The 49717-nt window shown below is 62.0% G+C and carries 40 protein-coding genes and 1 pseudogene (1 of these 41 running past the window's edge); 17 read left to right on the forward strand and 24 right to left on the reverse strand.

The features are described 5' to 3' along the window. The 4 genes from ABX75_RS22510 to ABX75_RS22525 all read right to left on the reverse strand — a co-directional run. A protein-coding gene (locus ABX75_RS22510; protein WP_047882702.1) for a protein kinase crosses the window boundary here: on the reverse strand, positions 1-184 show its 5' portion. Its footprint begins 1124 nt before the window's first position; only the first 184 of its 1308 coding nucleotides appear in the window; the start codon lies at positions 182-184; its stop codon lies beyond the left edge, outside the window. A 39-nt stretch (positions 185-223) separates the two neighbouring features. Further along, positions 224-1318 (reverse strand): cell division protein ZapE, encoded by a 1095-nt coding sequence (gene zapE, locus ABX75_RS22515; RefSeq protein WP_047882690.1) that lies wholly within the window; start codon positions 1316-1318, stop codon positions 224-226. Positions 1319-1427: 109 nt separating this feature from the next. Then, the gene (locus tag ABX75_RS22520; RefSeq protein ID WP_034098830.1) at positions 1428-2165 is read right to left on the reverse strand and encodes an anti-sigma factor; all 738 of its coding nucleotides are present in this window, start codon (positions 2163-2165) and stop codon (positions 1428-1430) included. Further along, positions 2162-2668 (reverse strand): sigma-70 family RNA polymerase sigma factor, encoded by a 507-nt coding sequence (locus tag ABX75_RS22525; RefSeq protein ID WP_034098828.1) that lies wholly within the window; start codon positions 2666-2668, stop codon positions 2162-2164. Before ABX75_RS22525 ends, ABX75_RS22520 begins: the two co-directional genes overlap by 4 nt. A 276-nt stretch (positions 2669-2944) precedes the next feature. On the opposite strand from ABX75_RS22525, the pseudogene ABX75_RS28705 reads away from it, so the two are divergent. The 3 genes and pseudogenes from ABX75_RS28705 to ABX75_RS22535 all read left to right on the forward strand — a co-directional run. Then, positions 2945-3332: pseudogene (locus ABX75_RS28705) on the forward strand (AMP-binding protein); the annotation flags it as partial. Between the two features lie 121 nt (positions 3333-3453). Beyond that, entirely contained in the window at positions 3454-4536 is a 1083-nt protein-coding gene (locus tag ABX75_RS22530) for a catalase family peroxidase (RefSeq protein WP_047882691.1), read from the forward strand. Continuing rightward, positions 4533-5072, forward strand: a complete 540-nt coding sequence (locus ABX75_RS22535; protein WP_034098823.1) for a cytochrome b — start codon at positions 4533-4535, stop codon at positions 5070-5072. Before ABX75_RS22530 ends, ABX75_RS22535 begins: the two co-directional genes overlap by 4 nt. A gap of 18 nt (positions 5073-5090) precedes the next feature. Here ABX75_RS22535 and ABX75_RS22540 read toward each other — a convergent pair whose 3' ends face one another. Then, positions 5091-6242: a M14-type cytosolic carboxypeptidase gene (locus ABX75_RS22540; RefSeq protein ID WP_034138627.1), complete on the reverse strand. Its 1152-nt coding sequence runs from the start codon at positions 6240-6242 to the stop codon at positions 5091-5093. Positions 6243-6342: 100 nt separating this feature from the next. Here ABX75_RS22540 and ABX75_RS28710 point away from each other — a divergent pair, with 100 nt between their 5' ends. Beyond that, complete coding sequence (locus tag ABX75_RS28710) at positions 6343-6555, forward strand: hypothetical protein (RefSeq protein WP_144419320.1); 213 nt, start codon at positions 6343-6345, stop codon at positions 6553-6555. A gap of 152 nt (positions 6556-6707) precedes the next feature. Here the strand turns inward: ABX75_RS28710 and ABX75_RS22545 are convergent, their stop codons facing one another. Further along, on the reverse strand, positions 6708-7058 hold the full coding sequence (locus ABX75_RS22545) for a DUF6124 family protein (protein ID WP_034098818.1): 351 nt from the start codon (positions 7056-7058) through the stop codon (positions 6708-6710). A gap of 131 nt (positions 7059-7189) precedes the next feature. Between ABX75_RS22545 and ABX75_RS22550 the strand changes: the two genes are divergently transcribed. Further along, positions 7190-7825: a LexA family transcriptional regulator gene (locus ABX75_RS22550; protein ID WP_047882692.1), complete on the forward strand. Its 636-nt coding sequence runs from the start codon at positions 7190-7192 to the stop codon at positions 7823-7825. Here the strand turns inward: ABX75_RS22550 and ABX75_RS22555 are convergent. From ABX75_RS22555 to ABX75_RS22570, 4 genes are read right to left on the reverse strand one after another with little or no spacing between them, the layout of a single operon-like run. Continuing rightward, on the reverse strand, positions 7822-9747 hold the full coding sequence (locus ABX75_RS22555) for an acetyl/propionyl/methylcrotonyl-CoA carboxylase subunit alpha (protein ID WP_047882693.1): 1926 nt from the start codon (positions 9745-9747) through the stop codon (positions 7822-7824). The genes ABX75_RS22550 and ABX75_RS22555 overlap by 4 nt on opposite strands. Next, positions 9744-10550, reverse strand: a complete 807-nt coding sequence (locus ABX75_RS22560) for a gamma-carboxygeranoyl-CoA hydratase (RefSeq protein ID WP_034114241.1) — start codon at positions 10548-10550, stop codon at positions 9744-9746. The genes ABX75_RS22555 and ABX75_RS22560 overlap by 4 nt, the downstream gene beginning before the upstream one ends. Positions 10551-10565: 15 nt before the next feature. Further along, entirely contained in the window at positions 10566-12173 is a 1608-nt protein-coding gene (locus tag ABX75_RS22565) for a carboxyl transferase domain-containing protein (RefSeq protein WP_047882694.1), read from the reverse strand. Positions 12174-12184: 11 nt separating this feature from the next. Continuing rightward, on the reverse strand, positions 12185-13348 hold the full coding sequence (locus ABX75_RS22570; RefSeq protein WP_047882695.1) for an isovaleryl-CoA dehydrogenase: 1164 nt from the start codon (positions 13346-13348) through the stop codon (positions 12185-12187). Between the two features lie 150 nt (positions 13349-13498). Between ABX75_RS22570 and ABX75_RS22575 the strand changes: the two genes are divergently transcribed. Then, positions 13499-15133, forward strand: a complete 1635-nt coding sequence (locus tag ABX75_RS22575) for an AMP-binding protein (RefSeq protein WP_047882696.1) — start codon at positions 13499-13501, stop codon at positions 15131-15133. A gap of 81 nt (positions 15134-15214) precedes the next feature. Continuing rightward, positions 15215-20398 carry an NEL-type E3 ubiquitin ligase domain-containing protein gene (locus ABX75_RS28115; RefSeq protein WP_053060102.1) on the forward strand — a complete coding sequence of 1728 codons (5184 nt, stop codon included), beginning with the start codon at positions 15215-15217 and terminating at the stop codon, positions 20396-20398. A gap of 549 nt (positions 20399-20947) precedes the next feature. On the opposite strand, the gene ABX75_RS22585 is transcribed toward ABX75_RS28115, so the two are convergent. The 3 genes from ABX75_RS22585 to ABX75_RS22595 form a co-directional block, all read right to left on the reverse strand. Further along, positions 20948-21847, reverse strand: a complete 900-nt coding sequence (locus tag ABX75_RS22585; RefSeq protein WP_047882697.1) for a hydroxymethylglutaryl-CoA lyase — start codon at positions 21845-21847, stop codon at positions 20948-20950. Positions 21848-21863: 16 nt separating this feature from the next. Next, positions 21864-22256 (reverse strand): MerR family DNA-binding transcriptional regulator, encoded by a 393-nt coding sequence (locus tag ABX75_RS22590; RefSeq protein WP_034098804.1) that lies wholly within the window; start codon positions 22254-22256, stop codon positions 21864-21866. A 135-nt stretch (positions 22257-22391) separates the two neighbouring features. Further along, on the reverse strand, positions 22392-23327 hold the full coding sequence (locus tag ABX75_RS22595; protein WP_034098802.1) for a LysR family transcriptional regulator: 936 nt from the start codon (positions 23325-23327) through the stop codon (positions 22392-22394). Between the two features lie 151 nt (positions 23328-23478). Between ABX75_RS22595 and ABX75_RS22600 the strand changes: the two genes are divergently transcribed. Next, complete coding sequence (locus ABX75_RS22600; protein WP_034114234.1) at positions 23479-24708, forward strand: acyl-CoA dehydrogenase; 1230 nt, start codon at positions 23479-23481, stop codon at positions 24706-24708. Positions 24709-24826: 118 nt separating this feature from the next. On the opposite strand, the gene ABX75_RS22605 is transcribed toward ABX75_RS22600, so the two are convergent. Then, on the reverse strand, positions 24827-26161 hold the full coding sequence (locus tag ABX75_RS22605) for a substrate-binding domain-containing protein (protein WP_047882698.1): 1335 nt from the start codon (positions 26159-26161) through the stop codon (positions 24827-24829). Between the two features lie 109 nt (positions 26162-26270). Further along, positions 26271-27083, reverse strand: coding sequence for an exodeoxyribonuclease III (gene xthA / locus ABX75_RS22610; RefSeq protein ID WP_034098797.1), 813 nt, complete (start codon positions 27081-27083; stop codon positions 26271-26273). Positions 27084-27253: 170 nt separating this feature from the next. On the opposite strand from xthA, the gene ABX75_RS22615 reads away from it, so the two are divergent. The 7 genes from ABX75_RS22615 to ABX75_RS22645 all read left to right on the forward strand — a co-directional run bounded on the left by ABX75_RS22615 (position 27254) and on the right by ABX75_RS22645 (position 38405). Then, complete coding sequence (locus ABX75_RS22615) at positions 27254-27904, forward strand: N-acetyltransferase (RefSeq protein WP_034098795.1); 651 nt, start codon at positions 27254-27256, stop codon at positions 27902-27904. Positions 27905-27968: 64 nt separating this feature from the next. Continuing rightward, positions 27969-29696: an autotransporter assembly complex family protein gene (locus ABX75_RS22620; protein ID WP_034098793.1), complete on the forward strand. Its 1728-nt coding sequence runs from the start codon at positions 27969-27971 to the stop codon at positions 29694-29696. Next, positions 29696-33367 (forward strand): translocation/assembly module TamB domain-containing protein, encoded by a 3672-nt coding sequence (locus ABX75_RS22625; RefSeq protein WP_047882699.1) that lies wholly within the window; start codon positions 29696-29698, stop codon positions 33365-33367. The genes ABX75_RS22620 and ABX75_RS22625 overlap by 1 nt, the downstream gene beginning before the upstream one ends. Before the next feature lie 369 nt (positions 33368-33736). After that, a complete protein-coding gene (locus ABX75_RS22630) occupies positions 33737-34210 on the forward strand; it encodes a MarR family winged helix-turn-helix transcriptional regulator (RefSeq protein WP_034098790.1) in 474 nt (157 codons plus the stop codon). Further along, complete coding sequence (locus ABX75_RS22635; RefSeq protein ID WP_034098788.1) at positions 34207-35658, forward strand: efflux transporter outer membrane subunit; 1452 nt, start codon at positions 34207-34209, stop codon at positions 35656-35658. The genes ABX75_RS22630 and ABX75_RS22635 overlap by 4 nt, the downstream gene beginning before the upstream one ends. A 15-nt stretch (positions 35659-35673) precedes the next feature. Then, positions 35674-36876: an efflux RND transporter periplasmic adaptor subunit gene (locus ABX75_RS22640; RefSeq protein ID WP_034098786.1), complete on the forward strand. Its 1203-nt coding sequence runs from the start codon at positions 35674-35676 to the stop codon at positions 36874-36876. Beyond that, a complete protein-coding gene (locus ABX75_RS22645) occupies positions 36876-38405 on the forward strand; it encodes a DHA2 family efflux MFS transporter permease subunit (RefSeq protein WP_034098778.1) in 1530 nt (509 codons plus the stop codon). The genes ABX75_RS22640 and ABX75_RS22645 overlap by 1 nt, the downstream gene beginning before the upstream one ends. Before the next feature lie 83 nt (positions 38406-38488). On the opposite strand, the gene lpxH is transcribed toward ABX75_RS22645, so the two are convergent. Together lpxH and ABX75_RS22655 are read right to left on the reverse strand one after the other, a co-directional pair. Next, positions 38489-39238 (reverse strand): UDP-2,3-diacylglucosamine diphosphatase, encoded by a 750-nt coding sequence (gene lpxH / locus ABX75_RS22650; RefSeq protein ID WP_047882700.1) that lies wholly within the window; start codon positions 39236-39238, stop codon positions 38489-38491. Then, the gene (locus ABX75_RS22655; RefSeq protein ID WP_034098775.1) at positions 39235-39738 is read right to left on the reverse strand and encodes a peptidylprolyl isomerase; all 504 of its coding nucleotides are present in this window, start codon (positions 39736-39738) and stop codon (positions 39235-39237) included. The genes lpxH and ABX75_RS22655 overlap by 4 nt, the downstream gene beginning before the upstream one ends. 249 nt (positions 39739-39987) lie before the next feature. On the opposite strand from ABX75_RS22655, the gene ABX75_RS22660 reads away from it, so the two are divergent. Continuing rightward, the gene (locus tag ABX75_RS22660) at positions 39988-41688 is read left to right on the forward strand and encodes a glutamine--tRNA ligase/YqeY domain fusion protein (RefSeq protein WP_034098773.1); all 1701 of its coding nucleotides are present in this window, start codon (positions 39988-39990) and stop codon (positions 41686-41688) included. Positions 41689-41706: 18 nt separating this feature from the next. Then, entirely contained in the window at positions 41707-43095 is a 1389-nt protein-coding gene (gene cysS / locus ABX75_RS22665) for a cysteine--tRNA ligase (RefSeq protein WP_047882701.1), read from the forward strand. A 1134-nt stretch (positions 43096-44229) separates the two neighbouring features. Here cysS and ABX75_RS22675 read toward each other — a convergent pair. The 7 genes from ABX75_RS22675 to mbhE all read right to left on the reverse strand — a co-directional run. Next, positions 44230-44928, reverse strand: a complete 699-nt coding sequence (locus ABX75_RS22675; protein WP_034098767.1) for a peptidase E — start codon at positions 44926-44928, stop codon at positions 44230-44232. 294 nt (positions 44929-45222) lie between these two features. Next, the gene (locus tag ABX75_RS22680) at positions 45223-45561 is read right to left on the reverse strand and encodes a Na+/H+ antiporter subunit G (protein WP_034098765.1); all 339 of its coding nucleotides are present in this window, start codon (positions 45559-45561) and stop codon (positions 45223-45225) included. After that, on the reverse strand, positions 45558-45836 hold the full coding sequence (locus ABX75_RS22685) for a K+/H+ antiporter subunit F (protein WP_034098763.1): 279 nt from the start codon (positions 45834-45836) through the stop codon (positions 45558-45560). Before ABX75_RS22685 ends, ABX75_RS22680 begins: the two co-directional genes overlap by 4 nt. Then, positions 45833-46321: a Na+/H+ antiporter subunit E gene (locus tag ABX75_RS22690; protein ID WP_034098762.1), complete on the reverse strand. Its 489-nt coding sequence runs from the start codon at positions 46319-46321 to the stop codon at positions 45833-45835. Before ABX75_RS22690 ends, ABX75_RS22685 begins: the two co-directional genes overlap by 4 nt. Then, positions 46318-48000: a monovalent cation/H+ antiporter subunit D gene (locus ABX75_RS22695; RefSeq protein ID WP_034098760.1), complete on the reverse strand. Its 1683-nt coding sequence runs from the start codon at positions 47998-48000 to the stop codon at positions 46318-46320. The genes ABX75_RS22690 and ABX75_RS22695 overlap by 4 nt, the downstream gene beginning before the upstream one ends. Next, positions 47997-48341: a Na+/H+ antiporter subunit C gene (locus ABX75_RS22700; protein ID WP_007986256.1), complete on the reverse strand. Its 345-nt coding sequence runs from the start codon at positions 48339-48341 to the stop codon at positions 47997-47999. Before ABX75_RS22700 ends, ABX75_RS22695 begins: the two co-directional genes overlap by 4 nt. Further along, positions 48341-49717: hydrogen gas-evolving membrane-bound hydrogenase subunit E (mbhE, locus tag ABX75_RS22705; protein WP_047882705.1), on the reverse strand; the 1377-nt coding region annotated here is incomplete at its 5' end. The genes ABX75_RS22700 and mbhE, both read right to left, overlap by 1 nt.

Genomic DNA, 49717 nt, shown 5'->3' on the forward strand with positions numbered 1-49717 from the left:
GCAGGTGCGGCAGGCGATGCAGGTCGTCCGGCAAGCGGCTCAGGGCGTTACCGCTGAGGTTGAGGATTTCCAGGGTGTCGGCCAGTTCGAAGATTTCCCGAGGAAACTCGGTGAGCCCGCAGGAAAGATCCAGGCGCGTGATACCGGCCAATTGGCCGGCCTTGAGTTGGGCGAGGGTAGTCATGAACGGCGCGGTCACTCGGCAAGGGGGCGTAAAGGGCGCTCATGATACCGGGTCGGGCACGAGTTGCGGGTCGACCTGTTGCAATTGGCTCAGGCGGCTGGCGGTGCGGGCCAGGTCGATGGCCTCGCCCGCCAGGCAGTCGGCCAGAGGCTCGGTGCCGATCAGGGTCAGGCGTTTGTCGCGGTCGTAGAGCACGTCCACCAGATTGATGAAGCGTTGTTGTACGGCAATCGGGCACTGCGCCAGGTGGGGCAGGCCGTCGATGATCCAGTGATCGAACGTCTCGCATAGCAAGAGGTAGTCCATCACCGCCGTCAGTTGCTCGCAAAGATCGGCGAAGGTGAAGACGATGGTGCGCGCTTGGTGGTGGCGACACACCAGTTGCCGATTGCCCACCTGCAACTGCTGCGCTGGGCCTTGGGGCGCCGGCAGGCCGAGGGCCGCACGCTGCGCGGCCGTGCCTGGCCACAGGTAGACGCCGGCGGTAAAGCGCTGCGTGGCATGGGCCTGGGGCAGGCTGCGAAAGTCCTGTGGCGAGCTGACTTCCAGCACGTCCATGCGCGCGGCGATCAGATCGATCACCGGCTTGAAGCGCTCGTGGTACAGCGGGTTGGGCAGCAGTCCTTCGGGCGCGTAGTTTGAGGTGACCAGCACCAGCATGCCGCGCTGGAACAGCGCTTTGAACAATCGGCTGATAAGCATGGCATCGCCGATATCGTGGACGTGGAACTCGTCGAAGCACAGCACCCGGCAATCTGCCAACAGCTCATCGAGGGTCACGCCCAGCGCGTCATCCTGTTCACGGTGCTGGAACATGCCCCGGTGCAGGCGCGCGAAGAAATCGTGGAAATGCACCCGCTGTTTCTCGGCCAGCGGCAGCGCCTGGAAAAAGCCGTCCAACAGCCAGCTCTTACCGCGCCCCACCGGCCCGTGCAGGTACAGGCCACGGGTGGCTTGGCCGTCGAGCAGGTGGCCGGTCTCGCGGGCCATGGCGGCAATCGCTCGGGTCTGCCCGGCGCTGAGGGTGTAGCCCTGTTGTTGGGCTTTGTGCGCAAAAAACTCGGGGATGGAGGCGTCGCTGCGTGGCGCGCGTTGTTTACCAAGCAGGCGACGGATCAAAGTCGGCACGGCCACTGTGGATCACTCTGTGGGTCAAAGGTCGCTCACTTTAGGATGCTCTTCACGTTTTGACCAATCGCGAAGGCGCGCATCGGCCATCTCGAAAACGCATGACCCCCCACGACTAGAAGGTCTGCAGCGGCGCCACCGGGTGATCCACCGGGCTGACCACCGCGTAGTTATAGCCGCCACCGGACCAGTACTGCGCTTGTAGCCCATCGGCGGTGCGGCTGCCACGGGGCAGGAAGCCGTTGTCCGGGCCCGGCGGGCGGATGTAGAAACTGATACGCCGCCCCTGCGCGTCCTGGTACAGCACCATGGCAGCGGCGCCTTGATCGGTGGTGAGCAGACGCCCGCTGACCGGCGTGAAGCCCGACTGGCTCAAGTCCGGCAAGCGCTGGGCCTGTTGGAAGTAGCGGTCGAGCCAGGCTTGCATGGTGCCGCTGTCCTGAGCACGGTAGTCGGCGGGCAGGATGCCGTCCTGGGCGAACAGGCGGAACGCCTGCATGGCATCGGCCATGGGTTGCAGCGGCGGTTGAGTCGCCTCGCGGGCCTGCCAGCCGCCCCAGCCGCCGAGGCTCACCGCCACCAGCAACAGCGCTGCCGTGGCCAAGTGGCGACGCGTATTGTGCCGAACGCGCTGGCGGATCAGCGCGGGGTCCAACTGCGGGTTGGCGGGCTGTTGCAGGGCGCCGCCCAAGGCTGCGCGCAATGCGTGTGCATCCTGTTGCCAGGCCTGCACTTGGGCCGCCACCTCCGGGTGGGTCGCCAGCCAGGTGTCCAGGGCACGCCGGTCATTCTCGCAAAGCTGATGATCGACGTAGGCATGTAAGTCATGTTCGTTGGGAGGCAGGCTGATCATTTGAGTATCCGCAGAGAAGGGCTGGCAATTTCGCCATCGCTGAGTTGACGCAGGGCCTGGCGCGCCCGTGACAACCGCGACATCACGGTGCCGAGGGGTACGCCGAGAATCTCGGCGACTTCTTTGTAGCTCAAACCTTCCACGGACACCCACAGCAGCAGCGCGCGTTGCTCGGTGTTCAATTGATCGAAGGCTTGCAGGGTCGACTGGGCCATCACGGTGCGTTCGACCGAGGGCTGCACGTCTTCGCGTCCTGTAAAGAAGTCGAGCATGCGCGCATAACGGCGGGTACGGCGCTGGGCATCAAGAAACTGCCGGTAGAGGATCGAGAACAGCCATGCGCGCAGGTCGCCTTCCGGGCGTTTGTCGCCCCAGCGGGTGATTGCACGCTCCAAGGTGGCCTGCACCAGATCGTCGGCGCTGCTGGTGTTGCGCGTCAGGGACACGGCAAAGCGCCGCAGCCGGGGCAGGAGTTCGCGTAGCGGTTCGTCGAGTTCATGCATGGTGGGTCAGTCTAGCCAGTTGTGAGAGTAGACGTTCGCCCGCGTAGGTTATTCCATGCCTACCTGAAAGAAACCTTGCCCTTGTGGGGGCGCCCTCTCTGGATAGCCCACAGGCCTGTAATGCCCTACGCCCGCCTTAATCCAGCCTCGTGGCTACCGGTACAGGATCGTCCGCAATGAAGAGGGCGTGTTGATGAATTCACCGACAGGCAAAGCATGTTACTTCCGGCCGGAACTGACGCACTTGCTGGCGGCGTAGCAAGTGATTTTCGCACACAGGCCCTGGCCGATCAGTGGGCGGCGCACTGCACGTTCTACAACGGTTGTGGGCCCACCGAAACCACCATCGTCAATACCTTGCACCGGCATGAGCCTAGCGCCTTGCTGACCATCGGTCGGCCAACCCCGAACAACACGGTGTATGTGCTCGACGAACAAGGGGCGCGCCTGTGAGCTGGGCCAACCTGGGGAAATGTAGGCCGGAGGGGCGGGTGTCACGACCGGCTACTTGAACAACCCGGCGTTGACCCAAAAGCGATATCGCCCCGATCCGGTTCTGGGCGGCGACAACCTGATGTTCCGCACCCGCGACCTGGGACGCTGGACGGCAGATGGCCGGCTCGAACACCTGGGGCGGGTGGATGACCAGGTCAAGGTGCGTGGGCTTTCTGAATCGCGGTATGTAAGGTCGTAACGCAAAAAAAACTACAGTGAAGTGGGAATAAGCCTGCGTGGGTTTCGTCTCATAGCACTTTCCCCCTGCGGCCCTCGGCCCTGGAGTTTTTATGCTGGATCACCCATCACCGCCCCGTCCTGCCTTGAGTACCGCAAGCCTGGTGGCGCGTCTTGCTGCCATCGGTGTTGTGGTGGCCGGTTTGGCCGCGGCGTTTGCCTACGTCAATGGCACACTCGACCCACAGCGGCTGCGGCCTAAAACCTTGGTCAATGCCCTGGAAACCAACAATGGCGTGCACCCTGGCTATCGGCGCAACCACGCCAAAGGCGTGTGCGTGGCGGGTTACTTCCAAAGCTCTGCCGAGGCGCGCGCCTATTCCAGCGCCGAGGTGTTCAGCGAGACCAAAACCCCGTTGATCGGCCGCTTCGCCTTGCCCAGCGGCAACCCTTACGCGCCTGATAGCAGCGTGCCGATCCGCAGTTTTGCCGTGCAGTTCAGCCAGGCCAACGGCCAGCAATGGCGCACCGGTATGAACAGCATGCCGGTGTTCCCGGTGGGCACGCCCGAGGCGTTCTATCAGTTGCTCAAGGCGGGCGCGCCGGACCCGGCCACCGGCAAGCCGAACCCAGCGAACATGCCGGCGTTTTTTGCCGCCCATCCGGAGGCCGCACCGTTCCTGGCATGGGTCAAGACCGCCAAACCGTCGGCCAGTTACGCGACCGAAACCTATAACGGCATCAATGCGTTTTATCTGGTGAACGCCGAGGGCAAGCGTCAAGCCGTGCGCTGGGCGGTGGTGCCCCAAAGCCAAGACGCGGTGGGTGATACCGCCGTCGATGGTGCGGACTTCCTGGAGAAAGACCTGGTGCAGCGCCTGGCCGCCGGGCCGCTGCGCTGGCAGTTGAACATGACCCTGGCCAACCCCGGCGACGTGCTGGACGATGCCAGCAAACCCTGGCCCGGCCCCCATACGGTGCTGAACGCCGGGACCCTGGTGGTGCAAAGCAGCCAGCCCCAGGCCGACGGTGACTGCCGCGATATCAACTTCGATCCGCTGATTCTGCCCAGCGGTATCCAAGCCTCCAATGACCCCTTGCTGGCGGCCCGCTCGGCGGCATACGCCAGTTCTTACCTGCGCCGCGCCGGCGAGGTCAGCCCCTTGCACCATGCTCCACAGGAGTCGAAACCATGAAGGCCTCTCCACAATTCTTCGCTCCCTTGGCGCGCCTGTTGCACTGGCTGATGGCGCTGATGGTCATCGCCATGCTGTTTATCGGCGCGGGCTTGGCGGCCTCGGTCTCGGAGCGGCATGCCTGGCTGATCCAACTGCATAAACCGTTGGGTATTGCGATTCTGGCGCTGGTTATCGTCAGGCTGGTGGTGCGCTTTTCCACGCAGCAACCGCCTCTGCCCCAGGACTTGCCGCAGTGGCAAGTGCTGGCGGCAAAGGCATCGCACCTGATGTTGTATGGTCTGATGCTGGCGTTGCCGCTGCTGGGTTGGGCGATGATTTCAGCGGCGGGCGACCCGGTGATGCTCAGCAGCTCCGTACGACTGCCGGCGCTAGTGGAGGCGAACGCACCGTTGTTCGCGCTGCTGCGTAAGGCCCATGGGTACCTGGCGTACCTGCTGTTTCTCACGGTGTTGGTGCACCTGGCGGCGGCGTTGTTTCATGGGCTGATCCGACGCGATGGCGTGTTGCAGAGCATGACCGGCACCAAGGACTGATGCCGGGGTTCGTTGCTGTCAGCGCAACAGGCCGACGATATCGGCGACGCTGCTCAGCACATCCTTGCCTAGCTGTTTCGAGCGCTCGCCCGACCAGCCGGTTTTCGGGTTGGGCGCGTCGTTGTTGTCCTTGAAGGGCATTTCCAAGGTCAGCGACAGGCAATCGTACTTTTGGCCGACCGCATTGCAGGCCAACGTCATGTTGGCTTCGCCCGGCAGGTCGCGGGTGTAGCCATGGGTGGTCTGGAAGTCACGGGTCAAGCCGCTGAGGTGGCTGCGAAAGTGCTTTTCCAGGGCTTCGATGCGCGGCGTGTAGCCTGGGTTGCCTTCGCAGGCAGCGGCGAATACATAGGGGATTTCTTCGTCACCGTGGATATCCAGGAACAGGTCCACGCCGTACTGTTCCATCTGCTGTTGCACGAACAGCACTTCCGGGCTGAGGTCCTGGCTTGCGCTCTGCCACGCGCGGTTGAGGTCCTGGCCCATGGCGTTGGTACGCAGGTGCCCGTGGAAGGCGCCGTCTGGATTCATATTCGGCACCAGGTACAGGTCAGCCACCGCCAGCAGTTTTTTCAGCTCGGCATCGCCGTCCTGTTGCAAGCGTTCGATGATCCCTTCCATAAACCATTCGGCCATGTGTTCGCCCGGATGTTGCTGGGCGATGATCCATACGTTGCGTCGTCCTTCGCCGCCTTTGCCCCGGCGCAGTAACTGAATGTCGCGGCCTTCGACACTCTTGCCGGTGGCCAGCAACTGGGTGCCGGTGTGTTTGAGCGCCTGCTCGATCAAGCCGTCATGACGTTCGCGGCTGTAGGGTTCGAAGTAGGCGAACCAGGCGTGCTTCTCGCGAGTCTCCAGGCTGATGTGCAAGATTTCGCCATCGAAGCGTGTCGGCACGCGGAACCAGTTGACGTGGTCGTAGGAGGCTACGGCGTTGTAGCCGCTCCAGGCATGGGGATATGAAGAGCGCCCGGCATTGCTTAGGCGGAAGGTGTGGGTATGGCCCACATGCATACCCTCGGCCTTGAAGTGAAACCACTGGAAATGTTGGCTGCGAGTGTCGGGTTTGATCGCCAGCAGCAATTGATAGGCATCGCTGGCGTCCAGCACCTGGATATTGCCACTGTCGAAGTCGGTACTGATTCTGATGGAGGTCAAGGCCACTGTCATAGTCTGGTTGCCTGATTATGAGTATTGTGGCGGCTATATTACACAGGAGTCCGGTAGAGCCTGGATGCAAAATTGTTGCGCAGGGAAGGGGGCATCATCCTTGACGCCGCCGCAGCTTAGAATTTATGAGATTGATTCTCAAGCGCTATTTCCCAAAGATGTGAGCCAGAGCCTTTGGGTGGCTTTCATTCGGCGATGGTCTTTTGCTACCATGCGCGCCATCACGCAACACACAGTCTTCATTAGCCTGAAGCCATGCCAGGAAAACTGGCAAAAAAAAGACCCGGCCAAAGAGCCGGGTCAAAAACCGTGATTAGCCTGATGAGGAGATATTCCAAGAGTCCGACCTAAGGTCTCTTGGTCTATCGACTGATCTCGCGATCAGCTGGGTCCAATAATAATCATTATCATTTGCAAGTCAAATGTTTTTATCCGTGGGATAGAAATATTTTTCCTTTGCGCCTATCAGCTGTCCGCCTGCGCTTCGCGCACCTGCAACGACCGCTCGACCATCGCCTTCGCCATATCGATCAAATACACCACTGAAAACGCCAGGTCCCGCTGATTACCCTGGTGGTTGCTCGCGGATTCATACGCAGTGGCCGCCGCGCTGCGCAGCAGGTCCGAGGCATGTATCAAGGCTTCTTCCTGACTGATACCTGCTTTGATGGCGAACAACGCCTCGTTCGCCACCGGCGTCGACATCTCTTCTTTCAAGTAGAAATCCAGCGCACGTTGGGCGGCGCCGCTGCTGCGCAAGTCTTGCAGCTCATCGTTTTCAGCGGGTTCAGGCAGGAGGTACGGGCTCGTCGTCATAAGGGGCAGTACTCTGGGTGGGTGTTGAAAACCTTATGCCTGATAATAGTACGTATCGTATTTATGTCGTTTTATGGATTACTACAAACTGTTTATTGCCCTGAAAAATACCTGACGTATTGTCTGGCCCCATGGATAAATGGATCGCGTTGGTCAGGGCCAACATGAAAGACCGCAAGGTCACGCAAGGTGAACTGGCTGAGCGCTTGGGCATGTCCCAGGGGGGCGTCGGTCATTGGCTCAACAAGCGTCGCGTGCCGAGCCTGGAGGACATGAACCGGGTGCTGGAAGCATTGGGTCTGGGTGATCTGGAAGTGGTGCAGGAAGTGCGCGAGCGTCGCGCCGAACCGGCAGTGCCGACGCCACGGCACACGGCGTTTTTCCGCTACCCCGTCAACGAATGGAGAGGCCTGGGCGAAGCCCGCGAGGAGCGCCCGGCCTATGCTGGCGCGCGCTATGAAACCACGGATTATCACGCCAGGGGCGACGCCTTCTGGCTGCCGGTCACGGGCGATGCCATGACCGCGCCCAGTGGCTTGAGCATCGGCGCAGGCATGATGATCCTGGTAGACCCGGCCATCAGTGCCGGCCCCGGTAAACTGGTGGTCGCGCAATGGGCCGACAACCCTCACGCGACCTTCCGCCAGTTACGGGAGGAGAGCGGCCAGCTCTACCTGGTGCCGCTCAACCCCACGTACCCTAAACAGCTGTTCACCGAGGCGTGTCGCATCCTCGGTGTGGTGGTGCAGGCCATGGCGAGGTTCTAGTCCGCCGTTTCCAGCTCCACCAGCGTGCAGCCTTCGGCGACCATTTCGCCTTCCTGACAGAACAGTGCCTTGACCACCCCGGCTTCGGGAGCACGGATGCTGTGTTCCATCTTCATCGCTTCGAGCACCACCAGTTGGGTGCCGGCCTCGACCGCCTGGCCGGCTTGCACTAGCACCCGCACAATGCTGCCGTTCATGGGCGCCGTCAGGCCACCCTGATGGGATTGGTTGGCTTCCACGGCGGCAATCGGGTCGAACAGGCTGACCCCATGCATTTCACCGTCCCAGCGTACAAACACGCCGCCATCGTGCCGGACCGCCAGATAGCTGCGACGCACGCCGTCGCGCTCGATGCTCAACTGCTCGCCGTGCAACTGCGTAATGTCTGGCGCCAGGGTCACCAGTCGGTCCTGCCCGTTGCAACTCAAGTGCAACGAAACCTCAGCGGGCAACCCCGCGCGAAAGCCACGGGTGTCTGCCCACGGGCCTTCCCCGGCGGGCAGGCTGTGCATCAGCGCGGCACCTGCGGCCTGCCAGAAATCATCACTCAGCGCACCGGTCGGCGGCAGCAAGTGTTCCTGATAGCGCGGAATAAACCCGGTATCCAGTTCCGCTGCGGCGAATGCCGGGTGCCCAATAATGCGCCGCAGGAAGCCCAGGTTGGTCTTCAGTCCGCCCACGGCGAATTCGTCGAGCATGCTCAGCAAGCGCAGGCGCGCCTGTTCACGGTCCTCGCCCCAGGCAATCAACTTGCCCAACATCGGATCGTAGAAGGGCGAAACGCTGTCCCCCTCACTCACGCCACTGTCCACGCGGCGCCCAGGGCCGGGGGCGGATTCGCGGTACAGCGCCAAGTGCCCGGTGGCGGGCAGAAAATCATTGGCCGGGTCCTCGGCATACAGACGCACTTCGATGGCATGCCCGATCAAGGGCACCTGCGCCTGGGTGATCGGCAGCGCCTGGCCCTGGGCCACGTGGATCTGCCAGGCCACCAGGTCCAGACCGGTAATCGCTTCGGTGACCGGGTGTTCGACCTGCAACCGCGTATTCATCTCCATAAAGAAGAACTCGCCGCGCGCGTCGAGCAAAAACTCCACGGTGCCGGCGCCGACATAGCCGATCGCCTGGGCCGCCCGCACGGCAGCCTCGCCCATGGCACGGCGCTGTTCAGCGCTCAAACCGGGGGCCGGAGCTTCCTCCACGACCTTCTGATGACGGCGCTGAATCGAGCAATCCCGTTCATTCAGGTACAGGCAGTGCCCGTGCTGGTCGGCGAAAACCTGGATTTCCACATGACGGGGCTTGAGCAGGTATTTCTCCACCAGCATCTGGGCGTTGCCAAATGACGACAACGCCTCGCGCTGGGCTGAGGCCAGGGCGTCGGCCAATTGACTGACATCCTCGACCACTTTCATGCCTTTGCCGCCGCCGCCGGCCGTGGCCTTGAGCAGCACCGGGTAACCGATGTGGGCACAGGCGTCGCGGAAAGTCTCCAGGTCTTGGGCCTCGCCGTGGTAACCCGGTACCAGGGGCACGCCGGCGGTTTCCATCAACGCTTTGGCTGCGGATTTACTGCCCATGGCGTCGATGGCAGAGGCGGGCGGGCCGAGGAAGATCAAGCCGGCGGCTTCGATGGCGCGGGCGAACCCGGCGTTTTCCGAGAGAAACCCGTAGCCCGGATGAATCGCCTGGGCGCCGCTGGCCTGGGCGGCGGCGATCAGTTTGTCGATTTGCAGGTAACTGCCACTGGCCTTGCTGCCCCCCAGGTCGACGCAGATATCCGCTTCGCGGCAATGGCGCGCGTCGCGGTCGATGGCGCTGTGCACGGCCACGGTGGTCAGCCCCATGGCCTTGGCGGTGCGCATCACGCGACAGGCGATTTCACCCCGGTTGGCCACCAGTATGCGGGTCAAAGTACTCATGAACGCGGCTCCTGCGCTTGCCAGCTCGGTGGACGTTTTTGCAGGAAGGCGCGCAAGCCTTCCTGGCCCTCGGGGCTGACGCGGATGCGGGCGATGGCGTTTTCGCAGTAGCGGCGCAACGCCGGGGTGAGGGCGCCGTTGCCGACTTCGCGCAGCAGATCCTTGCTGGCGCGCATCGCCGCCGGGCTGTTATGCAGCAGGTTGGCTATCCAGTGTTCGACGTGAATCTCCAGCTCGTCCGCCGGATAGCTTTCCGCCAACAGGCCGATCTCGCGCGCGCGCTGGCCGCCGAAGCGCTCGGCGGTGAGGGCATAGCGCCGTGCCGCGCGTTCACCGATGGCTTGCACCACAAAAGGGCTGATCACCGCCGGCGCCAGGCCGATGCGCACTTCCGACAGGCAGAACTGCGCATCGTCGGCGCCGATGGCCATGTCGCAGCAACTGATCAAGCCCAGGGCGCCGCCGTAGGCTGCACCTTGCACCACCGCCAGGGTGGGGATTTTCAGCTTGGCCAGGTTGTACATCAGTTCCGCCAGTTCGCGGGCGTCGTCGAGATTGGTGTGGTAATCCAGCTCGGCCGATTGCTGCATCCAGGCCAGGTCGGCCCCAGCGCTGAAATGCTTACCGCGCCCGCGCAGCACCAGGAACCGCAGGGAAGCATCGCCCTGCACCTGGTCGAGGGCGATGATCAGCTCGCGGATCATCTCGGCATTGAACGCGTTGTTCTTGGCTTCACGACTGAGCCACAGCGTGGCAAAGCCACGGCGGTCGGCGATCAGTTCGAGGGTGTTGAAATCGCTCATGGGGTACTGCTCCATTTACATGCGGAACACGCCGAAGCGGCTCGGCTCGATGGGGGCGTTCAAGGCCGCGGACAGGGCCAGGGCCAGCACGTCGCGGGTCTGCAACGGATCGATCACACCGTCATCCCACAGGCGCGCGCTGGAATAGTAGGGGTGCCCCTGGGTTTCGTACTGGTCGAGGATCGGCTGCTTGATCGCCGCTTCCTCCTCGGCACTGAACCCGGCGCCCGCGCGTTCGGCCTGCTCGCGCTTGACCTGCACCAGCACGCCGGCCGCCTGTTCGGCGCCCATCACGCCGATACGCGCGTTCGGCCACATCCACAAAAAGCGCGGGTCATAGGCGCGACCGCACATGCCGTAGTTACCGGCGCCAAAGCTGCCGCCGATGATCACGGTAAATTTGGGCACCTTGGCGCAGGCCACTGCCGTCACCAGTTTGGCGCCGTGCTTGGCAATGCCGCCGGCCTCGTATTTCTGGCCGACCATAAAGCCGGTGATGTTCTGCAGGAACAGCAGGGGGATGCCGCGCTGGCAGGCCAGTTCGATAAAGTGCGCGCCTTTCTGCGCGGCTTCGGCGAACAGGATTCCGTTATTGGCCAGGATCGCAATCGGGTAGCCGTGCAGATGGGCGAAACCGCACACCAGCGTGGTGCCGAACAGCGCCTTGAACTCATCGAACACCGAACCGTCCACCAGTCGCGCGATCACTTCGCGTACGTCGAACGGCTGTTTGGGGTCGGCCGGAATCACGCCGTACAACTCTTCGCCGCTGTACAGCGGTGCCACCGGCGTACGTTGCAGCAACTGGCCCTGTTTGTGCCAATTGAGGTTGGCCACGCTGCGGCGGGCCAGGGCCAGGGCGTGTTCATCGCTGTCGGCATAGTGGTCGGCCACGCCCGAGATTTTGCAATGCACATCCGCGCCGCCAAGGTCTTCGGCGCTGACCACTTCCCCGGTGGCGGCCTTCACCAACGGCGGGCCGGCCAGAAAGATCGTGGCCTGCTGGCGCACCATGATGGCTTCGTCGGCCATGGCCGGCACATAGGCGCCGCCGGCGGTGCATGAGCCCATCACCACGGCGATCTGCGGGATGCCTTGGGCGCTCATATTGGCCTGGTTGAAAAAGATCCGCCCAAAGTGCTCGCGGTCGGGAAACACCTCGTCCTGACGCGGCAGGTTGGCGCCGCCGGAGTCCACCAGGTAGATGCACGGCAGGCGATTCTGCTCGGCGATGGTCTGGGCGCGCAGGTGTTTTTTCACGGTCAGCGGGTAGTAGGAGCCACCTTTGACCGTGGCGTCGTTAGCCACAATCATGCACTCCACGCCTTCTACGCGCCCGATTCCGGCGATGACGCCGGCCGCGGGCACGTCTTCGCCGTAGACCTGGTAGGCGGCGAGTTGGCTGAGTTCAAGAAACGGCGAGCCCGGATCGAGCAGGCGATTGATGCGTGCGCGCGGCAACAGTTTGCCCCGTGAGGTGTGCCGCTCTTGAGCCTTGGCGCCGCCGCCTTGCTGCACGTGAGCGAGCAGAGTGTGCAGGGCGTCGACCTGTTGGCGCATCGCCGCGCTGTTGGCGGCGAACTCCGCCGAGCGCGGGTTGAGCTGGGTGTGCAAGGTGGCCATGGCGCGTGCCCTCAGCGAGTTTCGTTGAACAGTTCGCGACCGATCAGCATCCGCCGGATTTCACTGGTGCCGGCGCCGATTTCGTACAGCTTGGCATCGCGCAACAGGCGCCCGGCGGGGAATTCGTTGATGTAGCCGTTGCCGCCGAGAATCTGGATCGCATCCAGGGCCATTTGCGTGGCGCGTTCGGCGCTGTAGAGGATCACCCCGGCGGCGTCCTTGCGGGTGGTCTCGCCACGTTCGCAAGCCTGGGCCACCGCATACAGGTAGGCGCGGCTGGCGTTGAGTTGGGTGTACATATCGGCGACTTTGCCCTGGATCAACTGGAACTCGCCGATGCTTTGGCCGAACTGCTTGCGGTCGTGGATGTACGGCACGATCAGGTCCATGCACGCCTGCATGATCCCGGTGGGGCCGCCGGAGAGCACCACGCGCTCATAGTCCAGGCCGCTCATCAGCACTTTCACGCCGCCATTGAGCACGCCGAGGATGTTGTCTTCGGGCACTTCGACGTCATCGAAAAACAGCTCGCAGGTGTTGGAGCCGCGCATACCCAATTTGTCGAACTTGTTGCTGCGGCTGAAGCCCTTCCAGTCGCGCTCGACAATAAACGCGGTAATGCCGTGTGGGCCTTTTTCCAGGTCGGTCTTGGCGTAGATCACATAGGTGCTGGCATCGGGACCGTTGGTGATCCAGGTCTTGCTGCCGTTGAGCACATAGTGGTCGCCGCGCTTGTCGGCGCGCAGCTTCATCGAGACCACATCGGAGCCGGCGTTCGGCTCGCTCATGGCCAAGGCGCCGACGTGTTCGCCGCTGATCAGTTTGGGCAGGTATTTGAGCTTCTGTGCGTGGTTACCGTTGCGGTTGATCTGATTCACACAGAGATTGGAGTGAGCGCCGTAGGACAACGCCACCGATGCCGAGCCACGGCTGATTTCTTCCATGGCCACCACATGCGCCAGGTAACCCAGGCCGGCGCCGCCGTACTCTTCCGGCACGGTGATGCCGAGCAGGCCCATGTCCCCGAATTTGCGCCACAGGTCGGCGGGGAACAGGTTGTCGCTGTCGATTTGCGCCGCGCGCGGTGCGACCTCTTTGGCCACGAAGGACTGCACCTGGTCGCGCAGCATGTCGATGGTTTCGCCGAGGGCGAAGTTCAGGGACGGGTAACTCATGGACAGGCACCTTAATGTGAGCTTTGTTGTTGTGTGGTCGGCGCGCCAGGGGAGGGCGCTCACCTTTACGTTAACGTAAGCTTGCGTTGTGACGCTGTCAATCGTAGTTTACGTTTACGTCAACCTACAAAAAAGATAACAGGGGTCGTTATGGATCAACCGCATCAGAGCTACAGCCGTGGCTCCCAGGACAAGACCTTACTGGCCATGACCATCGGCCAGGCCTTCGATCACACAGTGGCGCAATTCCCCGATGGCGAAGCGCTGGTGGTGCGTCATCAGTCACGACGTTATACCTGGCGGCAACTGGCCGATACCGTCGACCTGCACGCCCGCGCTTTCCTCGCCTTGGGCCTGCAGACCGGCGACCGCTTGGGCATCTGGGCGCCGAACTGCGCCGAGTGGTTGATCAGCCAGATTGCCAGCGCCAAGCTCGGCGTGATCCTGGTCAATATCAACCCGGCGTACCGCACCAGCGAGCTGGACTACGTGCTCAGACAGTCCGGTTGTCAGTGGCTGGTGTGCGCCGGGGCGTTCAAGGGTTCCGATTACCACGGAATGCTCCAGGAACTGCAACCCGACCTGCGCGGCATCATCAGCCTCGATCCCAGCCCGCCGGCAGGCTTTATGCCCTGGTCGACGCTGGCCACCCTCGGCGCCGAGGTAACGCCCGAGCAACTGCACCAGCGCCAAGCCAGCCTGCACTTCGACCAAGCCGTTAATATCCAGTACACCTCCGGCACCACCGGGTTCCCCAAGGGCGCCACGCTCAGTCATCACAATATTCTCAATAATGGCTACATGGTCGGTGAAAGCCTGGGCCTGACCGCCCAGGATCGCTTGGTGATCCCGGTGCCGCTGTATCACTGCTTTGGCATGGTGATGGGCAACCTGGGCTGTATCACCCATGGCACCGCCATGATCTACCCGAACGACGGCTTCGACCCATTGCTGACCCTCAGCGCCGTCGCCGAAGAACGCGCCACCGGCCTGTATGGCGTGCCCACCATGTTTATCGCGCTGCTTGATCACCCGCGGCGCGGTGAGTTCGAGCTGTCCAGCCTGCGCACCGGCATCATGGCCGGCGCCACGTGCCCCATCGAAGTGATGCGCCGCGTGATCAGCGAGTTGCACATGGGCGAAGTGCAGATCGCCTACGGTATGACCGAAACCAGCCCAGTGTCCTTGCAGACCGGGCCACAGGATGATCTGGAGCGCCGGGTCACCACCGTCGGCCGCACCCAACCGCAGTTGGAAACCAAGATCATCGACATCGATGGCAACACCGTCGCGCGCGGTGAAATCGGCGAGCTGTGCACCCGTGGCTACAGCGTCATGCTCGGCTACTGGAATAATCCCGAGGCAACCCGCGAGGCCATCGACGAGGCCGGCTGGATGCACACCGGCGATCTGGCAAGCATGGATGAGCACGGCTATGTGCGCATCGCTGGACGCAATAAGGACATGATCATTCGCGGCGGCGAAAACGTGTACCCGCGCGAGTTGGAGGAGTTTTTCTTCACCCACCCGGCGGTGGCCGATGTGCAGGTGATCGGCATTACGGATGCGCGCTACGGCGAAGAAATCGTCGCCTGGATCAAACTCCACCCGGGCCACGCGACCGATGAGCTGGATTTGCAGGGCTGGTGCAAGGGTCGCATTGCGCACTTCAAGACGCCTAAGCACTTCAAGTTCGTGGATGAGTTTCCGATGACCGTCACGGGCAAGATCCAGAAGTTTCGCATGCGCGAGATCAGCCTCCAGGAGTTGAGCACCGAGCGCTGAAACGGGGTGCTGGGCTACCGCGTTCGGCCTGCGCCAGCTGCCTAGAGTGGCGGATTATTCCGCTACTCGAAGGCGATGCCCATGACCGATCTGCTCACTGATCCGCTTGCCCTGCCCGATGTCGATGAGCCAAGCCCCCATGTGGGGCCCATCCAGGACAACACCCCCGCTTGGTATACCGATGCGCTGGCAGGGCGCAAGACCGAATTGGCCAACCTCAAGCTGGTTATCCCGCCCTGGTACACCAACGCCGACTCAACAGCGAAAGACCGATTGAAGGCGGTCCACGACCGCAGCCGGACTTCGTTAAACCAGCTGGATCAATGGTTCAGCCAACTCAAAAGCCCCGCCGACTATGCCGAACCCTTGCTGGTGGCGGCCATTGAAGAGAAGTTCGGCCTGCGCCTCGACGTCACGAGCGTGTTCTACGCGCGCAAGATGGAGCAGAGATCGTGCAGCACCGATTCGGAAGAACTGTCGACCACCACCGTGTCGTCAGCGTCGTCGCCGCTGTATTTCTACAAGGGCGTCAGCCTGCTTGAAGCGGCCTTGATGAATTTCACCGAGGACGACGCAAGCAAGCCGATCTGCTTGGATTGTCGTTTGATCACCCGCTATAACTTTCACCAATATTCCAGCGCAAAGAAGCATGCACCCGCGAGTGTCAAGTCGTTCAAACTGTCGATCAAAGCCCACGAGTTTGCCGCCCTGTGCCGAACGCTGGACCTGGGGCAGTCGTACTACGAACATGTACGCGGCATCATCAATGCCCCGATTCTGGCCAAGCCCCCCGGCGCCCTGACGGGCAAGCTGTACAGCACGTTGATCACCGCGCACCGCAATCAGTTGGAGTTGGCCGCCGAAATTGCCCTGATGCAGGGCCATATCCAGCCCCAGGACCATCGCTTGGTCCAGGCGATTCTGACTCAACAGACCGGGCACACATGGGCAGAGGATGACGTCAGCTTTTCGCCCTTGCAGTTGTGCACGGTCGTGATCGAGCAGGTGCTGATCATCGGGCCGGTGGTGTGGCAGCCCCATCCGCGAAATGCCACGGTCCTGCCGCGACCGTGCATGGTCTACATCCCCGGTGATCCGCTGCACCCGCTCAAGGCTTACGACAACCTCACCGCCTTCGTCGACCACCTGACCACGCGCCTGTGCCGTGCTGACTACCGTACCTTCTTCAGTCAGTTCGTCCCGCTTTCCCGGCAAGAAATGTTCTTTACCAAACTCAAGGCACTACTGGACCCCGACGAGGTTTACACCGCCACGCAGAACTTCGATCCGGCGCTCAAAGCCCGGCTTCACCGCCAGGGCACCTACGCACCGCCTTGGCGTGACGTGTGGATCGACAGCGCGCAACAGCGGGTTCGCTCGATCATGGAAAACGCTCAGGCGAGCGCCGTGTCCACGCAAGAGGCCACGGACCATGCCGAGAAAGCCTGGCTGTGGTCGTGGGGCAAAAAAATACTGGATGTGCTGAACGTGGCGGCATTCGTGGTGCCGTACCTTGGCGAAGTGATGCTGATAGTTGCGGCGGTGCAAATGGTCGACGACGTGGCAGAAGGCATACAGGCGTGGTCCGAGGGCGATGCGCGCGCGGTCTGGGCGCACTTCTCGGCGGTGGGTCTGAACTTGGCGGGGCTGGCGGTGCCCGCCGCGCTGGCAGCGTTCAAAGAGACCGCTTTTATCAAGCGTCTGGTGCATGTCGACTTCGGCGGGCGCAGCCGTTTGTTTGACTTCGATCCGACGCGGTACATCCACTCGATCAGCCTGCCCGCTGAGCTGAAGCCGAACAGCCTGGGCTTGTATGAGCATCAAGGCGCCACGTACCTGCCGTCGACCCACGGCGGTCACTACAAGGTGCAAGCCATCGCCGAGGGAGATTTCAGGCTCGTCCACCCGGATGGCGACGCCCGTTACTGGCCCAGGGTACGCCACAACGGGGCGGGTGCCTGGGTGCATGAATTCGAACAACCCCTGACGTGGGATCGCAAGACCCTGTTGCGACGTCTCGGCCCCAGCGTTGACGCTTTCAGCGACGCTCAATTGGAGCAGGTCCGAGCGCTGAGTGGGGTCACGGATGAGCAATTGCGCCGGGTTTACGTCGATCAGCAATTGCCGCCGCCGCTGTTCAGAGAAGCGCTACGGCGCTTCGAATCTGCCCGTCGCTACCAAGGCTTCATTGATCGCCTGAGCAGCACCGACCCTGCCGTCTTTGGGCGTGTCGACTGGAGCTTGCAAATGAGGTTATTGCTCGACAGCGGCAAGTGGCCTGAAGCCAGGGTGCTGGTCGCCTTGGATGCCGACGGCGATATCGTCTGGCGTTCGGCCGCAGTCGCCCAACGCAGTCAGGTGGTCAAGCTCGATCTGGCCCAAGCGGCGACCCGGGATGGCGTGATTCTGCCGTCGCTGCTGAGCCAATTGAGCGAAGAGCAGATCCGGCACCTGTTGGACGAGCCGGCCGTCGAGCGAGCGCTGCGTTATGAACTGATGCTGACCGGCAGAATTGATTCTGACTTTCTGGCGACGGCCGCCGATAAGGCGTACGCGGATCGCTTGGTTGAACGCATGATGAGCGAGCAGCGCACACCCCAGGCGAGGGCGCTGCGCTACCGCGACCGATTGCGCGAGTTGGCGCAGGACAGCAAAGCCAGGTTGTTTGGCCTTGAAATCGCGGCCGGGGACGTGTCCAGTGAGGCGGATGTGCAACTGCTCCAGCGCGACTTTCCAGGCTTGCCCAAACTGATCGCCGAAGACCTGTTGGCCCACGCCACCGACCAGGAGTTGGCGCGTATGGGCGAAACCTCCCGTGTGCCGTTGCGTTTGGCTGAAGAGGCGCGCCGCTATGGGCAGAGGGTCCGAGCCCTGCGCGCCCATACCGATCTATTGTTCGATAACGAACTCACCCCGGACAGTGTGCGTCTGGCGCTGCACAAGCTGGCGACGCTGCCGGGTCGTCTTGACGACGTGGGTCTTGAGTTACGCGCTGACACCTATGACGGTGAACTGTTGGACCGCGTCGGGCGTGCTGACGCGCCCAGGCAGTTACGCCTCGTGCGCATCAGCCTCAACGAGTGGAAGCTGTTCAGCGGTCCCGATGATCTGGAGTATTGGCGCTCGGACAAAGATGCTTTCTACACCGCGCTCTGGCGGGTGGGTTACAGCGGGCGCACGGATTGGCGGCAACTGAAAGCCTCCACCCAGGCGTTGAAGGAGCAGCTCGCACAACAGCCCTTGAGCGAAGAGGGCACGCGCCAGGCCCTTGGCTTGCAAGCCATCAAACCGGGGTTCAAGTCGCCTATGCGCCTGGCGGACGGGCGGTTTGGGTACCCGCTCAGCCCAGTTGGAGGCGCGGGGCGGCGGCCGTTTATTTGCACCATGAAAGCCATGTATCTGTACCCGTCGAAGTCACTTGAAGAAGTCGAAGCCCTGTATGGGCTTCAAGGCTTGACTGATGCCCAGGTTCTAGCCCGCCTCAGCAGCCTCGAAGAGGAATACAACCAGTTGAAGCAGACGCTGGACGCCTGGCATCAGGACGCAGAGCCGGGTCACGGCCGCATTCGTCGCAGGGTCGCGGGGACGATTATGGCCGCGTGGCAGCGCCAGTCGCCGCAAGCGTATGCGGCGGATCAAACACCGATTGGCCACATTCTGGATCTATCGGACGAACTGGTGGGTGAACTGCCGCCGATAACGGCGAATATGGATCATGTGGGCAGCCTGGATTTAGGTCGAATGGGACTGTCGGACGAGTCGCTCCCCTTTCTCAACGCATTCGGCCGCCTGCGCTGGCTGAATATGCGCGAAAACAACCTCACGCAACTGCCGGAGTTCACCCATGGCGGGGCGGGGCTGACCAAGCTCAACCTGAGTCGCAATGACCTGCAACTGACCGACGCCAGTCGTGCGCGCCTCGAAGGGATGCGAGACCTGAAAATCCTCGATCTGTCCGACAATCGCCGCTTGGGCTGGACCGCCGATCTGCGGGGCATGCGCAGCCTCAATCAACTTTATCTGGCCGACACCGGCACCACGACCTTTCCGGCGGGGGCTGAGCAATTGACGTCCTTGGCCAGGATCGACCTGCACTCGAACCGGATCACAACCTTGCCCGACTATGCGTATCAGCACTTGGACCGGATCAACGTGCATGAGAACCCGCTGTCGGCGGCCACCCGCGAACGCCTTGGCCTGGAGGCACCGGTGGACCCGGCGCAGTGGGCCGACCACGTCACGTTGGACGAGGCTCGGACCCTGTGGTTGCGAGAGGTGCCTGCCGCCGAACAGACGCACCGCGCCCGGCTGTGGGACGACGTGAAGGCTTGCCCTGATTCGGCCGCCCTGTTCACGGTCCTGGCCGACACTACCCGCAGCGCCGAATACGCCTCGCCGGTCACCCGCGCCGCATTGACCCAGCGGGTGTGGGACTTGTTGGAGGCCGCCAGTCAAAGCCAGGCCATTCGCGAGTCGCTGTTTGGCATCGCCGATGATCGTGTCACCTGCGGGGATGGCAGTACGGTGGAGTTCATGAACCTTGAGAGTGAGCTGTTGGCGTTGAAGGCGCTTGAGCAGGCGGGGGAAGCGGACAGCGAAGGCTCACTGATCAGCATCGCCCGCCAGTTGTTCCGTCTGACGCTGGTGGACGCCGTGGCTGAACAGGACGTTGCTTCTCGCGGGCCGGGTTTTACCGAGCAGGTCGAAGTGATCCTGGCCTACCGGATCGGGCTGGCGGACAGGCTGGGGCTGCCGATAAACACCCGTGAAATGCTGTTTCCCCAGCAGGCCAATGTGAGCCAGCAAGCCCTCGACAGTGCTTATCGGCAAGTGCTCAGGAACGAAAGTGTTACCGCTGACGAGAGCGCTTTTTTCGTGGGACGCGAATTCTGGGAGAAACACCTGCGCAGCCGATACCCGCAGGAGCTCCAGGCATTGATGGGCCCGGGTATTGAATTGATCGAGGAAAAAAGCTCGGCGTTATTCGAGCTTTCGGATGTGCAAGGCGAGCAAGACACGGGGGCGGACCTGGCGGCGCAAGCGGACTGGCAGAGCCGTCATGACGCGGCGGTCGACAGGCTGGCGCGCCTGTTGGGCAAAAGCAAAGACGACATTCTGGTCGATGGCGCCATGCCCAGTGCGTTCTTCGACGGGGAACTCAAGCAACTGGCGGCGGCGCGACAGCAAGAGCAAACACAGGCATTGCAGCGCCTGACTCGAAAGGTGCTGAACAATTTCATGGCCACCGAAGGCACGTCAGTGTGAGGCGCCGAACGCTCATAACACGAAGGGGACCCGAAGGTCCCCTTTAATGTGCGTTGCCTGCTCTTTTTTTATTATTGAGGGGCGGTCTATTGTTGTTTTTGGCAACCGTTACCCTTTACCGCTGTTTTTGGCGATCCCCATCCGGGATCAAGAGCAAACGTATTTTTTTGAGCGCTGATCTGCTTCTTCGCAAGCGATCCAACCAGTGGGTAGCTACCTGAAGGTAGTTTTATTTTTCTCTATCCGGTTGCGGGTCTCGGCACGCCGTACCCTGCGAAGCACATCTTCTCCAAAAAAATCTGTTAGCTGCGTCTCTGCCGTGTTGTTTTTGTTATGTCAGAGTCGTTTCGTCTTATTTTTATTAGGTTTGGCGCTTTTTATTCTTGTTATGCCATAGAGATAGCAGAAGCCGTGCCAACTTTTAAAATACCTTTAAAATCAAGGAGTTGATTTTTGTGTAGGAAATGACCGGGGGCAAATACGACAAAATATGTTCCCGTGTTACTCGATGTGTAGGGCTTGGGTAACACATTGTCACAGGCGTGCTACTCACACGGCGTTACGCGCCTTGGCCACCCGCGAACCGCTGGGGCGCCCCAGCACCTGGCTGATCTGCCGGCCTGCGAGGATCAAGGCGTCCAAGTCGACCCCGGTATGAATGCCCAGGCCATTGAGCAGGTACAGCACGTCTTCGGTCGCGACGTTACCGCTGGCGCCCTTGGCATACGGGCAGCCGCCAAGCCCGGCAATAGAGCTGTCGAACACCTGGATGCCTTCCAGCAGCCCGGCGTACACATTGGCGATGGCCTGGCCATAGGTGTCGTGGAAATGCCCGGCCAACTTATCCCGTGGCACCTGCGCGCCGACCACTTCAAACAGGCGGCGGGTGGCGCCCGCCGTGCCGGTGCCGATAGTGTCGCCCAACGACACTTCATAACAGCCCATGGCATACAACTCCCGCGCCACTACCGCTACCTGTTCGGCGGCGATCTCGCCTTCATAGGGGCAGCCCAATACACAGGACACATAGCCGCGCACACTGACTCCGTGTTGCTGGGCTGCGGCCATGATGGGCGCGAAACGTTCCAGGCTTTCGCTGATGGAACAGTTGATATTGCGCTGGGAAAACGCCTCGGACGCGGCCGCGAACACTGCCACTTCCTTGACCCCGGCGGCCAGCGCGTTTTCGAAGCCGCGCAGGTTCGGTGCCAATGCGCCATAGGTCACGCCGGGTTTGCGCTGGATCTGGGCGAACACTTCGGCGGAGCCGGCCATTTGCGGCACCCACTTGGGCGAAACAAAACTGCCGACTTCGATATAGCTCAAGCCGGCGGCGCTGAGGGCGTCGACCAATTGAACCTTGTCCGCGACGCTGATGGGGTTGGCTTCGTTCTGCAAACCGTCGCGCGGGCCGACTTCAACCAGGCGGACGTGGGAGGGGAGGGTCATGGCGGTCACCTTCTGATCAGTCGCCGGCCTGGCGCATGGTTTGGGCCAGGGCCTGGGTGCAACGCTCTTCGGCGGTGTCCAGTTCCAGCTTCATCTGTTCGATATCCAGCAGTTGCTGTTCCAACTGCTCACGGCGCTCGGCGATCTTGGCCAGCATGCTGTTGAGCTGGATGTGGTTGCCGCTGCTGGGGTCATAGAGTTCGATCAATTCGCGGCACTCGGCCAGGGAAAAGCCGATGCGCTTGCCGCGCAGGATCAGCTTGAGGCTGACCTTGTCCCGCGCGCTGTAAATGCGCTCCTGGCCACGCCGCTCAGGGGCCAGCAGGCCCTGTTCTTCATAGAAACGAATGGCGCGGGTGGTGATATCCAGCTCGCGGGCGAGGTCGGAAATACTGTAGGTAGTGCTCATGGCGGCGCTCAAGAAAGTTCTGGCGCTAAGCTAAAGGTAGGTTGACGTGAACGTCAAGGTCCGCTGCGCGGACCATCGGGGGCGAGCCCCCTCCCACAAAGGGCTCCTTGGTAGTCCATTGCACGGGAGGGGCGCTCAAGCTTGTTGTTTGTCGAGCTTCTTTTCGTGGGCGGTGACTTGTTGGCACAGCTCGATCATCTGCTCGCGCATCCAGCGGTTGGCCGGGTCTTGGTCGGTGCTTTCGTGCCAGTACAAGTGGGTTTCCACCGGCGGTACGTCGTTGACCGGCAAGTTGAACCAGTGCAGTTCATGGCGTCGGGCAAAGCGCTCGGGCACGGTCATCACCATGTCGGTCTGCTGCAGCACTTGCGAGGCCATCAGGTAATGCTGGGAGCGCAGGGCGATCTTGCGCTGGATGCCCATTTTGCCCAGCGCCAGGTCGACGTGGCCCAGACCGTTGCGACGGCTGGAGATATGGATATGGGTCAGCGACAGGTAATCGTCCAAGGTGAATTTGTCCTTGCCCGCCATCGGGTGGCCCTTGCGCATGGCGCAGACGTAGCGGTCCTCCATCAGCTTGACGTGACGTACCTGCGGGTCGGTATTGAGCGGCGCGTCCACGGCAAAGTCCAGGCGCCCGGCGGCCAGTTCCTTGGTGGTTTCGCGGCGCTTGGACAGGAAGCTCTCGATCACCACCGTGGGCGCCAGGCGGCGCAGGCGCTGGAACAGCGGCGGCAGGATTACCGCCTCGGTAAGGTCGGTCATGCTGATGCGGTAGGTTTTGGCCGCCTGTTGCGGGTTGAAGATGCGGCTTTCCTGCACCGACACCCGCAGCAGCGACAGCGCATTGCGCACCGGGCCGATGATGTTCTGCGCCATCGGCGTGGGCACCATGCCTTGGGCGGTGCGCACGAACAGCGGGTCGTTGAAGGTCTCGCGCAGGCGGGCCAGAGCGTTGGACACCGCCGGTTGGGTGATGCCGACAATCTGTCCGGCGCGGGTCAGGTTGGCTTCGGTGTAGATCGCGTCAAAGACGATGAAGAGGTTGAGGTCGACCTTGCTCAGATTCATTTCGTTGCGCTCTTATTGTTAGGTGCTCATACGCCGATCATATATCGGTGATGAATGTTAATACACGCCGAGAATAGGCTAGGTAAATTATCAACGCTGTTCTAGTATCGATTGCATGACCTAAACAACCTCTCCAAGAAGGGAGCTGCTCATGGATTTCGCCTATTCGCCCAAGGTTCAGGAACTGCGTGAACGCGTCACTGCGTTCATGGACGCATACGTTTACCCCGCCGAGCCGGTGTTTGAACGCCAGGTCAGCGAAGGCGACCGTTGGCAGCCCACTGCTATCATGGAAGAACTCAAAGCCAAGGCTAAAGCCGAGGGCCTGTGGAATTTGTTCTTGCCCGAGTCCGAACTGGGCGCTGGCCTGACCAACCTCGAATACGCGCCCTTGGCGGAAATCATGGGCCGTTCGCTGCTGGGGCCGGAGCCGTTCAACTGCTCGGCGCCGGATACTGGCAATATGGAAGTGCTGGTGCGCTATGCCAATGCCGAACAGAAACAGCGCTGGCTTGAACCACTGCTGCGCGGCGAGATCCGCTCGGCATTCGCCATGACCGAACCGGACGTGGCTTCCTCGGACGCCACCAACATGGCCGCCCGCGCCGAACGCCAGGGCGACGAGTGGGTGATCAACGGCAAGAAATGGTGGACTTCCGGCGCCTGCGATCCACGCTGCAAGATCCTGATCTTTATGGGCCTGAGCAACCCCGATGCGCCGCGTCACCAGCAGCACTCGATGATCCTGGTGCCGGTGGACACCCCCGGGGTGAAAATCCTGCGGCCGCTGCCGGTGTTCGGTTACGACGACGCGCCCCACGGCCATGCCGAAGTGCTGTTCGACAACGTGCGCGTACCTTATGAAAACGTATTGTTGGGTGAAGGGCGTGGCTTCGAGATTGCCCAGGGGCGCCTTGGCCCTGGCCGTATCCACCACTGCATGCGCTCGATCGGTATGGCCGAGCGCGCGCTGGAATTGATGTGCAAGCGCTCGGTCAGCCGTACCGCATTCGGCAAACCGTTGGCGCGGTTGGGCGGCAATATCGACAAGATCGCCGACTCACGCATGGAAATCGACATGGCGCGCCTGCTGACCCTGAAGGCGGCGTACATGATGGACACCGTGGGTAACAAAGTGGCAAAAAGCGAAATCGCCCAGATCAAAGTGGTGGCGCCGAACGTCGCCCTGAAGGTGATCGACCGCGCGATCCAGATCCACGGCGGTGCCGGGGTGTCCAACGACTTCCCCTTGGCCTACATGTACGCCATGCAGCGCACCCTGCGCCTGGCCGACGGCCCGGACGAAGTGCACCGCGCGGCGATCGGCAAGTTCGAGATCGGCAAGTACGTGCCTCGGGAGTTGATGCGCGGCGGGCAGTAACACCGCAGCGCCTGCATCGGGGGCAAGCCCCCTCCCACCTGTGATCGTGTGCTTCCAGTCAGTGTGGGAGGGGGCTTGCCCCCGATAAGGCCAGTGCCAGCAACCCAACACCCAAGCCTCAATACACCCACACCTCCACCCGCCGATTCTTGATCCGCCCCTCATCCGCCGTATTCGCCGCTACCGGCATCTGCGCCCCGAACCCACGGATATCGCGCAGCACCACGCCGCTGCGAACCAGCTCGCGCCGCACCGCCATGGCACGCAGCTTGGACAGCAATGCTGCGCGTTGCGGGTCATTCTTGGCGTCGCCAAAGCCCACCAGCGTGACCTGCTTATTGAGCTTGTCGTGACGTTTCAGGTACGCCACCACCCGTTGCAGGTCCTGGCGTGCCTTGTTGTCGAGGCTGGCGCTGCCTTCTTCGAAGCGAAAATTCACGCTCAAGCGCTGGGCGTCGCGGGCTATTGCCTGGTACTCGTCGGGCATCGTCGGGCGCGGTGTCACGGCCATGGCTTGCACCTGCTGCGCGATAAAGCCGTTGGCCGCCACGATCGCCTGGCCCTTGGGGCTCTGGGTAAAGTCCACCAGCGCATCGGCCCAGGGGTTGCGGTTCGACGGCGGCAAGTAAAAGTACAAACGGCGTGACAGCGGGTAATCCTCGGTGGCGATCAGGCTGTTCAACGGCAGCATCGGTTGCGAGTCACCGTCGACAACCGCCACCGCCTTGGCCTGGCGCACGTAGGGCAGGCCGATAAAGCCGATGCCTTGGGGATCGCCGCTGACCGCGTCGGACAACTGCTCGCTGGATTCGAAACGCTGGGCGCTCGCCACCAACGGTTTGCCGCGCAGGCGCAGTACCAGCTCTTTGAAGGTGTCGTAGGTGCCCGACTGATCATCCCGCGCATACACATGGATCGGCCCGCCGACCCCGCCCAGCGCCTCCCAGGTGCTGATCTCGCCGTTGAAGATCTGTGCCAGTTGCACGGTGTTCAACGTCGTCAGCGGGTTGCGCGGGTTAAGGATGATGGCCAGGCCATCGATGGCGATCACCTGTTCGGCGTCGGGGCTTTTCAGGTCGCCCAGGGGTTCGAGGTCCACCAGTTCGCTGTCCTTGATGGGACGGGACGAAGCTGCCAGGTCCGCGCTGGTTTTTTTAAGCGCTGCAAAACCGGTGCTGGAACCATGGGCCGCCACCTCGACGGTCACCGTCTTGCCTTGGCGCGTTTTGCCGACGATCCGCTGTTCATTGGCTCCGTCGGCCGGCTCGCTGTGTACGTCTTGCAAACCCTGCTGCGCCATCAACCCCTTGACCAGTGCCGGGCCCAATGCCGCGCCAATGGTGTTGGAACCTTGGATGCGCAAGGTTGGGCCATGATCGGGAACAGGCAGTGGAGCGGCCACGGCGGCGAGGGGCAATAGGCAACACAACAGGAACAGAACGCGCAGCGTCATGCCGGCACCTTCTCAAGCCAAAGGGAGTGCCGCGAGATTAAGTCAGTCAGGTTGCATAAATATGACTGACTGGCGGATACGCCCAGATCTGATCAAGCCCGACAACCCGTCAGCTCAATTCAAGCCAGATCGGCGCATGGTCCGAGGGTTTTTCCAAACCACGCAATTCGTAATCCACCCCCGCATCCTTGACCCGATGCAGCAAGCCCGTGGAGGCCATGATCACGTCGATGCGCAGGCCGCGCTTGGGCTCATCTTCAAAGCCGCGGCTGCGGTAGTCGAACCAGCTGAAACGGTCGCTCACGTCCGGGTTCAGGTGCCGGAAACTGTCCACCAGGCCCCAGTTTTTCAGGCGCGCCATCCACTCGCGCTCCTCGGGCAGGAAGCTGCATTTGCCGGTCTTGAGCCAACGTTTGGCGTTGTCGGCGCCGATGCCGATGTCGCAATCTTCCGGGGAAATATTCACGTCGCCCATCACCACCAGCGCCTGGTCGTTGCTGAACTGGCTTTCCAGCAATTGCTGCAGGTCTTCGTAGAAGCGCTGCTTGGCCGGAAATTTAGTGGGGTGGTCGCGGCTTTCGCCTTGGGGGAAGTAGCCATTCATGATGGTGACCGGCTGGCCGTTCTCGTCGGCAAAGGTGCCCCAGATAAAGCGGCGCTGGGCGTCTTCTTCATCGCTGGCAAAGCCTTTATGCACGCTCAACGCTGGCTGACGCGACAGCAGGGCCACGCCGTAGTGGCCTTTCTGCCCGTGGTAATACACGTGATAGCCAAGGGCTTGTACTTCAGCGAGGGGGAACTGGTCGTCGTGAACCTTGGTTTCCTGCAGGCCGATCACATCCGGTTGATGCTTTTCAATCAGCGCCGCCAACTGATGAGGGCGGGCGCGCAGCCCGTTGATATTGAAGGAGACGATTTTCATGGTCGGCAGTCCGGTCTTGGCAAAAAGGGCGATGCTAGCCGACAAGTCAGACGGGGGCCAGCGTGGCGGTAGGGCAGATGCGCTGCTAATGTCTGGGAACGACTGGTGCTGCGTAGGTTCGTACCCATAAGAACGCCATCCTTTGAGTGGCGCCCACTGAGATTGATTGTATGCCTGAGACTTCGACTGCCATCGCCGACATCCGTGTGCTCAACAGCGGCTATTCCCGCGAAGCCCGTTCCCTGTTGTACCAGGCTTACCGCCACGAACCGACATTCGCCTATATCTTTGAGGCCGAGCGTCCCGGCTATGAACAGCGGGTGCGCGCCACCGTGCGTGAGCTGGTCAAGCAGCACTTCTTCCAGAAGCTGCCGGCCATTGGCCTGTTTGTGAATGACCGTCTGATCGGCATCGCGCTGATTGCGCCGCCGCAACGGCGCCTGGGAATCACCGAGAGCTGGGCCTGGCAATTGCGCATGTGGCTGAGCACCGGGGTGCGCGGCACGCGGCGTTATCTGGATTATCACCATGCCGTGCTGGCGTGCTTGCCCAGCGAGTCGGTGCATATGCTGCCGCTGCTGGGGATTCATCCGCAGTTCCAGGGCAAGCATTACGGTGAGCAGTTGTTGCAGGCGGTGCATAACTGGTGCGCCGAAGACCCGCATTCGTCCGGCGTGGTGCTCGACACGGGCAATTCGCGTTACCTGGAGTTTTATAAACGCCAGGGTTATGAGGAAATCGGTGAAGTGGCAGTGGGGCCGGTGTTGGAACATGTTTTTTTTCACCCCAACCCCCAGGTATTGCAGGCCGCCACGGCGTGATGCAGATTTTTTCAGAACTTTCCGAGTTCTACGTTTCTCGCCCGCTCGTGTAGCATCCGCGCCTATGAAGTTTCCAGGAAGATTCACCAGCAGCTTGATTCTGCTGTTTACAAGCTGCGGCGCGCTGGCGCAAAGCGAATTGGACGTGCGCATCAAACCCGCCAACGACGCGTTGAAAGCCAATATTGAAGGCTACATCGGCGGCGTGGGCGATCGTGATGAAGAGGCCCTGCTGCGGTTCAGCCGTGGTGCCGAGGAGCAGGCGCGCAAAGCCGCTCAGGCGCTGGGCTTTTATCAACCGCGCATCGATAGCGACGTGCAGGGGGGCAAGAACCCGCGCCTGATCCTCAACGTCGACCCCGGCGAACCGGTGCACTTGCGTGATGTGACCATTCGGGTCGACGGCCCGGCGGCGAACCTCAAAGCGTTTCGCGTACCCGCCAGCGACGACCTTAAATCCGGCGCCATTCTCAACCACGGTCATTACGAAGACGCCAAGCGACTGATCCAGAACCAGGCTTCGCGCTACGGCTTTTTCAGCGGGCGCTTTACCCGGCAGACACTCGCGGTGGACCCCCAGGCCGGCGTCGCCGATATCGAACTGGTGTATGACAGCGGCCCGCGCTACACCCTCGGCAAAGTCAGTTTCGCCGGCGATACGCCGTTCGACGAAGACCTGCTGCACCGCATGGTGCCGTTCAAAAGCGGCGACCCTTACGACTCCGAACTTATTGCCGAGCTCAACCAGAACTTGCAGGCCAGCGGGTTTTTCGAAGGCGTGCGCGTAGACGCCGCGCCCGCCGCCTCCACCAATGATGTGATCCCGGTAGCCGTGCAGTTGGACACACGCAAGCCGCGCACCATGGGCCTGGGCCTGGGTTACTCCACCGACGTAGGCCCGCGCGGCAAAGCCAACTGGACGCGACATTGGGTCAACCCTCAGGGCCATAGCTATGGCTGGGAAGCCGAACTGTCGGCGCCGCGGCAGAACGTTGGCCTCTGGTATGACATTCCCCTCGACCCGCCGCTCACCGACAAACTGCGCTTTGCCGGCGGCTACCAGAACGAAGAAATCGCCAACACCGACACCCTGAGTAAATTGCTCACCCTCGGCCCGGAATGGCACAGCAAACTGCCCAGCGGCTGGACGCGGGTGATCTCGCTCAAATGGCAGCGCGAAGAGTATCGCCTGGGTGACGATTCGGGCTTGAGCAACCTGTTGATGCCGGGCGTCAGTTATTCCTACCTGCGCAGTGACAATCGCATAGACCCGCACCATGGCTATCGCTTGCAATTGGACACCAAGGTGGCCAAGGAAGGGCTGGGTTCAGACACCAATTTGCTGTACGGCACGGCGATGGTCAAAGGCCTGACGACGCTGTGGGACAACCATCGCTTCCTCGCCCGTGCCCAAGTGGGCGGCAGTGCCACCAATGGCTATAAATCAGTGCCGCCGTCGCTGCGTTTTTTTGCCGGTGGCGACCAAAGCGTGCGCGGCTACGAGTACCAGACCTTGTCCCCCGAAAACGACCGCGGCGATCGCATCGGTGGGCGCTACATGGTGGCGCTGAGTGCCGAGTATCAATATTCCATCGCCGAAAAATGGCGGATCGCGACCTTTATCGACCAGGGCAACTCCTTCAACAACCTGGAGCTGCCCAGCCTGAAGACCGGCGTCGGCGTCGGCATCCGCTGGGTCTCGCCGGTCGGGCCGATTCGTCTGGACCTGGCCCATGCCCTGGAAGATCCGGGCGGCGTTCGTTTGCACTTTTCCATGGGGCCTGAGTTGTGATGCGTGGTGTGAAAATAGCCGGGCTGGCCGTGGTGGCCGTCCTCGCCATAGGGGTGCTGACGGGTTGGGCGATACTCGGCACCCAGGCCGGTAGCCGTTGGGCGCTGGCGCGTGTGCCGGGGTTGAGCGTGGAGAATTTCCAGGGCCGTTTGGGTGGCCAATGGCGCGCCGACCATCTGCTCTGGGAGCAGGGCAGCAGCCGCGTCGAACTCCAGGCGCCGACGTTTGCCTGGTCGCCGGCTTGCTTGCTGCGCATGACCTTGTGCATCGACCGACTGGAGGTGGAACAGGTCAGCCTGCAATTTCCCCCCAGTGGCGACGAGGGCAGCGGGCCGATCCAACTGCCGGACTTGAAACTACCGATAGCCCTGCAATTGGGCGAGGTTCGCGTCGGTCGCCTGTTGTTTAACGGCAGCGAGGAACTCAAGGGCCTGCAACTGGCGGCGCACTGGACGGTGGCGGGCATGCAGATCGACGCCGTGCACCTGCAGCGCGACGATCTGGTACTGGACCTGAGCGGCTTGTTGCAGCCCAGCGGTGATTGGCCGTTGACCGCCAGCGGCAACCTGAGCCTGCCTTACGCACCCGGCGGTGCGCCTTGGACAGTGGCGCTGAAGGTCGACGGCGACCTGCTCAAAACCCTCAAACTCGACGCCGACAGCAGCGGCTACCTGCCGGCCAAACTCAGCGGCGAACTGCAACCCCTGGCGGAAAACCTGCCCGCCCAATTACACATCACCGCCGATGGCTTCAAGCCCAGCGCCGATTTGCCCGACACCCTGCAGCTCAATCAACTGGACCTTACCGCCAAGGGCGACCTGAGCCGTGGCTACCAACTGCAAGGCAAGGCTGTGTTGCCGGCGGAAAAAGGCCCGGTTGATCTGTTGCTGCAAGGCCAGGTGGATGCCAAGGGCGCACAGATCGCCGGCCTGGAGATAAACGCCGGCGATAAGCAGAACCTCAAACTCAGCGCCAACCTGGACTGGCAGCAAGGCTTCAGCGCCGATGCCAAAATCGCCTGGCTGGATTTCCCGTGGCATCGCCTGTACCCGCTGATCGACGAGCCCCAGGTGACGTTGCGTACCTTCAATGGCGAGGTTGCTTATAAAGATGGTAATTACCTCGGCAACCTCACGGCCGACCTCGATGGCCCGGCCGGCCCATTTTCGGTGGTCACGCCGTTCAGCGGCGACCTTACGCAGGTGTTCCTGCCGGAGCTGAAACTGAGCGCCGGCCAGGGCAAGGCCGAAGGTCACTTGAACCTGCAATTCGCCGATGGCATCGCCTGGGACACCGCACTGGACCTGTCGGCGCTGAACCCGGCGTACTGGGTGGCGGAGTTGCCCGGCACCCTGGCCGGCCCGCTACGCAGCAAGGGCGAATTCAAGAGCGAGCAGCTCAAACTCAACGCCGACCTCGACCTCAAAGGCCGCCTGCGCGGGCAAACTGCGGTGCTGGCGGCCAAGGCCGATGGCGCCGGCGAGCAGTGGACCCTGGCCAATCTCGACTTGCGCCTGGGTGACAACCGCATCCAGGGCAGCGGCAGCCTGCAACAGCGTCTGGCCGGGCAGATCGATATCAAGCTCGCACGCCTGGCTCAGTTGTGGCCGCAGTTGCGCGGTCAGATCAACGGCCGGCTCGACGTGGCCGGTACGCTCAAGGCGCCCCAGGGCAAGCTCGGCCTCAAGGGCCAGCAACTGGCGTTCGCCGACAACCGCCTGCAAGCCCTCAGCCTCGATGCCAGGTTGGATAGCGCCCAGCGCGCGATAATCGACCTCAAGGGCAGCGGCATCCAGAGCGGTGACACCCAGGTCGGCACGCTTACCGCCAGCGCCCAGGGCGACATCCGCCAGCAAAAGGTCCAGCTCGACCTGGCCGGGCCCCTGGTCAAATTGGCTCTGGCCCTGGACGGCACTCTCGACAAGGGCAACTGGCGCGGGCGTCTGGCCAGCGGCGATGTGCAGGCCGGTGGCCAGGACTGGCGGCTGCAGTCCCCGGCCAAAATCGAACGCCTGGCCGATGGCCGACTGACATTTGCGGCGCACTGCTGGGTCTCCGGAGCCTCGAGCCTGTGCGGCGAAGACCAGCGGCTGATGCCCGAGCCGAAGTTGCGCTACCACCTCAAGCAGTTCCCCATCGACAGCCTGGCGGCGTTTTTGCCCAAGGATTTCGCCTGGCAGGGCCGACTCAATGCCGACCTGCAACTGGACCTGCCCGCCAGTGGCCCCAAAGGGGTGGTGTCGGTGGATGCCAGCGGTGGCACCTTGCGCGTCAAGGACAAGGCCCAGTGGTTGGACTTTCCCTACGACACCCTCAAGCTGGAAACCACCCTCAACCCCCGGCGCATCGACACGCAGCTGAACTTCCATGGCGGCAAACTCGGTGAGTTGCTGTTGCAAGCGCAGATCAATCCATTGCCGAAAAACAAGCCGATCACCGGCCAGTTCAGCCTCATGGGGCTGGATCTGGCCGTGGCGCGGCCATTCGTGCCAATGGTGGAAAAACTCAGCGGCAAGCTCAACGGCAACGGCCGCATCAGCGGTGGCCTGCTGGCACCGCAGGTCAACGGCAGCGTCAACCTGGTGGGCGGCGAAGTGTCCGGGCCCGAACTGCCCATCAGCCTCGAAGGGCTGAACGTGCAGGCGCTGATTGCCGGTGAAAGTGTGCAGTTGAATGGCGGCTGGCGCAGCGGTAAAGCCGGGCAGGGCAGCCTCAAGGGGCAGATCGACTGGGGCCAGGCCCTGGCGGTGGACCTGCACCTGCAAGGCGCGCAACTGCCGGTCACCGTCGAACCCTATGCCGAGCTGGAAGTAGCGCCCGACTTGACGATCAGCCTCAAGAACGACCGGCTGGCCATCGCCGGCAAGGTGCAAATTCCGCGCGGCGATATCATCGTGCGTGAACTGCCGCCGTCGACGGTCAAGGTGTCGGATGACACCGTGATCATTGGCAGCCAGACCGAGGAGGGCAAGCCGCCGATGGCCATGGCCATGGATATCGACGTGGTGGTGGGTGAAGACCGGCTGAATTTCTCCGGCTTTGGTCTGACCGCCAAGGTGCAGGGCCAGGTGCATATCGGCGATAACCTGGACACTCGGGGCGAGCTGTGGCTCAACGACGGCCGCTACCGCGCCTATGGGCAGAAACTCGACGTGCGGCGTGCACGCCTACTGTTCGCCGGGCCGCTGGACCAGCCGTACCTGGACATCGAGGCGATCCGCAAGACCGACGACGTGACCGCCGGTATTCGCCTGAGCGGTAGCGCCGAGCAACCTACGACGCAGATCTTCTCGGAACCGGCCATGAGCCAGGAGCAGGCGCTGTCCTATCTGGTGCTGGGGCGTCCGCTGAGCACCACCGGCGAAGACAACAATATGCTCGCCCAAGCCGCCCTGGGCCTGGGTCTGATGGGCAGCGCCGGGGTGACCTCGGACATCGCCAACAAGCTCGGCATCCGCGACTTCGACCTCGACACCCAAGGCAGCGGCAACAACACCGCCGTGGTCGCCAGCGGCAAAATCACCGAGAAACTCAGCCTGCGCTATGGGGTTGGCGTATTCGAGCCGGCCAACACCATCGCCTTGCGCTACCTGCTGAGCAAAAAGGTCTACTTGGAAGTAGCCAGCGGCGTGGCCAGCTCCCTGGATATCTTCTACAAGCGCGATTTCTAAACCCAACGGGGATAGAAATATAAGAAGGAGCTTGCTGTGGTGAGCGGTTTTTCTGTAGTGAGCGGGCTTGCTGTGGTGAGCGGGCTTGCCCCGCGCTGGGCTGCGAAGCAGACCCAAACCCAGGCACCTCGGTGTATCAGCTAAACCACATCGCCTGGAATGGGGCCGCTTCGCAGCCCAGCGCGGGGCAAGCCCGCTCACCACAGCAAGCCCGCCCGCCACAGCAAGCCCCCTCCCACATTAAGTCTGTCTTTCACCCACCCATCGCCAAACTACCAAGCAACCTAACTATTCCATTTGACTTTCGCTGCCTAGGCAGTAATATCTCGTCACACATTCACTGCCTAGGCAGTAATAAGGTGACTTTCTATGCCGCACTTCACCCCTGACAACTTCCACAACTGCCACCTTGGCCTGTTGCTGGGCCGCGCCGCGATCCTCAAGGACCGCATCATCGACACCCATATGGAACCCCACGGCATCACCGCCGCGCAGTTCAAGGTGTTGATTATCATGGCCCAGTTCGGTGTCGACACCCCCGCGGAGCTGTGCCGCAACCTGTCCCTGGACAGCGGCTCGATGACGCGCATGCTCGATCGCCTGGAGCAGAAAGGCTTGCTGTGCCGGCAGCGCTCCGAACAGGACCGGCGCCAGGTGCAACTGGTCCTCACCGCCGACGGCCAGCGCTTGGCGGACATGCTGCCGCACATCGGCGCCGCTGCGCTGAATCAGCTGGCCGGTGTGCTCGAACCGGGCGAGCTGGAAACCCTGGAACGCATCCTCAAGAAAATTCTGATAGCCGCAGGTGACCCCATCACCCTGCAGCGGGTAGGTAAAGCATGAACACACGCGCCCTATGCCTGGTGCTCATGGCCATGAGCATGGCCGGTTGCGCCAACTACAGCGGCCTCGACACCCAGGGCCAGCGCCTTGATGCCAATACGCTGCAAACCGGTAAGTCCTTGAGTGGGGTGACCCTCTCCAGTGCTGCCTGGCCGAGCGCCGATTGGTGGAAAAGCCTCGGCGACCCGCAGCTCGACGGCCTGATCAACGAAGCCCTGCAAAACAGCCCGGATATGCAAGTAGCCAGCGCCCGTGCGCATCAGGCTCAAGCGGCTGCCTACGCCGCCGACGCCGCGCGCATGCCGACCCTGGATGCCAGCGCCGGAGTGAGCCGTTCGCGCCTGGCCAAGGACCAGGACCCGCGCGGGGAGGGCGATGCCTACTCGACGGTGCGCAACATCGGCGCCAGCTTCAATTACACCTTCGACCTCTGGGGTGGCCAGCGCGCCGCCTGGGAGGCCGCGTTGGGCCAGGCGCGTGCCGCCCAAGTCGATCAACAGGCCGCGCGCCTGACCCTGGCCGCCGATGTGGCCAAGGCCTACAGCGATCTGGGCCAGGCCCATATCGTGCGTGACCTCGCTGAAGAAGACCTCAAGCGCACCCGGCAGATGCTCGAACTGAGCCAGCGTCGCCTGGATTCGGGCATCGACAGCCACTACCAGTACCAGCAAACCGAAAGCCTGGCGGCGAGTTCCGAGTCGCAGTTGATCGATGCGCAAAAACAACTGCAGAGCGCCAAGATCGCCCTGGCAGTGTTGCTCGGTAAAGGCCCGGACCGTGGCGGCGAACTGGCACGCCCGGCCGTGCTCAAGCCCGCCGCTGTGGCGGTGCCTGCGGTGCTGCCCGCCGAGCTGCTGGGCCGGCGCCCCGATCTGATCGCCGCGCGCTGGCGCGTGGAGGCGGCGGGTCGCAATATCGATGCGAGCAAAACCCGCTTCTACCCTAACCTCAATCTCAGCGCCAGCGCTGGCGCCGAGTCATTGCTGGGCGATGCGATGTTCGGTTCGGCCAGCCGCTTCTTCAATATTGCGCCGACGGTCTCGTTACCGATCTTCGACGGCGGCCGCCTGCGTGCCGACCTTGACGCTCGCGACGCTGACTACGACCTGGCCGTGGCGCAATACAACAAAACCCTGGTGCAAGCCCTGGGTGATATCGGCAACACCTTGTCGCAACTGCGCGACACCGGCCGGCAGATCCAGGCCCAGCAACACGCTACGGACATTGCCCAGCAGTCCTACGACACGGTGGTCCAGCGCTACGGCTCCGGCATCGGCAGCTACCTGGACGTGCTCAGCATCGAGCAGCAACTGCTGCAGGCCCAGCGTCAGCTGGCGACCCTCAATGCCGGGCAAATCACCCTGTCGATCCAATTGATGCAGGCCCTGGGCGGCGGTTACAGCGCCAGTAATGTCGCGTCGACCACCCCTGCCACCCGCACGGAATAATTCGAGGTATTTGTTATGGCCACTGCCGAACACTCCAACGCCACACCGCAACCGAACACCAACAACAACCCGCGCAAGCGCAAAGTCATGCTGATCGGCCTCGCCTTGATCGTCATCCTGGGCGTGGTCGGCGTGTGGGGCTGGTACGAACTGTACGGGCGCTTCAATGAAAGCACCGACGATGCCTATGTGAATGGCAACGTGGTGGAAATCACCCCGCTGGTCACCGGCACCGTGGTTAGCATCGGCGCCGATGATGGCGACCTGGTGCATGCCGGCCAGGTGCTGGTCAATTTCGACCCGAACGACGCCGCTGTCGGCCTGCAAAGTGCCCAGGCCAACTTGGCGCGCACCGTGCGCCAGGTACGTGGCTTGTACAGCAACGTTGACGGCATGAAAGCCCAGGTCAATGCGCAGAAAGCCGATGTGCAGACTGCCCAGGACAACTACAACCGCCGTAAGACCCTGGCCCAGGGCGGGGCGATTTCCCAGGAAGAACTGTCCCACGCCCGTGACAGCCTGACCGCAGCCAAGAACGCCCTGACCAATCTTGAACAGCAACTCAAAACCACCAACGCCCTGGTGGACGACACGGTGATCAGCTCGCACCCCGACGTGCAGGCCGCCGCCGCGCAACTGCGCCAGGCTTACCTGACCAACGCGCGCAGCACCTTGATCGCGCCGGTCACCGGCTACGTGGCCAAGCGCAGCGTGCAATTGGGCCAGCGCGTGCAACCAGGCACGGCGTTGATGGCGGTGATCCCACTGGACCAGCTGTGGATCGACGCTAACTTCAAGGAAACCCAACTTCGCGATATGCGCATCGGCCAGCCGGTGGACATTGAGTCGGACATCTACGGCAGCGACGTTAAATACAGCGGCACCGTCGACAGCCTCGGCGCCGGAACCGGTAGCGCATTCGCCTTGCTGCCGGCGCAGAACGCCACCGGTAACTGGATCAAAATCGTGCAGCGTGTGCCGGTGCGTATCCACATCAACGCCGAAGAACTGGCCAAGCACCCGCTGCGCGTGGGCTTGAGCACGGTGGTCAACGTCGACCTGCATGACCAGAGCGGCCCGGTGCTGGCGCAACAACCGCCGCAGAAGGCGTCGTTCACTACTACGGTGTATGACCAGCAACTGGCCGAGGCCGATGCCATGATCACGCAACTGATCCATGCCAACAGCGTCGCCGCTCCCAAGGCTGCGCAACGCTGATGAGCAAGGAAGCCTCGTTCACGCCGCCCAGCCTGTTGATGGCCACTATTGGCCTGTCGCTGGCGACCTTTATGCAGGTGCTCGACACCACCATCGCCAACGTGGCGTTGCCGACTATCTCCGGCAACCTGGGCGTGAGTTCGGAGCAGGGCACCTGGGTGATTACCTCGTTTGCGGTGAGCAACGCAATTGCATTGCCGCTCACCGGCTGGTTGAGCCGGCGCTTTGGCGAGGTGAAGCTGTTCCTGTGGGCGACCATGCTGTTTGTATTGGCGTCGTTCCTCTGCGGGATTTCCACGTCGATGCCCGAATTGATCGGGTTTCGGGTACTGCAAGGCCTGGTGGCCGGGCCGTTGTACCCGATGACCCAGACGCTGCTGATCGCGGTGTACCCGCCGGCCAAACGCGGCATGGCCCTGGCGCTGCTGGCGATGGTCACGGTGGTGGCGCCGATTGCCGGGCCGATCCTCGGCGGTTGGATCACTGACAGTTACAGCTGGCCGTGGATCTTCTTTATCAACGTACCCATCGGCATCTTTGCGGTGATGGTGGTGCGCTCGCAATTGAAGAAACGCCCGGTGCACACCAGTTACCAACCCATGGATTACGTCGGGTTGCTCAGCTTGATCGTCGGGGTTGGCGCGTTGCAGATCATCCTCGACAAGGGCAATGACCTGGACTGGTTCGAATCCAATTTCATCATTATCGGCGCGGCGATCTCGGCGATTGCCCTGGCGGTGTTTGTGATCTGGGAAATGACCGACGAGCATCCGGTGGTCAACCTGCGGCTGTTCGCTTACCGTAACTTCCGCATCGGCACCATCGTGTTGATCCTCGGCTATGCCGGTTTCTTCGGCATCAACCTGATCCTGCCGCAGTGGTTGCAGACCCAGATGGGCTACACCGCCACCTGGGCCGGGCTGGCGGTGGCGCCGATCGGTATTCTGCCGGTGCTGATGTCGCCGTTCGTGGGCAAGTACGCGCACAAGTTCGACTTGCGTCTGCTGGCGGGCCTGGCGTTCCTGGCGATTGGCCTGAGCTGCTTTATGCGCGCGGGCTTCACCAATGAAGTGGACTTTACCCATATCGCCCTGGTGCAACTGTTTATGGGGATCGGCGTGGCATTGTTCTTTATGCCGACCCTGAGCATCCTGATGTCCGACCTGCCTCCGCAGCAGATCGCCGACGGTGCCGGGCTCGCCACGTTCCTGCGTACCCTGGGTGGTAGCTTTGCGGCGTCGCTGACCACTTGGATCTGGATCCGCCGCGCCGACCAGCACCATGCGTACATGAGCGAAAGCATGACGCCCTATGACTCGGCCACCCGCGATGCCCTGCAGGCGCTGGGCGGAGCGGGGCAGAAGGCTTATACGCAGTTGGATCACATCCTCACCAGCCAGGCGTACATGATGTCCACCGTGGATTACTTCACGTTGCTGGGCTGGATGTTCATGGCGTTGATGTTGCTGGTGTGGCTGGCCAAGCCGCCGTTTGGTGCCAAGGCAGGGCCGGAAGCGTCCGGCCACTGATTGGCAAAGACTCAAATGCAATCAATTGTGGGAGGGGGCTTGGGCCCCCCCCACATTTTGATCTCTATCAGTGGGTTTGAGGATCAGGCGCCAGGCAATGCAAGTTGCGGGTTGACGAAGTCAAACGCCGCCAACTGAAAGCCTTGCTCATCCACCTGCAACGCCCAACCCTGCTTGTCCCAATCCCCGAGCACAATGCGCCGGGCAGCCTGGTCGCCGATCTGCAGCTTGTGGATCGCCGGGCGGTGGGTATGGCCGTGCACGAGTGTGCGCACGCCGAAGTGCTGCATGACCCGCGGCACTTCCTCGGGGGTGACATCCACAATGTCATTGGCCTTCATGCGCGTTTGCGCCCGGCTCTCGCTACGCAGCTTGCGCGCCAGCTTGTGGCGGCTGCCCAAGGGCAGATGGCGCAGGATAAACAGCACAATGGGGTTGCGCAGGATGCGCCGCAACTTCATATAGCCAAGGTCGCGGGTGCACAGGCTGTCGCCGTGCATCAGCAGCACGGGCTCACCGCGCAGTTGCACCACGCTCGGGTCTTTAAGCAGGGTGGCGCCGGCGACTTTGCAGAACGCCTTGCCAAGTAGGAAATCGCGGTTGCCGTGCATGATGAAAATCGCGGTGCCGCTGTCGCTCAGTTCACGCAGGTGCGCGCAAATCGAGCGTTGGAATTCGGTCATCCCATCGTCGCCAATCCAGGCTTCGAAGAAGTCCCCCAGAATGTACAACGCCTGGGCACCACGGGCGCGGCCGTGGAGCAGATCCAGAAACGCCCGGGTGATGTCCGGGCGCTCCTCTTCCAGATGCAAATCTGAAATCAGCAATATCACCCAACGATCTCGGCTTTCTCGACGATCACGTCTTCAGCAGGGACGTCCTGGTGGCCAGCCTTAGAGGTGGTGGACACGCCTTTGATCTTGTCGACCACATCGGTGCCTTCGGTGACTTTACCGAACACCGCATAACCCCAGCCCTGCACGTTCTTGCCGCTGTGGTTGAGGAAGGTGTTGTCGGCCACGTTGATGAAGAACTGCGCGGAGGCCGAATGCGGCTCCATGGTACGGGCCATGGCGACGGTGTACTTGTCGTTGGAGAGGCCGTTGTCCGCTTCGTTCTGGATGCTTGGGCGCTTGTCTTTCTTTTCCTTCATGCCTGGCTCGAAACCGCCGCCCTGGATCATGAAGTTGCCGATGACACGGTGGAAAACGGTGTTTTCGTAGTGGCCGGCTTTAACGTATTCGATGAAGTTGGCGACGGTGATCGGCGCTTTCTCGGCGTTCAGCTCGATGACGATGTCACCGTGGTTGGTGGTCAATTTGACTTGAGTCATGTGCACTACTCTTTTCAGGGAATTCGTGGGTTTGGGCGCGCAGAGCGCCTGACCTGTCTGGCTAAACGGCGGCCAAGGCGCGCAGTTTAGCGTGCCCGGCGGGAATTTCGAGGTGGTTTTTTACCGTCCGTGCATTAAATGCAGCAGTTTTTGGCCGCGCTCTGTCAGCGGCTTGACCGCTTCGGCTATGATAAGCCCTTTGTTTTATCTGGCCGCAAACGGCCACGAACCTGTCTGTTCAAGGATCCTATGAGCAAGCCCACTGTCGACCCTACCTCGAATTCCAAGGCCGGACCTGCCGTCCCGGTCAATTTCCTGCGCCCGATCATCCAGGCGGACCTGGATTCGGGCAAGCACACGCAGATCGTCACCCGTTTCCCGCCTGAGCCCAACGGCTACCTGCACATCGGTCACGCCAAGTCGATCTGTGTGAACTTCGGCCTGGCCCAGGAATTCGGCGGCGTCACGCACCTGCGTTTCGACGACACCAACCCGGCCAAGGAAGACCAGGAATACATCGACGCCATCGAAAGCGACGTGAAGTGGCTGGGTTTCGAATGGTCCGGTGAAGTGCGCTATGCCTCGCAGTACTTCGACCAGTTGCACGACTGGGCCGTGGAGTTGATCAAGGCCGGCAAGGCCTACGTCGACGATCTGAGCCCGGAGCAAGCCAAGGAATACCGTGGCACGCTGACCGAACCGGGCAAGAACAGCCCGTTCCGCGACCGTTCGGTGCAAGAGAACCTGGACTGGTTCGCCCGCATGCGCGCCGGTGAGTTCCCGGACGGCGCCCGCGTACTGCGCGCCAAGATCGACATGGCCTCGCCGAACATGAACCTGCGCGACCCGATCATGTACCGCATCCGCCACGCCCATCACCACCAGACCGGCGACAAGTGGTGCATCTACCCCAACTACGACTTCACCCACGGCCAGTCGGACGCCATCGAAGGCATCACTCATTCGATCTGCACCCTTGAGTTCGAGAGCCATCGTCCGCTGTACGAGTGGTTCCTGGACAACCTGCCGGTGCCGGCCCATCCGCGCCAGTACGAGTTCAGCCGCCTGAACCTGAACTACACCATCACCAGCAAGCGCAAGCTCAAGCAGCTGGTGGATGAAAAGCACGTGCATGGCTGGGACGACCCGCGCATGTCCACGCTGTCGGGCTTCCGCCGCCGTGGCTACACGCCGGCTTCGATCCGTAATTTCTGCGAAATGGTCGGCACCAACCGTTCCGACGGCGTAGTGGACTACGGCATGCTCGAATTCAGCATCCGCCAGGACCTCGACGCCAACGCGCCGCGCGCCATGTGCGTACTGCGTCCGCTGAAAGTGGTGATCACCAACTACCCGGAAGACAAGGTCGACCACCTCGAACTGCCGCGTCATCCGCAGAACGAAGCCCTCGGCGTGCGCAAGCTGCCGTTCGCCCGTGAAATCTACATCGACCGTGACGACTTCATGGAAGAGCCGCCAAAAGGCTACAAGCGCCTGGAGCCGAACGGCGAAGTGCGCCTGCGCGGCAGCTACGTGATCCGCGCCGACGAAGCGATCAAGGACGCCGACGGCAACATCGTCGAACTGCGTTGCTCGTACGACCCGGACACCCTGGGCAAGAACCCCGAAGGCCGCAAGGTCAAGGGCGTGATCCACTGGGTGCCGGCCGCCGCCAGCGTCGAGTGCGAAGTACGTCTGTACGACCGTCTGTTCCGCTCGCCGAATCCCGAGAAGGCCGAAGACAGCGCCAGTTTCCTCGACAACATCAACCCTGACTCCCTGCAAGTACTCACTGGTTGTCGTGCCGAGCCATCGCTTGGTGACGCACAGCCGGAAGACCGTTTCCAGTTCGAGCGCGAAGGCTACTTCTGCGCGGATATCAAGGACTCGAAACCTGGTGCTCCGGTATTCAACCGTACCGTGACCCTGCGTGATTCGTGGGGCCAGTGATTCTCTAAGGAAGCCGTTGTGCTAACGATCTACAACACACTCAGCAAGACCAAAGAGGTCTTCAAGCCGCTCGATGGCAACAAGGTGCGCATGTACGTGTGCGGCATGACCGTGTACGACTACTGCCACATCGGCCACGGCCGCAGCATGGTGGCCTTCGACCTGGTCACCCGCTGGCTGCGTTTCAGCGGCTATGACCTGACCTACGTGCGTAACATCACCGACATCGACGACAAGATCATCAATCGCGCCAACGAAAACGGCGAGTCGTTCGACGCGTTGACCGAGCGCATGATCGCCGCGATGCACGAGGACGAGGCGCGCCTCAACATCCTCAAACCGGACATGGAACCGCGCGCCACCGACCACATCGCCGGCATGCACGCAATGATCCAGGCCCTGATCGACAAGGGTTACGCCTACGCGCCGGGCAATGGCGACGTGTACTACCGCGTGGCCAAGTTCATGGGCTACGGCAAGCTGTCGCGCAAGAAAATCGAAGACCTGCGCATCGGCGCGCGCATCGAAGTCGACGAAGCCAAGCAAGACCCGCTGGACTTCGTGCTGTGGAAAGCCACCAAGCCCGGCGAGCCGAGCTGGGAGTCGCCGTGGGGCGCAGGCCGTCCGGGCTGGCACATCGAGTGCTCGGTGATGTCCACCTGCTGCCTGGGCGAGACCTTCGACATTCACGGCGGCGGTAGCGACCTGGAGTTCCCGCACCACGAAAACGAAATCGCCCAGAGCGAAGCCGCCACCGGCAAGACCTACGCCAATGCCTGGATGCACTGCGGCATGATCCGCATCAATGGCGAGAAGATGTCCAAGTCCTTGAACAACTTCTTCACCATCCGCGACGTGCTGGAAAAGTACCACCCGGAAGTGGTGCGTTACCTGCTGGTGTCCAGCCACTACCGCAGCGCCATCAACTACTCGGAAGACAACCTCAAGGACGCCAAGGGCGCCCTGGAGCGGTTCTACCACGCGTTGAAGGGCTTGCCCGCCGTTGCACCTGCCGGCGGCGAAGCCTTCGTGGCACGCTTTACCGAAGTCATGAACGACGACTTCGGCACGCCGGAAGCCTGCGCGGTGCTGTTCGAAATGGTGCGCGAGATCAACCGCCTGCGCGAGAGCGACCTCGACGCGGCGGCAGGCCTGGCGGCACGCTTGAAAGAACTGGCGAGCGTGTTGGGCGTGCTGCAGATGGAAGCCGACGACTTCCTGCAAGCCGGCGCCGAAGGGCGTGTGGACGCGGCTGAAGTCGATGCGCTGATCCAGGCGCGTTTGACTGCGCGGACCAACAAGGACTGGGCGGAATCCGACCGTATCCGTGACCAACTGACCGCGATGGGTGTGGTGTTGGAAGACGGCAAAGGCGGCACGACCTGGCGGTTGGCTGATCAAGCTTGATCGTTGATTGCTGAATAAAAAACGCCCCGACTGGTTCGGGGCTTTTTTTGCATACCGTTTTAGTGAGCGGCTCATCCGATCCCGTGTGGGAGGGGCGGCGCGACGATTCGACTTGCCCCCGATAGCGGTGGCTCAGCCAACATACCTGCCAACAGTGCCGCTGCCTTCGAAGCCTCGCTAAAGCTCGACATCTCCCACAGGGGATTGGCGGTATCCTTGAGATCTACAGCCGGGCTTCTTTCTACCTGTCAACAACGATCAAGTGTGGGAGGGGGCTTGCTCCCGATAGCGGTGGGTCAGCCAACATACCTGCCAACAGTACCGCCGCCTTCGAAGCCTCGCTAAAGCTCGACATCTCCCACAGTGGATTGGTGGTCTCCATGAGATCTGCAGCCCGGCTGCTTTCTATCTGCCAACAACGATCAAGTGTGGGAGGGGGCTTGCTCCCGATAGCGGTGGGTCAGCCAACATACCTGCCAACAGTACCGCCGCCTTCGAAGCCTCGCTAAAGCTCGACATCTCCCACAGGGGATTGGCGGTATCCTTGAGATCTACAGCCGGGCTGCTTTCTACCTGTCAACAACGATCAAGTGTGGGAGGGGGCTTGCTCCCGATAGCGGTGGGTCAGCCAACATACCTGCCAACAGTGCCGCCGTCTTCGAAGCCTCGCTAAAGCTCGACATCTCCCACAGGGGATTGGCGGTATCCTTGAGATTTACAGCCGGGCTGCTTTCTACCTATCAACAACGATCAAGTGTGGGAGGGGGCTTGCCCCCGATAGCGGTGGCTCAGCCAACAGTACCGCCGTCTTCGAAGCCTCGCTAAAGCTCGACATCTCCCACAGGGGATTGGCGGTATCCTTGAGATCTACAGCCGGGCTGCTTTCTACCTGTCAACAACGATCAAGTGTGGGAGGGGGCTTGCTCCCGATAGCGGTGGGTCAGCCAACATACCTGCCAACAGTGCCGCCGCCTTCGAAGCCTCGCTAAAGCTCGACATCTCCCACAGGGGATTGGCGGTATCCATGAGATCTGCAGCCCGGCTGCTTTCTATCTGCCAACGGTGATCAAGTAGGGGAGGGGTTGGGCTCATTGTCTGTTCCTTCAGAGGGCTGCGTCTGGAAAAGGGATGGACCTAGCCGCTGGAAACCTGCGAAAGCTGTGTTAGATACGCAGGTGTCGTAGTGACGACATAAGCACTCTTTGTCGCGTCGTTATGAATCGTCTCGTGGTATCTGCCGTCCTTGAAATGCAGGGCGACGCCATCATCGACGGCGTAGGCGGGCTGTACGTCTTTGAGCCGGACAAGCTCAACAAACGAAGCTTCTCTTCCCGCCTCTGAACTGAAATGCGGACACAGCGCTCCTGGCAGAAAACCCAGGCCGGTAATCAGGGCGAACGCTCCCCCTGAGTCAGAGTGCCCATACTCAAACCAGCAAATCGCCCCTGCACTGACACCACACAGGACCTTACCGTTTTCCCATGCCTCTTTCAGAAGGCCCACCGCGCCAAACTCACGCCAGATAGCCACCATGGCACGGGTATTCCCGCCTGCCACGTAGATGATATCGGCTTGCTTAAACAACGATGAAATATGATCAGGGCTGGGAAAGGGTGGAATAAAGAATGTCAGCGTGCGTACGCTGCAACCAGCGCTCTCATATTTGGCCGTGAAGTCGGTAATCTTTACACGGTCGTCGCCGTTGGCGGTGGAGATATAGAGAACCGTGGGATGGGCTTTGCCGGAGGAAGCGACGATATATTCGTCGATGCGGGTCATGCGCTGCATGTCTTCGCTGGACTCGCCGCCGATGACAATGATGTTTTTATCCATGGTGAGCTCCTGTCTCAGCACGGCGACATACCCAGGTCTTAGGGGATCCCCAAAATGCCCGTAGGGTTTCACGCTCATTTCATCCTAGCTTTAGATGGTTGCCACGATTAAACCCCAGACGAAACTGGCGGTATTGGCTGAGCTGGCAGAGCGAATCCGGTCTGTCGTCTAGTACAGTCCAAATGTGGGAGGGGGCTTGCCCCCGATTGCGGCTCAGCCAGCTCATCTGTAGCTGGTCCACCGTCATCGGGGGCAAGCCCCTCCACATTGGTTGACCTTGCAGGCTTTCAGCGCTCAGCGCCGGCTGCTGACCTCAGCCGGCACATCATCCCCGGCCATGCGCTTGCGGAACAATGCCGTGCGGGCCAGCAATACTGTGGTCACCGGCACGGTGATCGACAGCAGAATCGGGATCAGCCAGCCATGCAGCACCGGCCCGGATTTGAGCACTGAAAAGTAGATGATCGACGCCAACGCCACGCACCACGCGCCCAAGGTCGAGGCCAGGGCCGGTGGGTGCATGCGCTGGAAGAAGTCCTTCATGCGCAGCAGCCCCAATGCGCCAATCAGTGCAAACAGGCTGCTGAGTACCAGCAGCACGCCCACCACGATTTCCATCCATAACGGCATCATTCAATCACCTCTCCACGCAGCAGGAATTTGGCCAGGGCAAACGAGCCCACGAAGCCGAACAGCGCGATCAGCAGCGCCGCTTCAAAGTAGGTGTCACTGGCATAACGAATGCCCAGTACCAGCATCATCAGCATTGCCAGGATGTACAGATAGTCCAGGGCCAGAACCCGGTCCTGGGCCGACGGGCCTTTGAACAGGCGTATCAGGGTCAGCACCATGGCCAGGGAAAACAGGAACAGGCTGAACAGGATCGCGTTGGCGAGCAGGGGGCTCATTCGAAGATCTCCATCAGGGGCCGCTCGTAGGTGGATTTGAAGTGCTCGATAAACTGCGCTTCATCGTCCAGATCGAATACGTGCAGCAGCAGGATGCTGCGGTCCAGCGCCAGTTCCGACCAAATGGTGCCGGGCACCACGGTGGTGATCATCGACAGCGCCGCCAGGCCGTTGGGGTCACGCAGGTCCAAGGGGATCTTGATAAAGCACGAGCGCGGCGGGCGCGAGCCGCAGGTCAGCACGCCCCAGGCCACTTGCAGGTTGGACACGATCACGTCGCGCCCCACCAGCAGCAACAGGCGCAGAATCACGCCCGGACGGCGGATGCGGATCGGCAGCGGCCGCAACGGCGCCATCATCAGCGGGGCCAGAAAGCCCAGCAACGCGCCGAGCAGCAGATTGCCAGGGCTGACGGACAGGTTCAGCACCAGCCACAGCAGCCACAACGCCAGGGACAGCCACGGGGCAGGGAATAGGCGCTTCATGGTTGCACCTGTGCGGCAGTGGCCTTGGCTTCAGGGCTGGGCACCGGGCGCGTGGCCATGACGGCCATCACGTACTGTTCGGGGTTGTTCAGGCTCTGGGCGGTGGCCTGGGTGTAGCGCATCAGCGGTTCTGCCTTGAAGGTCAGCGCGATGCTCAGCCCCAGTAAGAAGAAGATCGGCAGGCATTCATAGCGACGCAGCAGTGGCGACGGGCGTTCTTCCGGGGTCCAGAAGCGCTGGATGCCCATACGCGCAAACGCGATCAGCGAGGCCAGGCCGGACAGGATCAACAGCACCACCAGGCCCCACGCGGCGGGCCGGATCGGCGCGTCGGCGCTGGCACCGAGGCCCAACGGGTTGACCAGTGCGCTCAACAGGCTGAGCTTGCCGATAAACCCGGACAGCGGCGGCATGCCGATAATCAGCAGGGCGCAGGCCACGAAGCTCAAGCCGAGGAAGGCCATGGTCCAGGGGATCACCTGGCCGATCACGGCTTTCTGCTCATCGTCCAGGTTCACGCCGGGTCGAGGGTGCAGGGACTCCATGGCTTTGGGCAAGGCGTCGATTTCTTCATCCAGCGGCAGGTCGTTGGCCGAGCGCGAACGCTCGATCAGTTCAGCCAGCAGGAACAGGGCACTCAAGGCCAGGGTGGAGCTGATCAGATAGAACAACGCGCCAGCGGTCAGGCTCGGTTGGGCGAAGCCTACCGCCGATAGCAGGATCCCGGCCGAGACCAGGATACTCAGGCTCGCCATACGCTCCAGGCGTTGCGCCGCTACCATCGCCAGCGCCGCACAGATGATCGTGGCCATGCCGCCGTACACCAGCCAGTCGCCGCCGAACAATGCCGACGCGCCGGCCTGGCCGGAAAACAGCAGGGTCCACAGGCGCAGCACGGTGTACACGCCGACCTTGGTCATGATCGCGAACATCGCCGCCACCGGCGCACTGGCTGAAGAGTAGGCCGGCGCCAGCCAGAAGTTCAGCGGCCACATGCCGGCCTTGGCCAGGAAGGCGGTGGCGAGGATCGCCGCACCGGCGTGCAGCAGGCCGCGATCGGCCTCGGGCACCAGCGGGATTTTCAGCGCCAGGTCGGCGAAGTTCAGCGTGCCGGTAACCCCGTAGATCATCGCCGCGCCGATCAGGAACAGCGACGACGCCAACAGGTTGATCGCGATGTAATGCAGCCCCGACGATACCCGCGCGCGGCCGGAGCCATGCAACATCAACCCGTAGGACGCGGCCAGCAGCACCTCGAAAAATACGAACAGGTTGAACAGGTCTGCGGTGAGGAATGCACCGTACAGGCCCATCATCTGGATCTGGAACAGCGCGTGGAAACTGGTGCCGGCGCGGTCCCAGCGCGCCATGGCGAACAGCAGCGCACTGACGCCAATGATCCCGGTGAGCACCAGCATCAGCGCCGACAGTTGATCCACCACCAGCACAATACCGAACGGCACTTGCCAGTTGCCCGGCAGGTACACACCGATGGAGCCGGGGCCGCCTTGCTGCGTCCAGTACAGCAGCAGGATCGCCGTGGCGAGGCCAAGCACGCTGGAAAACAGGTTGATACGCGCCTTGAGTGGCCGGCGTTTCTCGCTGAGCATCAGCATCAGCGCGGCGGTCAGCAGTGGCAGCAGGATCGGCGCGACGATCAGTTGGTTAACCCACGTCATTCCTTGGGCTCCCGGCCGTCCACATGGTCGGTGCCGGTCAGGCCCCGCGATGCCAGCAACACCACCAGAAACAGCGCGGTCATGGCGAAGCTGATCACGATGGCGGTCAGCACCAGGGCCTGGGGCAGGGGATCGGTATAGTGCAACAGATCCTGCGGCACGCCGTCCTTGATGATCGGCTCCTTGCCGATAAACAGGCTGCCCATGCTGAAAATGAACAGGTTGACCCCGTAGGACAGCAGGCACAGGCCCATCACCACCTGGAACGTCCGTGGCCGCAGGATCAACCAGACGCCGGAGGCCGCCAGGACCCCAATGGCAATTGCGATGACTTCTTCCATCAGGCGGCTCCTTCGGTTGCAGCGACTGCTTTAGGCTGGTTGCTCGGTTTATGCGCACGCACCGATTGGTGGCCGAGGGCGGTGAGCATCAACAGGGTCGAACCGACCACCATGGCGTACACGCCCACATCGAAGAACAACGCGCTGGCGATATGGATATCCCCCAGCACCGGCACGCTCAGATGCAGGGTGTGGGTGGTGAGGAACGGATAGCCGAAGCACAGCGCACCAAGCCCGGTGAGGGTCGCGGAAAACAAACCGAAGCCCATCCAGCGCATCGGCCGCAGGCTCATCTGCGCCTCGACCCACTGGGTGCCGGCCACCATGTACTGCAGGATAAACGCCACCGACATCACCAGGCCCGCGACAAAACCGCCGCCCGGTTGGTTGTGGCCGCGCATAAACAGATAAAACGACACCACCAGCGCAATCGGCAGCAGCAAGCGCACCAGCACCGCCGGCACCATCATAAAGCCCAGGGCGGTGTCGCTGGCCTGGCGTGGGTTGACCAGGTCGGTGGCCACGTCCGGCGCCAACTGCCGCTGTTGTGGCGGCAGCTCCATACTTTCCTTGGATGGGCGGAAACGCCGCAGCAGGGCGTAGACCGTCAGCGCCACGGCGCCGAGCACGGTGATTTCGCCCAGGGTATCGAAGCCTCGGAAGTCCACCAGCATCACGTTCACCACATTGCTGCCGCCACCTTCGGGCAGGGCGCGGCTGAGGTAGAACGAGGAGATATCGTTGGGGGTCTGGCGGGTCAGCATCGCGTAGGACAGCAACGCCATGCCACCACCCACCACGGTGGACAGCAGGAAGTCGCGGACCCGGCGCACCCTGGCCCTGCGCAAGGTGTTAGGCAGTGGCGAAACCTCTTCGATCCGCCGTGGCAGCCAGCGCAGGCCGAGCAGGATCAGCACGGTGGTCACCACTTCCACCACCAGTTGGGTCAAGGCCAGGTCCGGCGCCGAGAACCACACGAATGTAATGCAGGTCATCAGCCCACACACGCTGACCATGGTCAGGGCGGCGAGCCGGTGGTATTTGGCTTGCCAGGCGGCGCCCAGGGCGCAGGCGATCGCCAACACCCAAAGGGTCACGAACACCACCGAACCGGGGATTTTCGGACGGTCACCCCAGCTAAGGCCACTGTTGAGCATGGGGATCATGCCGCCGATCAGCGCCACCAGTACCAATAGGAACAACTGCGGTTGCAGGCGCTTGGTGCTGATGCGTTTTTCGATCTTGCGCACGCCGCGCATCATCACCACCAGGCTGCGTTCGAAGCCGCGCTTGCCGTTGAAATAACTGATCACCGGCGGATATTTGAACCGACCGCGCTTAAGCTGCTTGCGCAGCATCAGGTACAGCACCACACC

This window comes from Pseudomonas sp. ARP3 (assembly GCF_001029595.1).
Lineage (GTDB): Bacteria > Pseudomonadota > Gammaproteobacteria > Pseudomonadales > Pseudomonadaceae > Aquipseudomonas > Aquipseudomonas rhodesiae.

What these genes read in the sequence shown, in the direction of transcription:
- ABX75_RS22530 (WP_047882691.1), top strand. Translation starts at nt 3,454, where the DNA reads ATGCTGGATCACCCATCACCGCCCCGTCCTGCCTTGAGTACCGCAAGC.
- ABX75_RS22640 (WP_034098786.1), top strand. Translation starts at nt 35,674, where the DNA reads ATGGCCACTGCCGAACACTCCAACGCCACACCGCAACCGAACACCAAC.
- ABX75_RS22675 (WP_034098767.1), bottom strand. Translation starts at nt 44,928, where the DNA reads ATGGATAAAAACATCATTGTCATCGGCGGCGAGTCCAGCGAAGACATG.
- ABX75_RS22535 (WP_034098823.1), top strand. Translation starts at nt 4,533, where the DNA reads ATGAAGGCCTCTCCACAATTCTTCGCTCCCTTGGCGCGCCTGTTGCAC.
- ABX75_RS22550 (WP_047882692.1), top strand. Translation starts at nt 7,190, where the DNA reads ATGGATAAATGGATCGCGTTGGTCAGGGCCAACATGAAAGACCGCAAG.
- ABX75_RS22595 (WP_034098802.1), bottom strand. Translation starts at nt 23,327, where the DNA reads ATGAATCTGAGCAAGGTCGACCTCAACCTCTTCATCGTCTTTGACGCG.
- ABX75_RS22655 (WP_034098775.1), bottom strand. Translation starts at nt 39,738, where the DNA reads ATGACTCAAGTCAAATTGACCACCAACCACGGTGACATCGTCATCGAG.
- ABX75_RS22625 (WP_047882699.1), top strand. Translation starts at nt 29,696, where the DNA reads ATGCGTGGTGTGAAAATAGCCGGGCTGGCCGTGGTGGCCGTCCTCGCC.
- ABX75_RS22615 (WP_034098795.1), top strand. Translation starts at nt 27,254, where the DNA reads ATGCCTGAGACTTCGACTGCCATCGCCGACATCCGTGTGCTCAACAGC.
- ABX75_RS22585 (WP_047882697.1), bottom strand. Translation starts at nt 21,847, where the DNA reads ATGACCCTCCCCTCCCACGTCCGCCTGGTTGAAGTCGGCCCGCGCGAC.
- xthA (WP_034098797.1), bottom strand. Translation starts at nt 27,083, where the DNA reads ATGAAAATCGTCTCCTTCAATATCAACGGGCTGCGCGCCCGCCCTCAT.
- ABX75_RS22520 (WP_034098830.1), bottom strand. Translation starts at nt 2,165, where the DNA reads ATGATCAGCCTGCCTCCCAACGAACATGACTTACATGCCTACGTCGAT.
- ABX75_RS22575 (WP_047882696.1), top strand. Translation starts at nt 13,499, where the DNA reads ATGGATCAACCGCATCAGAGCTACAGCCGTGGCTCCCAGGACAAGACC.
- ABX75_RS22605 (WP_047882698.1), bottom strand. Translation starts at nt 26,161, where the DNA reads ATGACGCTGCGCGTTCTGTTCCTGTTGTGTTGCCTATTGCCCCTCGCC.
- ABX75_RS22635 (WP_034098788.1), top strand. Translation starts at nt 34,207, where the DNA reads ATGAACACACGCGCCCTATGCCTGGTGCTCATGGCCATGAGCATGGCC.
- ABX75_RS22680 (WP_034098765.1), bottom strand. Translation starts at nt 45,561, where the DNA reads ATGATGCCGTTATGGATGGAAATCGTGGTGGGCGTGCTGCTGGTACTC.
- ABX75_RS22695 (WP_034098760.1), bottom strand. Translation starts at nt 48,000, where the DNA reads ATGACGTGGGTTAACCAACTGATCGTCGCGCCGATCCTGCTGCCACTG.
- ABX75_RS22660 (WP_034098773.1), top strand. Translation starts at nt 39,988, where the DNA reads ATGAGCAAGCCCACTGTCGACCCTACCTCGAATTCCAAGGCCGGACCT.
- ABX75_RS22685 (WP_034098763.1), bottom strand. Translation starts at nt 45,836, where the DNA reads ATGAGCCCCCTGCTCGCCAACGCGATCCTGTTCAGCCTGTTCCTGTTT.
- ABX75_RS22570 (WP_047882695.1), bottom strand. Translation starts at nt 13,348, where the DNA reads ATGAGTTACCCGTCCCTGAACTTCGCCCTCGGCGAAACCATCGACATG.
- ABX75_RS22600 (WP_034114234.1), top strand. Translation starts at nt 23,479, where the DNA reads ATGGATTTCGCCTATTCGCCCAAGGTTCAGGAACTGCGTGAACGCGTC.
- ABX75_RS22645 (WP_034098778.1), top strand. Translation starts at nt 36,876, where the DNA reads ATGAGCAAGGAAGCCTCGTTCACGCCGCCCAGCCTGTTGATGGCCACT.
- ABX75_RS22560 (WP_034114241.1), bottom strand. Translation starts at nt 10,550, where the DNA reads ATGAGCGATTTCAACACCCTCGAACTGATCGCCGACCGCCGTGGCTTT.
- ABX75_RS22620 (WP_034098793.1), top strand. Translation starts at nt 27,969, where the DNA reads ATGAAGTTTCCAGGAAGATTCACCAGCAGCTTGATTCTGCTGTTTACA.
- ABX75_RS22690 (WP_034098762.1), bottom strand. Translation starts at nt 46,321, where the DNA reads ATGAAGCGCCTATTCCCTGCCCCGTGGCTGTCCCTGGCGTTGTGGCTG.
- ABX75_RS22590 (WP_034098804.1), bottom strand. Translation starts at nt 22,256, where the DNA reads ATGAGCACTACCTACAGTATTTCCGACCTCGCCCGCGAGCTGGATATC.
- ABX75_RS22545 (WP_034098818.1), bottom strand. Translation starts at nt 7,058, where the DNA reads ATGACGACGAGCCCGTACCTCCTGCCTGAACCCGCTGAAAACGATGAG.
- ABX75_RS28115 (WP_053060102.1), top strand. Translation starts at nt 15,215, where the DNA reads ATGACCGATCTGCTCACTGATCCGCTTGCCCTGCCCGATGTCGATGAG.
- ABX75_RS22525 (WP_034098828.1), bottom strand. Translation starts at nt 2,668, where the DNA reads ATGCATGAACTCGACGAACCGCTACGCGAACTCCTGCCCCGGCTGCGG.
- ABX75_RS22565 (WP_047882694.1), bottom strand. Translation starts at nt 12,173, where the DNA reads ATGGCCACCTTGCACACCCAGCTCAACCCGCGCTCGGCGGAGTTCGCC.
- ABX75_RS22540 (WP_034138627.1), bottom strand. Translation starts at nt 6,242, where the DNA reads ATGACAGTGGCCTTGACCTCCATCAGAATCAGTACCGACTTCGACAGT.
- ABX75_RS22630 (WP_034098790.1), top strand. Translation starts at nt 33,737, where the DNA reads ATGCCGCACTTCACCCCTGACAACTTCCACAACTGCCACCTTGGCCTG.
- ABX75_RS22700 (WP_007986256.1), bottom strand. Translation starts at nt 48,341, where the DNA reads ATGGAAGAAGTCATCGCAATTGCCATTGGGGTCCTGGCGGCCTCCGGC.
- ABX75_RS22555 (WP_047882693.1), bottom strand. Translation starts at nt 9,747, where the DNA reads ATGAGTACTTTGACCCGCATACTGGTGGCCAACCGGGGTGAAATCGCC.